General features: G+C 71.9%; 7 protein-coding genes and 1 pseudogene. 5 read left to right on the top strand and 3 right to left on the bottom strand.

The window, feature by feature from the left end:
* The first annotated feature begins 38 nt into the window (after window positions 1–38).
* The 3 genes from IE140_RS34960 to IE140_RS34925 are packed head-to-tail and all read left to right on the top strand — an operon-like array spanning window position 39 to window position 42411.
* Window positions 39–6989 carry a type I polyketide synthase gene (locus IE140_RS34960; protein ID WP_229827095.1) on the top strand — a complete coding sequence of 2317 codons (6951 nt, stop codon included), beginning with the start codon at window positions 39–41 and terminating at the stop codon, window positions 6987–6989.
* A 36-nt stretch (window positions 6990–7025) separates the two neighbouring features.
* Window positions 7026–17957 (top strand): type I polyketide synthase, encoded by a 10932-nt coding sequence (locus IE140_RS36320; protein WP_229827079.1) that lies wholly within the window; start codon window positions 7026–7028, stop codon window positions 17955–17957.
* Window positions 17958–17973: 16 nt separating this feature from the next.
* Window positions 17974–42411: a type I polyketide synthase gene (locus IE140_RS34925; protein ID WP_189461046.1), complete on the top strand. Its 24438-nt coding sequence runs from the start codon at window positions 17974–17976 to the stop codon at window positions 42409–42411.
* Between the two features lie 101 nt (window positions 42412–42512).
* On the opposite strand, the gene IE140_RS36315 is transcribed toward IE140_RS34925, so the two are convergent.
* Together IE140_RS36315 and IE140_RS34910 are read right to left on the bottom strand one after the other, a co-directional pair.
* Window positions 42513–44039: a TniB family NTP-binding protein gene (locus tag IE140_RS36315; RefSeq protein ID WP_229827068.1), complete on the bottom strand. Its 1527-nt coding sequence runs from the start codon at window positions 44037–44039 to the stop codon at window positions 42513–42515.
* Window positions 44040–44210: 171 nt separating this feature from the next.
* Window positions 44211–44624 carry a hypothetical protein gene (locus IE140_RS34910; protein WP_189461039.1) on the bottom strand — a complete coding sequence of 138 codons (414 nt, stop codon included), beginning with the start codon at window positions 44622–44624 and terminating at the stop codon, window positions 44211–44213.
* A 127-nt stretch (window positions 44625–44751) separates the two neighbouring features.
* Between IE140_RS34910 and IE140_RS36770 the strand changes: the two are divergent.
* Window positions 44752–46353, top strand: a pseudogene (locus tag IE140_RS36770) (ISL3 family transposase).
* An 8-nt stretch (window positions 46354–46361) separates the two neighbouring features.
* Here the strand turns inward: IE140_RS36770 and IE140_RS34900 are convergent.
* On the bottom strand, window positions 46362–46661 hold the full coding sequence (locus IE140_RS34900; protein WP_150198432.1) for a hypothetical protein: 300 nt from the start codon (window positions 46659–46661) through the stop codon (window positions 46362–46364).
* 617 nt (window positions 46662–47278) lie between these two features.
* On the opposite strand from IE140_RS34900, the gene IE140_RS34895 reads away from it, so the two are divergent.
* Window positions 47279–47761, top strand: coding sequence for a hypothetical protein (locus IE140_RS34895; RefSeq protein ID WP_150198430.1), 483 nt, complete (start codon window positions 47279–47281; stop codon window positions 47759–47761).
* Window positions 47762–47997: the final 236 nt, after the last annotated feature.

The following is a 47997-nucleotide window of genomic DNA, read 5'->3' as shown; positions in this document are numbered from 1 at the left end:
AGCGGCTGGCGGTCTCGCACGCGTTCCACTCCCGTCTGATGGAGCCGATGCTGGCCGAGTTCACCACGGTCGCCGAGTCGCTGACCTACCACCCCCCGCAGATCCCCGTTCTCACCACCGCCCCTGGCGACCTGGCCACCCCCGGCTACTGGGTGGGGCAGATTCGCGAACCCGTCCGCTTCGCCGACGCGGTCCGCCGCGCTCACGAGGCGGGCGCCACCCGCTTCCTGGAACTCGGCCCCGACGGCGCCCTGTCCGCCCTCGTCCCGCACCTCACCGAGGACACGACCGCCGCCCCCGCCCTGCGCCCCGGCCACGACGAGCACACCACACTGCTGCGCGGCATCGCCGAAATGTACGTACACGGCGCCGACGTCGCCTGGGAGAAGCACTTCGCGCCGCTCGGGGGCCACGCCGTCGAGCTGCCGACGTATGCCTTCCAACACCAGCGCTACTGGCCCGACACCGTGGCCGACGACGGCTTCACCACCCCCCGCGAACGGACCGAAGCCGGATTCTGGACAGCCGTCGCCGGGCGCGAGGTCGACCGGCTCGCCGACACCCTGGGGCTGCCCGACGACGAGACACGACGCGGGCTGGCCGACCTGATGCCGCACCTCGCGTCCTGGCACGACCGCCGAAGCACCGAAGCGGCCGTCGAATCCTGGTACCACCGGGCGGTCTGGCGGCCCGTCGCCCCCGCGCCCGCCGTGCTCGACGGCGTCTGGCTCGTCGTCGGCCCGGACAGCCCGGCCGGCCTGGACACCCAGGTCGCCGATGCACTGCGGCGAAGCGGCGCCACCGTCCTCGCCCTGCCGGACCCGGGCGCCGACCGGACCGCCCTCGCCGACCAGCTGCGTTCCTGCGGCGAACTCACGGGCGTCGTCTCGCTGCTGGGGACCGACACCGGCGCGCTGCACACGGGGGCGGCCCTCGGCCGGGGGCTCGCCGCCACGCTCTCGCTCACCCAGGCCTGCGCCGAAGCCGACGTCCCGCTCTGGGCCCTCACCCGAGGCGCGGTCTCCACCGGCCGCGCCGACGGCGCACCCGACCCCGCCCAAGCACAGATCTGGGGCTTCGGCCGCGGAGCAGCCCTGGAACTCCCGCACGTCTGGGGCGGGTTGATCGACCTGCCCGAGAACCTGGATGCCCGCGCCGGGAACCGGCTCTGCGCCGTACTCGCCGCCGGGGACACCCACCCGGGCAGCGAAGAGGACCAAGTGGCAATCCGGGCCGAAGGCGTATTCGCCCGCCGCCTGGCCGCTGCCCCACCGATTCCCGCGGCCGCAGCCCTCACGCCCCGCACCAGCGGCACCGTGCTCGTCACCGGCGGCACCGGCGCGCTCGGTGCCCAGGTGGCCCGCCTCCTCGCCGCGCAGGGCCACACCCGGCTGCTGCTCGTCAGCAGGCGCGGACCCGAGGCGCCCGGCGCCGCGGAACTCGCTGCCGAACTGGCGTCCATGGGCACCACGGCGACGGCCGTGGCCTGCGACGTCGCCGACCACGACGCGCTCGCCGCCCTGCTCGCCGAGATACCGGAGCAGCACCGGCTCACCGCAGTCGTCCACGCAGCCGGAGTGCTGGACGACGGGGTGCTCGACGGCCTGACCCCCGAGCGTTTCGAACACGTGCTCCGGGCCAAGACCCTGGCCGCCGAGAACCTCGACGCCCTCACGCGCGCCCTCCCGCTCGACGCCTTCGTCCTCTTCTCGTCCTTCACCGGCGCCGTCGGCACGGCGGGCCAGGCCAACTACGCCGCCGCCAACGCCCACCTCGACGCCCTCGCCGAGCGCCGCCGCGCCCAGGGACTGCCCGCCACGTCGATCGGCTGGGGGCCATGGGCCGAGACGGGCATGGCCGAGGACGAGGCACTCACCCAGCGGCTGCGCCGTTCCGGACTGACCCCCCTGCCACCGGACCTCGCCGTCACCGTCCTCAGCCGGATGCTCGGCGGCGCGGTCACGGACGACGACGGGACGGCCGACGCCGCCGTCGTCGTCGCGGACGTCGACTGGACACGGTTCGCCGCCGGCTTCACCGCGGCACGACCGAGTCCGCTGCTCCGCGAACTCGCCCCCGCCGACACACCGGACAGCGCCGACGACTCCGACGGCGCCACCGGCCTCGCGGCGCGCCTCGCCGCCGCAGGCGAGGGCGAGCGACGCCGGATCTCCGAGGAACTGGTCCGCACCCTGGCGGCCTTCGTGCTCGGCCACGGCACGGCGGCCACCGTCGCGCCCGACAAGGCGTTCCGCGACCTGGGCTTCGACTCACTCACCGCCATCGAGTTGCGCAACGCCCTGCGGGCCGCCACCGGGCTCCCGCTCCCGGCGGGCCTGATCTTCGACCACCCCACACCGGCCGCCCTCGCCGCCCGGCTGCGCGCCGAACTGACCGGAGGCGCCGAAGCCGCCGCCTCTGCCACCGTGATCCCCGGTCTCCCCGCGTCTCCCGCGCCCGATGACCCCGTCGCCATCGTCGCGATGGGCTGCCGGTTCCCCGGCGCGGCCACCCCGGAGGAGTTCTGGGACCTGCTGTCCCAAGGCTTCGACATGGTGGGCGACTTCCCAGCCGACCGGGGCTGGGACCTGCGTGACGCCCCCGACTTCGCACGTCGCGGCGGCTTCCTGCCCGACGCGGCGGGCTTCGACGCGGATCTGTTCGGCGTCTCCCCGCGCGAGGCGCAGGCCATGGACCCGCAGCAGCGGCTGATGCTGGAGACCTCCTGGGAGACCTTCGAGCGGGCCGGCCTGGACCCCGCCTCTCTCCAAGGCAGCCGTGTCGGCGTCTTCGTGGGCACGAACGGCCAGGACTACGCCGGGCTGTTCCCCGCCACCGGATCGGGGCTGGAGGGCCACGTGGCCACCGGCAGCGCGGCCAGCGTGCTGTCCGGCCGGATCTCCTACACGTACGGGCTGGAGGGCCCGGCCGTCACGGTGGACACCGCCTGCTCGTCGTCCCTGGTCGCCCTGCACCTGGCGGCGCAGTCACTGCGGTCGGGGGAGTGCTCGATGGCGCTCGCGGGAGGCGTCACGGTCATGGCCGCGCCCACCGCGTTCCTCGAGTTCGCCCACCAGCGTGGTCTGGCGGCCGACGGCCGCTGCAAGGCCTTCGCGGCCTCGGCCGACGGCACCGGCTGGGGTGAGGGTGCCGGGCTGGTGCTGCTGGAGCGGCTCTCGGACGCCCGGGCCAACGGCCGCCGCGTGCTCGGGCTGCTGCGCGGCTCGGCCGTCAACCAGGACGGCGCGTCCAACGGTCTGACCGCCCCGAACGGCCCCGCCCAGCAGCGGGTGATCCGCGCCGCACTGGCCTCGGCCGGGTTGTGGCCGTCGGAGGTCGACGCGGTGGAGGCCCACGGCACGGGCACGAAGCTCGGTGATCCGATCGAGGCGGAGGCGCTGCTGGCGACGTACGGCAAGGACCGCTCGGAACCCCTCTACCTGGGGTCGGTGAAGTCCAACATCGGCCACACCCAGGCGGCGGCGGGCGTCGCCGGCGTCATCAAGATGCTGCTGGCGATGCAGCACGGCGAGCTGCCCCGCACCCTGCACGCAGCAGAACCGTCACCGTCCGTCGACTGGGACACAGGCAGCCTGAAGCTCCTCACCGAGACCACCGCGTGGACGCCACGGGTCGACCGGCCGCGCCGGGCGGCGGTCTCCTCGTTCGGAATCAGCGGCACGAATGCCCATGTCGTCCTGGAACAGACCGATGCCGTCCTGCCCGCGGCGCCTGCCCAGCACTCCGTACTGCCATGGGCCTTCTCAGCCCACTCCGGCGCGGCGCTGCACGCACGGGCGAAGGGGCTCATGACGCTCTGCGAGGATCCCGGCGTCTCCGCCGTCGCGACGGGCCGGGCACTCGCCACGACAGGCCTCGGACTGGCACACCGCGCCGTCGTCCTCGCCGAGGACGCCACGGGATACACCGACGGCCTGACGGCGCTGACGAGGGACGAACCGTCCGCCACGACCATCCGAGGAACAGCCCGCGAAGGATCCACAGCGCTGCTGTTCTCGGGTCAGGGGTCGCAGCGGCCCGGGATGGGCCGGGAACTGTACGAGGCGTTTCCGGTGTTCGCGGATGCTTTTGATGCGGTGTGTGCGCGGGTGGATGTGGGCCTGCCGTTGGGTGGGGTGGTGTTCGGGGAGGATGCGGGGTTGCTGGAGCGGACGGTGTTCGCTCAGGCGGGTCTGTTCGCTGTGGAGGTGGCGCTGTTCCGGCTGGTGGAGTCCTGGGGGGTGGTCCCGGATGTTCTGGTGGGGCATTCGGTCGGTGAGCTGGCTGCGGCGCACTGCGCGGGGGTGCTGTCTCTGGACGACGCGTGTGCCTTGGTGTCGGCGCGCGGCAGGCTGATGGACGCGTTGCCGGCCGGTGGGGCGATGCTGGCCGTGGAGCTGGCCGAGGAGGCGCTTGTCCTGCCGGACGGGGTGGATCTCGCGGCGGTGAACGGGCCTGCCTCGGTGACGGTGTCGGGTGACGCGGAGGCCGTCGGCGGCTTGGAGGAGCGGTTGCGCGGCGACGGTGTGCGGGTGAAGCGGCTGGCGGTCTCGCACGCGTTCCACTCTCGTTTGATGGAGCCGATGCTGGCCGAGTTCACCACGGTCGCCGAGTCGTTGACCTACCACCCCCCGCAGATCCCCGTTCTCACCACCGCCCCTGGTGACCTGGCCACCCCTGGCTATTGGGTGGGGCAGATCCGCGAACCCGTCCGCTTCGCCGACGCGGTCCGCCGCGCTCACGAGGCGGGCGCCACCCGCTTCCTGGAACTCGGCCCCGACGGCGCCCTCAGCGGGCTCGTCCCCGGCGCGGTGCCCGCGATGCGCCGCCGCCGGCCGGAGGTGGAGTCCCTGTTCGCGGCCGTTGCCCGGCTGTGGGTCGAGGGGACGGCTGTGAACCTGGCAGCGGTGTTCCCCGAGGCCCCGCCCGTCACCCTGCCGCCCTACCCCTTCCAGCACACCCGCTTCTGGCCCGAAGCCGCCCCGCCCCGGTACCCGACCGCTTCCGGAGAGGGACAGTACGACGTGCGCTGGGTGCCGGTCACCGAAGAGGCGGCCCGGCCGACCGGCCTGTGGATCCTGGTCACGCCGCCCGGCGAGGACGACAGCGCCGACACCGACACCGACACCGACACCGGCGCCGACGACGTCAGCCGCGCGCTGCACCGCGTCGGCGTACGTACCCTCGTCATCCCTGGAAGCACCGACCGCGCCGCCCTCGCGGCCCGGCTCCGCGCCGCGGCGGCCGAGACCACCCCGGCCGGTGTGCTGGCTCTGCCGCCCGCCCCGGGCTCCGACGCCCTGCCCCCCGTGGTCGCCCTCACCCAGGCGCTCGACGACGCGGGTGTGACGGGCCCGCTGTGGTGTGCCACCCGGGGCGCCGTGCGGGTCTCCACGAACGACCCGGGACCCGACCCGGTCCAGGCGGCCGTCTGGGGCTTCGGCAGAGTCGCAGCCCTGGAGATGCCCCGCAGCTGGGGCGGCCTGGTCGACCTGCCCGCCGACTGGGACGACCGCGCCGGCATCCGGCTGGCCGCACTGCTCGGCGCCGACGGCCCCGAGGACCAGGTGGCGATCCGCCGGACCGGCGTACTCGGCAGACGCCTCGTCACGAGCACCCCCGGCAACGGGAACCGTACGGCCAACGAGTGGCGGCCGACCGGCACCGTGCTGATCACCGGCGGCACCGGCGCACTCGGCGCGCACACCGCCCGTCTGCTCGCCCGACAGGGCGCGCCGCACCTGGTACTCGTCGGACGCCGGGGCCCGGAGGCACCCGGCACCGGCGACCTCGCCGCCGAACTGACCTCCCTCGGCAGCCGCGTCACCCTCGCCGCCTGCGACGTCACCGACCGCGCCGCGCTCACCGGGGTACTCGCGGGCATACCGGAGGAACTGCCGCTCACCGCCGTCGTGCACGCGGCGGGGACGGTGGAGGACGGAGTGATCAGCTCGCTCACCCCCGACCGCGTCGCCGACGTGGTGCACGCGCGCCTGGCGGCTGCCCGGCACCTCGACGAACTGACCGCGGGCCACGAACTCGACGCGTTCGTGCTGTACACCTCCTTCGCCGGAGTCGTCGGCAACCTCGGGCAGGCCGCGTACGCCGCGGGTAACGCCGCGCTGGACGCCTTCGCCGAGCGGCGCCGGGCGGCCGGGCGCACCGCCACGGCCCTCGCGTGGGGACCATGGGCCGGAGCAGGCGTGGGCGCGGGCGCGGCAGCAGGCGAACAGCAGCAGCGCACCGGCGTGACGCCGCTGCAGCCCGAGGAGGCCCTCCTGTCGTTGGAAGCGGCCATCGCCGAGCAGCGGACGACGGTCTGTGTGGCCGGCATCGACTGGAGTCGCTTCGGCCCCGTTCTGGAAGCCGGGCGCGGCGGGCGGCTGCTCGACCTGCTGCCCTCCGCACCCCGGCCCGCGCCGCCCGCCCCCGACCGGCAGGGGCCCGGCCTGGCCGAACAGCTGGCCGGGGCGCCGCAGGCACAACAGGAACGCATCCTGGTCGACCTGGTGGTCTCCCGGACCGCCGCCGTACTCGGCCACAGCACCCCGGCCGCCATCGACCCGGACCGGCACTTCCGCGACCTGGGCACCGACTCGGTGATGGCCGTCGAACTGCGCAACCTGCTCGACGTCGCCACCGGGCAGACCCTGCCCGCGACCCTGGCGTTCGACCACCCGACCCCCACCGCCCTCGCCGCGTACCTGCGCGTACTTCTCGTGAGTGGCCAAGGCCCTGCCGCCGTGGCGGGCGCGGAGAGCACGGTCGCCCACCTGGAGAAGCTCGAGGCGGCGCTCGCCGAGACCCCGCCCGACAGCGAGGAGACCGCGGTCCTGCTCGCCCGCCTGCGCGACCTCACCGACCGGCTCGGCGCCGCGGCAACCGTGCCGCCCGCCCGCTCCAGGCCGCAGAACGAGGTCATCGACCTGGAGTCGGCGAGCGCCGACGACCTCTTCGACCTCATCCACAACGAATTCGGCAAGTCCTGACGCCATGTACGGTCCTGCCCGCTGGGAGTCGCTCAGATGACGAACGAAGAGAAGCTGCTCGACCACCTGAAGTTCGTCACGGGCGAGCTCCGGCAGGCGCACCAGGAACTGCGCGAACAGCAGGAGCGGGACTCCGAGCCCATCGCCATCGTGTCCATGGCCTGCCGCTTCCCCGGCGGCGTCCGTACCCCGGAACAGCTGTGGCAACTGGTCACCGAGGGCCGTGACGCGGTCGGCCCCTTCCCCACCGACCGGGGCTGGGACCTGGACGCGCTGCTCGACCCCGACCCCGAGCGGTCCGGCGGCAGCTACGGTCACGAGGGCGGATTCCTCCACGACGCCGCCGAGTTCGACGCCGGGCTCTTCGAGATCTCGCCGCGCGAGGCCATCGCCATGGACCCACAGCAGCGGCTGCTCCTGGAGACCTCGTGGGAGGTCTTCGAGCGGGCCGGCATCGACCCGAAGTCGGTGCGCGGCAACCGGATCGGCGTGTTCGCCGCCACCAACGGCCAGGACTACGCCACCGCGCTCGCCGCCGACCCGGAGGCGGCCGAAGGCTACCTCGCCACCGGCGCTGTCGCGAGCGTGCTGTCCGGACGCCTCTCGTACGTTTTCGGGCTGGAAGGCCCCGCCCTCACCGTGGACACCGCGTGTTCGGCGTCGCTGGTGGCACTGCACCTGGCCGTGCAGTCGCTGCGCAGAGGCGAATGCACCATGGCCCTCGCGGGCGGCGTCACGGTCATGGCCACGCCCGCCGCGTTCGTCGAGTTCTCCCGCCAGCGGGGGCTGGCGGCCAACGGCCGGTGCAAGGCGTTCGGCGACGGCGCGGACGGCACCGGCTGGGGCGAGGGCGTCGGGGTGCTGCTGGTGGAGCGGCTCTCCGACGCCGTACGCAACGGGCACGAGGTCCTGGCCGTGGTGCGCGGCTCCGCAGTCAACCAGGACGGCGCCTCCAACGGCCTGACCGCGCCGAACGGCCCCTCGCAGCAGCGCGTCATACGTGACGCGCTGGCCTCGGCCGGCCTGACGCCCTTCGACGTGGACCTGGTCGAGGCACACGGGACGGGCACGAGGCTCGGCGACCCGATCGAGGCACAGGCACTGCTGGCCGCCTACGGCCGCAGCCGCCCCGCCGACCGCCCGCTGTGGCTCGGCTCGGTGAAGTCCAACATCGCCCACACCCAGGCCGCCGCCGGAGTAGCCGGCGTCATCAAGACGGTCATGGCACTGCGGCACGGCGTACTGCCCCGCACCCTGCACGCCGACGAACCCACCCGGCAGGTCGACTGGTCGGCCGGCGCCGTCCGGCTCCTCACCGAGAACCGCCCCTGGCCCGGCCCCGGCCGGACCAGGCGCGCCGCCGTCTCCTCGTTCGGGGTGAGCGGCACCAACGCGCACACGGTGCTGGAGCAGGCGCCCGAACCCGGCCCCGCGACCGGGCAGACCCCGGCCGACGTACCGCCCACGGCCGCCGAACCGCCGCTGATCCCGCTCCCGCTCGCCGCCCGAACCCAGCACGCCCTGCGCGAACAGGCCGCCGAACTCCACACGCACCTGGCCCAACGACCCCGGACACACCTGGCCGACCTCGGCTACTCGCTGGCCACCACCCGCGCCTCGCTGCCCGCACGAGCCGTCGTCCTGGCGGCAGGGCACGACGATGCGCTCCGGGCGCTCGCGGCCCTCGCCGAGGGCACGTTCCCGCCCCAGGCGGAGTCCGGCACGGCGGCACCCGGACGCACAGCGTTCCTGTTCCCGGGGCAGGGCGCGCAGCGGGCGGGGATGGGACGCGGACTGTACGACGCCTTCCCCGTGTTCGCCGACGCGCTCGACGCCGTATGCGCACGTGTGGACCTCGAACCACCCCTGAAGAACGTGATGTTCGGGGACGAGGCGGAGCTCCTGGCACGCACCGCCTACACCCAGCCCGCTCTGTTCGCCGTCGAGGTGGCGCTGTTCCGGCTGGTGGAGTCCTGGGGGGTCGCCCCGGACATGCTGGTGGGCCACTCGATCGGTGAACTGGCCGCCGCACACCTCGCCGGAGTGCTGTCCCTGGACGACGCGTGTGCCCTGGTGTCGGCGCGCGCCCGGCTGATGGACGCGTTGCCGCAGGGCGGCGCGATGCTCGCCGTCGAAGCACCCGAGGACGGGCTCGTCCTGCCCGACGGGATCGACGTGGCAGCCGTCAACGGGCCCACCTCGGTCACCGTTTCCGGTGACGCCGACGCGATCGGTGCGCTGGAGGAGCAGTTCCGGGCCCGGGGCGTACGGGTCAAACGGCTGGCCGTCTCGCACGCGTTCCACTCGCACCTGATGGAACCGATGCTCGACGAGTTCGCCGCCACCGCACGGTCGCTGACCTACCACGCCCCGACGATCCCGGTCCTCACCACCGCCCCCGGGGACCCGGCCACCCCCGACTACTGGGCCGGGCAGATCGTCGAGCCCGTTCGCTTCGCCGACGCCGTGCGCCGCGCCCACGCCATGGGCGCCACCCGCTTCCTCGAACTCGGCCCGGACGGGGCCCTGTCCGCCCTCGTCCCGTACATCGCCCAGGACACGACCGCTATCCCCGTCCTGCGCCCCGGCCCGGACGAGGCAGCGTCACTGCTGCACGGCATCGCGCGAGCTCACGTGCACGGCACCCCCGCCGACTGGGCGGCGCCACTCCACGCGGCGGGCGCCCGCCGCGTGGAGCTCCCCACCTACCCCTTCGAGCGCAAGGCGTACTGGCCCAGCGCCCGGCTGAGCTCCGGGGACCTGACCTCCGCGGGGCTCGGCGCGGCAGGGCATCCGCTGCTGGGCGCCGCCGTGTCACTGGCCGCCGGGGGAGGGGCACTGCTTACCGGCCGGCTCTCCGCCGCCACACACGGCTGGCTCACCGACCACACGATCCTCGGCAGTGTCCTCGTCCCGGGCACCGCGTTCGTCGAACTCGCCTGGCAGGCCGGGGAACACGTCGGCTGCGGGACCGTGGAGGACCTCACCCTCACCACGCCGCTCGTGCTGCCCGCGCGCGGCGGCGTACAGATCCAGGTCACCGCCGGAGCCGAGCGCGAGGACGGCACCCGCCACCTGGAGATCCACTCGCGCCCCGACGGCGAGGAGGAATGGACCGGCAACGCCGTCGGCCTCCTCGCAACCTCACCCGCCGACCCGACCGGCACCGCGGGAACACGGCCGCCGGAGGCCGAACCGGTGGACCTCGGCGGCTTCTACGAGCGCGCCACCGAGGCCGGCTACGCGTACGGTCCCCTCTTCCAGGGACTCAAGGCCGCCTGGCGGGCGGGCGATGACCTCTACGCCGAGGTCGAACTGCCCGAATCCGCCCACCGCGAGGCGGGCCGCTGCGGACTGCACCCCGCCCTGTTCGACGCCGCGCTACACCTCACCGGTCTCGACGCCGACCGGGCCGGGCTGCCCTTCGCCTGGGAAAGCGCCACCCTGCACGCGACCGGTGCCACACGGGCCCGCGTCCACCTGGCACCCGCCGGTGCCGACGCCTGGACGCTGCGGATCAGCGACCCCGAGGGCGCCCCCGTCGCCACGGTCGAGTCGCTCACCCTGCGGGCCGCGACCGCCGTCGGCCCCCGCCACGACGACTCCCTGTTCCACCTCGACTGGACGCCCGTACCCGTGCCGGCCCGGCCGCGCCCGCTCGCCACCGCCACGGCCACCGACGGACTCGGCGCCTTCCTGGCCGGGTTCTCCGGCCCCGTACCCGATGCCGTCGCGTGGCCCGTGGCCGACACGGACACCGAGACCGCCGTCACCGAGGTCCTGGCAGGCCTCCAGGCGTGGCTGGCCGACGAGCGATTCACCGAGTCCCGTCTGGTACTGGTCACCCGCTCCGCCGTGGCCGCGACACCCGGCGACGACGTCACCGGTCTGTCCGGGGCGGCCGTCGGAGGACTCGTACGCTCCGCGCAGACCGAGCACCCCGACCGGTTCGTCCTCCTGGACACCGACACCGACACCGACACCGCCCCCGACGTGCTTGCCGCGCTCTCCGACGGCGACGAACCCTGGCTCGCACTGCGCGGCGGCACACTGCTCGCCCCCAGACTGGCCCGCGCCTCAACATCCGGCACCCTCGCCGCACCCGACACCCAGGGCTGGCGACTCACCGCCGACCGCACCTCCGGCTCCCTCCGCGACCTGGCCCTCACCCCCGCACCCGAGGCGACCGCGGAACTGGCGCCGGGCGAGATACGGGTCGAGGTACGCGCGGCCGGCGTGAACTTCCGTGACGTGCTGATCGCGCTCGGCCAGTACCCGGACCCCTCGGCCCTCATGGGATCCGAGGCCGCGGGCATCGTCGTCGAAGCCGGCCCCGGGATCACGGACCTCGCGCCGGGCGACCGCGTCTTCGGCCTGTTCGAGGGCGGCTTCGGGCCGCTGGCGGTGGTGGACCGGCGGATGGTGGCGCCGGTGCCGCAGGAGTGGACCTTCTCGGATGCGGCCTCGGTGCCGATGGCCTTCCTGACGTCCTACTACGCACTGGTGGACCTGGCGGGACTGACTGCCGGAGAATCGGTCCTCGTCCACGCCGCCGCCGGTGGCGTGGGGATGGCCGGCGTACAGATAGCACGACACCTGGGCGCCCAGGTGTACGGAACGGCCTCGCCGGCGAAGTGGGCGGCGACCAGCCTGGACACGGCGCATCTCGCCTCCTCGCGCGACCTGGGCTTCGAGGCCGCCTTCGCGGAGCGCACCGGCGGACGCGGCGTGGACGTCGTCCTCAACGCGCTGGCCGGCGAGTTCGTCGACGCCTCGGCACGGCTGCTGGCCCCCGGCGGCCGCTTCGTGGAGATGGGCAAGGCAGACCTGCGCGACCCCGACTCCTTCGGCGACCGCCACTACCGCTCCTTCGACCTCGGTGAGGCAGGACCGGACCGGCTGCAAGAGATGCTGCGGGAGATCCTGGAACTGTTCCGCACCGGCCGGCTCACCCTCCTGCCCACCCGGGCCTGGGACGTCCGGCAGGCGGCAGAGGTCCTGCGGCACGTCGGCTCGGGCGGCCACACCGGCAAGAACATCCTGATGCTGCCACGTGCCCTCGACCCGGAGGGCACGGTCCTGATCACCGGAGGCACCGGCGTCCTCGGATCACTGCTGGCCCGACACCTGGTCGAGCACCGGGGCGTACGGCACCTGGTCCTCACGAGCCGGAGCGGGCCCACCGCACCCGGCGCCGGGGAACTGGCGGAGCAACTCGGCGCGCTCGGCGCACACGTACGGGTCGCCGCGTGCGACGTCACCGACCGGGAGGAACTGGCCGAACTGCTGGCCACCCTCCCCGCCGAACACCCCCTCACCGGCGTCGTCCACGCGGCTGGTGTCGCCGACGACGGCGTCATCGAGGCGCTGACACCCGAGCGGATCACCGGCGTGCTGCGCCCCAAGGCCGAGGCCGCGCTCGCCCTGCACGAACTGACCGCGGGCCTGGACCTGGCCCTGTTCACTCTCTACTCCTCCGCCTCCTCCGCCTTCGGCTCCCCGGGCCAGGCCAACTACGCCGCCGCCAACGCCTTCCTGGAAGCGCTGGCCCAGCACCGCCGAACCCGGGGACTCACCGCGACCACGCTCGGCTGGGGCCTGTGGGCCGAGGAGAGCGCCATCAGCGGCGGCCTCGACACCACCGGTCTCGCCCGCGCCACCCGCGTCGGCGGCGCACTCTCCGCCGACGAAGGGCTCGCCCTCTTCGACGCCGCCCTGGCCACGGGCCTGCCCCACCTGCTCCCGCTACGTTTCGACCGGACGGTCGCCCGGACACTGCGCCCCGTGCCCGCACTGCTGCGCGGCCTGGTGAGCGCCCCCGCGCGCCGCACCGCCAGCACGGCCACCGGCGGTTCGGGACTCGCCGGACGCCTCGCCACCCTCCCCGCCGCCGAACAACAGCGCCTGCTCACGGGGCTGGTGTGCGCCGAGGCCGCAGCCGTCCTCGGGCACACCGGCACGGACGCGGTCGCCCCGGACCGGGTGTTCAAGGAACTCGGCTTCGACTCGCTGACCTCCGTCGAACTGCGCAACCGCATCAACGCAGCCACCGGGCTGCGCCTGCCCGCGACGCTGCTGTTCGACCACCCCACCCCGGTCGCGCTCGCCGGCCACCTCGGCACCGAACTGGTCGGCGAGACCGGGCCGGCGCACCAGGTGCGCACCGGCGCCACCACCGACCTCGGCGAACCGATCGCGATCGTCGGCATGTCGTGCCGACTGCCCGGAGCTGTCCGGTCGCCCGCAGACCTGTGGCGGCTTGTACGCTCCGGGCAGGACGCCATCACCGACTTCCCGACCGACCGCGGCTGGGACATCGACACGACGACCCTGCCCTACGCGCCGCTCGGCGGGTTCCTCGACGACGTGGCCGGGTTCGACGCCGGACTGTTCGGCATCTCCCCGCGCGAGGCGCTGGCGATGGACCCCCAGCAGCGGCTGCTGCTGGAGACGGCATGGGAGGCGTTCGAGGCGGCGGGGCTCGACCCCCTGGCGGTCGCCGGCGAGTCGATCGGTGTCTTCGCGGGCGCCGCATCCTCGTACTACGGCCTCGACAGCGGACTCCCGGACGACGCCGCCGGCTACCAACTCACTGGTGGCGCCACCAGTGTCATCTCGGGTCGGGTGGCGTACTCGTTCGGGTTGGAGGGGCCTGCTGTGACGGTGGACACGGCGTGTTCGTCGTCGTTGGTCGCGGTTCATCTTGCGGTGCAGGCGCTGCGCAGTGGTGAGTGTGACATGGCGTTGGCCGGTGGTGTGACGGTGATGGCGGGCACGAGTATTTTCGCTGAGTTCAGCCGTCAGGGCGGGTTGGCCGGGGACGGGCGGTGCAAGGCGTTCGCCGAGGCGGCGGACGGTACGGGTTGGTCCGAGGGTGTCGGCGTGCTGGTGCTGGAGCGCCTGTCGGACGCCGAGCGCTTGGGGCATGAGGTGCTGGCGGTGGTGCGGGGGAGTGCTGTCAATCAGGACGGTGCGTCGAACGGTCTGACGGCGCCCAATGGCCCGTCCCAGGAGCGGGTGATCCGGCAGGCCCTGGCCAATGCACGTCTTGAGGCGTCGGATGTGGATGTGGTGGAGGCGCATGGCACGGGGACCCGTCTGGGTGATCCGATCGAGGCGCAGGCGTTGTTGGCGGTCTATGGCCGGGGCCGGGATGTGGAGCGTCCGTTGTGGCTGGGTTCGGTGAAGTCGAACATCGGTCATACGCAGTCGGCTGCCGGGGTGGCGGGTGTGATCAAGATGGTGGAGGCGGTGCGGGCCGGGGTGGTTCCGGCGACGTTGCATGTTGATGAGCCGTCGTCGCATGTGGACTGGTCGGCGGGTGGGGTGAGGCTGGCGGTGGAGTCGCGGGTGTGGCCGGAGACGGGTCGTGTGCGTCGGGCGGGTGTGTCGTCGTTCGGGATGAGTGGTACGAACGCGCATGTGATCATCGAGCAGGCGCAGCCGGTGCCCGTCGCGGTGCCGGTCGTGGTGCCGGAGGCCGGGGAGGGTTCCGGGGTGGTGCCCCTGCTGCTGTCGGCGAAGACGGAAGCGGCCCTTGCGGGACAGGCGAACCGGCTGCGGGACCTTGTGACGGGTGATTCCGCACCCCAACTGTCGGATGTCGCAAGCTCGTTGCTGTCACGGGCAGGACTGGAACACCGCGCGGTGGTGCTGGCCGCCGACCGAAACGGCGCGGTGGAGGGCCTGGGCTCGGTGATCGAGGGGGCGTCCGCCGGTTCCGTGCGGGGCGTGGTCACCGGTGGGCGTGACGTGGTGTTCGTTTTTCCGGGTCAGGGTTCGCAGTGGGTGGGGATGGGGCGTGAGCTGGCGGGTTGGTCGGTGGTGTTCCGGGAGTCGTTGGTGGAGTGTGAGCGGGCTTTGGGGCGGTGGGTGGACTGGTCGTTGCTGGAGGTGATCGAGAGTGGTGATGAGGGTGTGCTGTCCCGGGTGGATGTGGTGCAGCCGGTGTTGTGGGCGGTGATGGTGTCGTTGGGGCGGTTGTGGGCTGCTTGTGGGGTGGTGCCGTCGGCGGTGGTGGGTCATTCGCAGGGGGAGATCGCTGCGGCGGTGGTGGCGGGTGGTCTGTCGTTGGAGGACGGGGCCCGGGTGGTGGCGTTGCGGAGCCGGGCGATTCTGGCGTTGGCGGGTGGTGGGGGGATGGTGTCGGTCGCTGCGGGCCGGGGTGTGGTTGAGGGTCTGATCGGTGGTGTGGGTGGGGGGTTGTCGGTGGCGGCGGCCAATGGTCCGGGGTCGACGGTGGTGTCGGGGCGGCCGGAGGTGTTGGAGGAGTTGCTGGGGTTGTGTGAGGTGCGGGGGGTGAGGGCGCGTCGTGTTCCGGTGGACTATGCCTCGCATTCGGTGCAGGTGGAGGAGTTGCGGGGGCGGATCCTGTCGGATCTGGCGGGTGTGAGTCCGGTGTCGTCGAGTGTGCCGTTGTATTCGACGGTGACGGGTGCTCCGGTCGATACGGCGTCGATGGGTGCGGGGTACTGGTTCGAGAATCTGCGTTCGACGGTGCGGTTCGAGGACGTCACGCGTGCTCTGCTGGCCGATGGGCGGTCGGTGTTCGTGGAGTGCAGTCCGCATCCTGTGCTGGCGGTCGGTGTTCAGGAGACGGCGGAGGCGGCGGACACGGATGTGGTGGTGGTGGGTTCGCTGCGCCGGGGCGAGGGTGGCCAGGAGCGTTTCCTGACCGCGTTGTCCGAGGCCTGGGTCGCGGGCGTCGAGGTCGACTGGACGTCGGTCGTACCGGCCGGAGATCGTGTGGAACTCCCGGCATACGCCTTCCAACACGAACGCTACTGGCCGGAACCCGCATCGACCACAGGCGGAACAACGACCGTTGACACCGAGGAAACCGCCTTCTGGGACGCCGTGGAACGCGGCGACCTCGTGGAACTCACCGGCACCCTGGAACTGGAATCCTCCCGAGAGCTCGGCGCACTTCTGCCCGCACTCTCCTCCTGGCGCACCCGACGCCGCCAGGACACGATCATCGACGCCTGGCGTTACCGGGTCGAATGGTTCCCGCTGACCAAACTCCCCGCCACCGGCCGGCTGTCCGGCACCTGGCTGGCCGTCGTCCCCCCGGCCTGCGAACTGACGAAGTGGGCCACCACCGCGCTACGAGCCGCCGGCGCCGACGTCGTGGAGTTCGAGGTCGACGACGCCCCCACCGTGGACCGCGGCACCCTCGCCGCACGCCTGAAGGAGACCACCGGCCCCCAGGAACCCCTCTCCGGCGTCCTGTCGCTCACCGCCGCGGCCGACGCCGCACTCCCGGACCCCGACACCGCAGTGCCCGCCGGAGTCGCCGCCACCGTCACGCTGACCCAGGCGCTCGGCGACGCGGGCATCACCGCACCCCTGTGGACGCTGACGCACGGGGCGGTGTCCACCCACGACGACGAACCCGTCGACCGCCCCGCCCAGGCCGCGGTCTGGGGTATGGGGCGCGTCGCCGCACTCGAACACCCCGATCGCTGGGGCGGTTTGATCGACGTCCCGCTCACCCCCGGCAGCACGGCCGGTGACCTGCTGACCGCGATTCTGGCCGACGGCACCGACGAGGACCAGCTCGCGATCCGCGACCGCGGAACATCCGCCCGCCGACTCGTACACGCACCCCTGGACACCGGCACCCCCCAGCCCGAACCCCCCGCCTGGACGCCCACCGGAACGGTGCTCGTCACCGGCGGAACCGGGGCCATCGGCGCCGAGGCGGCCCGCTGGCTGGCCCGCCGGGGCGCACCACACCTGCTGCTGCTCGGCCGGCGCGGCGAGAGCGCCGACGGAGCCCGGGACCTGGCGGACGAGCTGACCGCACTCGGAGCGACCGTCACTCTGGCCGCCTGCGACGTCACTGACCGGGGCGCGCTGGCCGAGGTGCTGGCGGCGGTGCCCACACAGTGGCCGCTGACCGCGGTGCTGCACGCCGCCGGAATCGACGGTGTGACAGCACTGGACGAGATCGACGCGGACCATCTCGACACCGTGCTCGGTGCCAAGACCGCCGGAGCACGCAACCTGCACGAACTGACCCGGGAGATGAACCTGGAGCAGTTCGTCGTGTTCTCCTCCGGCGCCGCCGTCTGGGGCGGCGGAGGCCAGGGCGCGTACGCCGCGGGCAACGCCTTCCTGGACGCACTGACAGCACACCGCCACCAACTCGGCCTGGCCGGAACCTCGGTGGCATGGGGCTCCTGGGCCGGTGGCGGCCTCGCCGCCTCGACGGGCACCGGCCGGCTCCGGCGACTAGGGGTCGTCCCGATGGAACCCGGACTCGCCGTACGGGCTCTGGCGCGGGCGATCGACCGGCACGAGGACGGCCTGGTCGTCGCCGACATCGACTGGGACGTCTTCGGACCCGCGTTCACCGCCGGCCGTCCGAGCCCGCTGATCGCCGCACTGCTGGACGACCGGACGCCGGAGACGGCCGACGAACAGAGCACCGACGCCCCGTCCGCACTCCTCGACCGGCTGACCGCCGCACCGGCCCGACAGCGTCGCCAGATCCTGCTCGACCTGGTCCGCACCGAGGCCGCCGCGGTCCTGCGGTACCGGGACGGACAGGTCATCGAGGCCGCGCAGGCATTCAAGGACCTCGGCTTCGACTCGCTCACCGCGGTCGAGCTACGGAACCGGCTGAACCGGCTGACCGGGCTGCGGCTGCCGGTGAGCCTGGCCTTCAACCACCGCAACCCCAACGGGGTCGCCGCCTACCTCGGCTCACAACTCGGCGTCGCCGACCACGAACCGACCTCCGGCAAACAACCCACCGAGCAAGGAGAGGACGCCATCCGCAACGCGCTGGCGACCATCCCGATCGCTCGACTACGTGCGGAGGGCCTGGTGGACGCGCTGATGCGACTGGCCGACGGCACCGACGACCCACCCGCCCCGACCGCCGACGGCGACGCGATCGACGAACTGGACGCCGACGCGTTGATCAACATGGCGCTGAACGCCGACCGAGACGATGCCTGAGCCTGTGGAGAACTCGATGAACACGCGCAGCGACAAGGCCGTCGAGGCCCTCCGAGCCTCGCTCAAGGAAGTCGACCGGCTCCGCCAGCAAAACCGGGAGATGCGCAGAGCGGCCCAGGAACCCATCGCCATCGTCGCGATGAGCTGCCGGCTGCCCGGCGGCGTCAGCGCCCCGGAGGACCTCTGGCGCCTCCTCGCCGACGGCACCGACGCGATCGTCGACTTCCCCGACGACCGCGGCTGGACCCAGACCGTGGAGGAAACCGGCGGCTACACCCGCCGCGGTGGATTCGTCCCGGACGCAGCCGAGTTCGACGCCGCACTGTTCGGGATCAACCCGCGTGAGGCCCTGGCGATGGACCCCCAGCAGCGCATGCTGCTCGAAGCGGCGTGGGAGGTTGCCGAACGCGCCGGCATCGACCCGCACACACTGGCCGGCAGCGACACCGGCGTCTTCGTGGGCGCCTCACCCTCCGGATACGACACGGTGGGCCGGATGCCCGAGTCCACGGTGGGCTACCAGCTGACCGGCACCGCCAGCAGCGTGCTGTCCGGCCGCCTCTCCTACGTGTTCGGGCTGGAGGGCCCGGCGGTCACCGTGGACACCGCCTGCTCCTCCTCCCTGGTCGCCCTCCACCTGGCGGTCCAGGCGCTGCGGCAGGGCGAGTGCGGCCGGGCGCTGGTCGGCGGCGTCGCCGTGATCACCACCCCGGCGGCCTTCACCGAATTCGGCAAGCAGGGCGGCATGGCCTCCGACGGGCGGTGCAAGTCGTTCGCCGCCGAGGCGGACGGCACCGGCTGGAGTGAAGGCGTCGGCGTACTGCTGATCGAACGGCTCTCCGACGCCCACCGCAACGGCCACGACGTCCTCGCCGTCATCCGAGGCAGCGCGGTCAACCAGGACGGCGCCTCCAACGGCCTCACCGCACCCAACGGCCCCTCCCAACAACGCGTCATCCGACAGGCACTCGCCAACGCCCGGCTCACCACCGCCGACGTCGACGCCGTCGAGGCACACGGCACCGGAACCGCGCTCGGCGACCCGATCGAACTCGAAGCGCTGCAGGACACCTACGGCAAGGACCGTACCGACGACCGACCCCTGTGGCTCGGTTCGGCCAAGTCCAACCTCGGCCACACCCAGGCCGCTTCAGGCGTGGTCGGCGTCATCAAGAGCGTCCTGGCGCTCCACAACAGCATGCTGCCGCGCACCCTGCACGCCGACGCCCCCACCCCCCACGTCACCTGGGAAGGCGGCGGCGTCCGCCTGCTCACCGAAGCCCGCCCATGGCCCCGCCACGACGCGCCACGCCGGATCGGCGTCTCCGCGTTCGGCGTCAGCGGCACCAACGCCCACCTGATCCTCGAAGAAGCACCGGCACAGGCCCTCGACGCATCGGCCCAGCAGCCCGCGGACCCGGCCGCCGACCCGCTCCCGGGACCGCTGCTCTGGCCCCTGTCCGCGCAGACGGCCGAAGCGCTGCGCGCACAGGCCGAACGCCTCTCCCACCGGCTCCCGGACCACGCGGAGCACCCGGCCGACGTGGCCTGGTCGCTCGCCACGACCCGGGCCCCGCTGACACGGCGCGCCGTGGTGCTCGGCGCCGACGAGACCGAACTGCGCGAAGGACTGAAGAACGTGGCCGCCGCGCTCCCGGCCGGCGGTGTGGTCACGGGAACGGCGCACGAGGCAAGGACCGGCTTCCTCTTCACCGGCCAGGGCGCACAACGCGCCGGCATGGGCCGCGGACTGTACACATCGTTCCCGGTGTTCGCCGCGGCCTTCGACGCGGTGTGCGCGCAACTGGACCCGAAACTCGACCGCCCGCTCAAGGACATGGTGTTCCACGGCGGCGCCGACCTGGACCGGACCGCATGGGCGCAGGCCGGTCTGTTCGCCATCGAGGTCGCCGCTTTCCGGCTGCTGGAGTCCTGGGGAGTCGCCCCGGACCTGCTGCTGGGCCACTCCGTCGGCGAGATAGCCGCCGCGCACTGCGCCGGAGTCCTCTCCCTGCCTCACGCCTGCCAACTCGTCGCCGCACGCGGCCGGTTGATGGGAGCACTGCCCTCGGACGGCGCGATGCTCGCCGTCGAGGCGACCGAGAGCGAGGTCCTCGACGCCCTCGCCGGCCAAGCCGACGTCGCCGCTGTCAACAGCCCCACCTCGGTGGTGGTCTCCGGCTCCCAGGACGCGATCGACGCGTTGGCGACGCGCTGGGCGGGGGAGGGGCGCCGCACCCGCCGGCTCACCGTCTCCCACGCGTTCCACTCCGCCCTGATGGAACCCATGCTCGCCGAATTCGCCGACGCGATACGGGCACTGGACTTCGCCGACCCCGTCATCCCCCTCGTGTCCAACCTCACCGGCGACGTGGCCGAGCCCGGACTGATGTCCAACCCGGAATACTGGGTGCGGCAGGTACGGCACGCGGTCCGGTTCGCCGACGGAGTGGTACGACTGCAGGAACAGGGCGTGTCCCGCTTCGTGGAACTGGGCCCCGACGGAGTGCTCTGCGCCATGGCCCAGCAGACCGCCGCCGACGCCGTGTTCGCACCCGTACTGCGCAAGGACCGGGACGACACCACCACCGCGCTGACCGCGCTCGCCCGGCTCTGGACCTCCGGCGCCGAGGTCGACTGGCGCACCCTGCTCCCTGAAGGCCGCAGGATCGACCTGCCCACCTACGCCTTCCAGCGCCGCCGCTACTGGCCCGAGGCCACGCCCGACGCGCACACCACCCAACCGTCCACCTCCCCGGACGAGGACCGGTTCTGGGAGGCGGTGGAACGCGCGGACCTCACCGAACTCGCCGACACCCTCCAGCTGCGCGACGACCCCGAAACCCTGACGAACCTCGTCCCCGCCCTGTCGTCCTGGCGACAGTCCCTGCGCCAGGAATCCACCCTCGAATCCTGGCGCTACCGGACGCGATGGAACCCCCTGACCGCCACCCCCGGCGGCTCCCTCACCGGAACCTGGCTCCTCGTCACCACCGACGACAGCGACCCCGCCCACGACGTGGCCGACGCCCTGCGCACCGCCGGAGCAGAAGTCACCGAACTCACCCTCACCCCTGACGACGACCGGGCCACCCTCACCGGGCGGCTGACCGCCGCCGCCCCCGACGGCGTCGTGACCCTCCTGGGCGGCACCAGCCCACGACCCTCGGACCCCACCGGACTCGCACCGCTGCTCCGCACCTACCAGGCACTGGCCGACACCGAACTCGCCGCCCCCCTGTGGTGCCTCACCCGCGGCGCGGTGTCCACCGGCGACAGCGACCCGCTGCTCCACCCGGAACAGGCACCCGTGTGGGGGCTCGGCCGGGTCGCCGCACTGGAGCGCCCCGCCACCTGGGGCGGACTGATCGACCTGCCGGCCCACAGCGACACCACCACCGGCCACTGGCTGGCCGCGCTGCTCGGCGGCACGACCCAGGAGGACCAGGTCGCGCTCCGCGACGGGAAGGCCTACGGCCGCCGCGTCGTACGCGCCCCACTGCCGCAGGGCTCCGCACCCCACTGGACGGCCACCGGCACCGTACTGGTCACCGGCGGTACCGGAGGGCTGGGCGGAGACGTCGCCCGATGGCTCGCCCAGCGCGGAGCGCCCCACCTGCTGCTGCTGAGCCGTCGCGGCACGGACGCACCCGGCGCGAGTGAACTCACCGCCGAACTCGAAGCGTCGGGCACCCGGGTGACCGTCGTCGGCTGCGACGTGGCCGACCGCGAGTCACTCACCGCGGCACTGGCCGCCGTACCCGCCGAATTCCCCCTCACCGGTGTGGTGCACACCGCCGGCCTCGGAGTCTCGGCCCAGCTGCTGGACACCGACGAGAAGGCGGTCGCCGAGGTGATGCGCGCCAAGGTCACCGGCGCCGTGCTCCTCGACGAACTCACCGACGGACTCGACCTGTTCGTCGTCTTCTCCTCCATCGCCGCGACCTGGGGCAGCGGCGGCCAGGGAGCCTACGCCGCCGGAAACGCCTTCCTCGACGCCCTGGTGGAGCACCGCCGCTCCCAAGGCCTGGCCGGAACCGCGATCGCCTGGGGACCGTGGGCCGAGGTCGGCATGGCCGCCGACGACGAGGTCGCCGACTTCCTGCGGCGCCGCGGCCTGTCGGTGATGGACCGCAACGTCGCCCTCCGGGCACTCGCGACCGCCGTCGACCACGACGAGACCACCGTGAGCATCGCCGACGTCGACTGGAAGCTGTTTACCCCGGCGTTCGTCTCCGCGCGCCCGAGCCCCCTGCTCGCCGAACTCCCCGACGCGCAGCAACCGCTCACGGAGACCACCGGCAGCGACACCCCGTCCACCGAACTCCGCGACGCGCTCACCGCCGCTCCCGAGTCCGAACGGCACCGGCTGCTGCTGGACGCGGTCCGCGCCCGCACCGCGCTGGTACTGGGGCATACGAGCGTCGCCGTGGTCGAGCCCCGTCGCGCCTTCCGCGACCTCGGGTTCGACTCGCTGACCGCGGTCGAACTGCGCAACGTGCTCACCTCCGAGACCGGGCTGCCCCTGCCGGCCACCCTGGTCTTCGACCACCCCACGCCGATCGAGTTGACCGGCCACCTCCTCGGCCGGCTCTTCGGCGACACCACCGTGGCCGCCGCCGCGACCTCCGCACGCACCGCCACGACCACCGACGATCCCATCGCGATCGTCGGCATGAGCTGCCGCTACCCCGGCGGAGCCAACTCCGCACGCCAACTGTGGGACGTGGTGGCCTCGGGCCGCGACGTCATCTCCGACTTCCCCACCGACCGCGGCTGGCCCGAGGACGGCGACGGCGACTACGCCCGCCGCGGCGGATTCGTCGACGGAGCAACCGAGTTCGACGCGGCACTCTTCGGGATATCACCCCGCGAGGCGCTGGCGATGGACCCCCAGCAGCGGCTCCTGCTGGAAGCGGCCTGGGAGGCCTTCGAACACGCCGGCATCGACCCGCTCTCGCAGAAACACACCCGCACCGGCGTACTCATCGGCGCCTCGACATCCGGCTACGGCCAGGGCACCGACCTCTTCACCAGCGCGGAGGGGCATGTGCTGGCGGGCGGTTCCAACAGTGTCATCTCGGGTCGGGTGGCGTACTCGTTCGGGTTGGAGGGGCCTGCTGTGACGGTGGACACGGCGTGTTCGTCGTCGTTGGTCGCGGTTCATCTTGCGGTGCAGGCGCTGCGCAGTGGTGAGTGTGACATGGCGTTGGCCGGTGGTGTGACGGTGATGGCGGGCACGAGTATTTTCGCTGAGTTCAGCCGTCAGGGCGGGTTGGCCGGGGACGGGCGGTGCAAGGCGTTCGCCGAGGCGGCGGACGGTACGGGTTGGTCCGAGGGTGTCGGCGTGCTGGTGCTGGAGCGCCTGTCGGACGCCGAGCGTCTGGGGCATGAGGTGCTGGCGGTGGTGCGGGGGAGTGCTGTCAATCAGGACGGTGCGTCGAACGGTCTGACGGCGCCCAATGGCCCGTCCCAGGAGCGGGTGATCCGGCAGGCCCTGGCCAATGCACGTCTTGAGGCGTCGGATGTGGATGTGGTGGAGGCGCATGGCACGGGGACCCGTCTGGGTGATCCGATCGAGGCGCAGGCGTTGTTGGCGGTCTATGGCCGGGGCCGGGATGTGGAGCGTCCGTTGTGGCTGGGTTCGGTGAAGTCGAACATCGGTCATACGCAGTCGGCTGCCGGGGTGGCGGGTGTGATCAAGATGGTGGAGGCGGTGCGGGCCGGGGTGGTTCCGGCGACGTTGCATGTTGATGAGCCGTCGTCGCATGTGGACTGGTCGGCGGGTGGGGTGAGGCTGGCGGTGGAGTCGCGGGTGTGGCCGGAGACGGGTCGTGTGCGTCGGGCGGGTGTGTCGTCGTTCGGGATGAGTGGTACGAACGCGCATGTGATCATCGAGCAGGCGCAGCCGGTGCCCGTCGCGGTGCCGGTCGTGGTGCCGGAGGCCGGGGAGGGTTCCGGGGTGGTGCCCCTGCTGCTGTCGGCGAAGACGGAAGCGGCCCTTGCGGGACAGGCGAACCGGCTGCGGGACCTTGTGACGGGTGATTCCGCACCCCAACTGTCGGATGTCGCAAGCTCGTTGCTGTCACGGGCAGGACTGGAACACCGCGCGGTGGTGCTGGCCGCCGACCGAAACGGCGCGGTGGAGGGCCTGGGCTCGGTGATCGAGGGGGCGTCCGCCGGTTCCGTGCGGGGCGTGGTCACCGGTGGGCGTGACGTGGTGTTCGTTTTTCCGGGTCAGGGTTCGCAGTGGGTGGGGATGGGGCGTGAGCTGGCGGGTTGGTCGGTGGTGTTCCGGGAGTCGTTGGTGGAGTGTGAGCGGGCTTTGGGGCGGTGGGTGGACTGGTCGTTGCTGGAGGTGATCGAGAGTGGTGATGAGGGTGTGCTGTCCCGGGTGGATGTGGTGCAGCCGGTGTTGTGGGCGGTGATGGTGTCGTTGGGGCGGTTGTGGGCTGCTTGTGGGGTGGTGCCGTCGGCGGTGGTGGGTCATTCGCAGGGGGAGATCGCTGCGGCGGTGGTGGCGGGTGGTCTGTCGTTGGAGGACGGGGCCCGGGTGGTGGCGTTGCGGAGCCGGGCGATTCTGGCGTTGGCGGGTGGTGGGGGGATGGTGTCGGTCGCTGCGGGCCGGGGTGTGGTTGAGGGTCTGATCGGTGGTGTGGGTGGGGGGTTGTCGGTGGCGGCGGCCAATGGTCCGGGGTCGACGGTGGTGTCGGGGCGGCCGGAGGTGTTGGAGGAGTTGCTGGGGTTGTGTGAGGTGCGGGGGGTGAGGGCGCGTCGTGTTCCGGTGGACTATGCCTCGCATTCGGTGCAGGTGGAGGAGTTGCGGGGGCGGATCCTGTCGGATCTTGCGGGTGTGAGTCCGGTGTCGTCGAGTGTGCCGTTGTATTCGACGGTGACGGGTGCTCCGGTCGATACGGCGTCGATGGGTGCGGGGTACTGGTTCGAGAATCTGCGTTCGACGGTGCGGTTCGAGGACGTCACGCGTGCTCTGCTGGCCGATGGGCGGTCGGTGTTCGTGGAGTGCAGTCCGCATCCTGTGCTGGCGGTTGGTGTTCAGGAGACGGCGGAGGCGGCGGACACGGATGTGGTGGTGGTGGGTTCGCTGCGCCGGGGCGAGGGTGGTGAGGAGCGTTTCCTGACCGCGTTGTCCGAGGCCTGGGTCGCGGGGGTCGAGGTCGACTGGACGTCGGTCGTACCGGCCGGAGATCGTGTGGAACTCCCGGCATACGCCTTCCAACACGAACGCTACTGGCCCCGCCCGGTGGCATCCGGAGACGTGTCGGCCGTAGGACAGGAAAGCCTGGACAACCACCTGCTGGGCGCGTCCGTCGGCCTGCCGACCGGCGGCGCCGTACTGACGGGACGACTGTCGCAGTCGTCACACCCATGGCTCCAGGACCACACGGTAGGGGGACAGACACTCGTACCCGGCACCGCCTTCGCGGAGATGGCACTCCGCGCCGGCGACCAGGTCGGCACCGGATTCCTGCGCGAACTGATCCTTCAGAAACCGCTGGCACTCCCCACCCGGACCGGTGTCGCCCTCCAGGTCACCGTCGGCACCCCCGACGAAACCGGGGACCGCCCCGTCGAGGTGTTCTCCCGGCCCTCCGACGACGCCGCATGGGAATGCCACGCGACCGGCCTGCTGGGCGAGACCCCCGCGACCGTCCCCGCGGAGTCGACGCCCTGGCCGCCCCCGGGCTCACAACCGGTGGACGTGACCGGCTTCTATGACGGACTGGCGGATGCCGGCTACGGCTACGGCCCGGCGTTCCAGGGCCTGCGGGCCCTCTGGCGCGACGGCGACACCCTCTACGCCGAGGTGGAACTCCCCGAAACAGCCGACGCCGCGGGATTCGGCATCCACCCCGCACTGCTGGACGCGGCCCTGCACGCCGCCGCGGTCACCGCCGACACCGACACCACGACCGGCACCCGGCTCCCCTTCGCATGGAACGGCGTCGCACTCCACGCCACCGAAGCGACCGTGCTCCGCGTCGTACTCACCACCACCCCCGACGGCCTCAACGTACGGGCCACCGACCCCACCGGCGCCCCCGTCGTCACCATCGACACCCTCGTCCTGCGCGAGATCACCCCCGACACCCTCCGGCAGACCGGCGAACAGCACCTGCGCGACGCCCTGTTCACCGTCGACTGGACCAGGCTCCCCGACCCCGGCACCACCCCGCCCGACACCTCCCCATGGCTGCGCCTCGACCCCGCCGGACCGACCCCGCAGACCGCCACCGCACCACCCGTCGCCGTCCTCACCCTCCCCGACCCCCCGCCCGCAACGAACCTGTCGGCGGACACCGTCCACCGCACCACCTGCGACGTGCTCCGCACCGTCCAGAACTGGCTCGCCGACGACCGCTACCTCGACACCCGTCTGGTGGTCCTCACCCGCGGGGCCGTCCCCGCCCTGCCCGGCCAGAGGGTGACCGACCTCGCCGGAGCGGCGGCCTGGGGCCTGCTGCGCTCCGCACAGTCCGAACACCCCGGCCGTATCGTCCTGCTGGACCGCGACCCCGCCTCCACCGACGACGACACCTGGCCCACCTGGGCCCTCATCGACGGCGAACCACAGCTCGCCGTACGCGACGGCGAGGCCTGGGCGCCCCGCCTCGCCCGCCCCCACACCGACGACGGCCTGACCCTCCCCGCCGGACCCGCAGCCTGGCGACTGGACGTCACCGACGAGGGAACCCTCGACAACCTGGCGCTGATCCCCGTCCCCGACGCCCCCCTCACCGCCGGCCAGGTACGGGTCGCCGTACGCGCAGCCGGCGTCAACTTCCGCGACGTACTGCTCGCGCTCGGCATGTACCCGGACCAGGCGCAGATGGGCGCCGAAGCAGCCGGCATCGTGACCGAGACCGGCCCCGACGTCTCCGAACTCGCCGTCGGCGACCGCGTCTTCGGATTCTTCACCGGCGGCATAGCCTCCGGCGCGATCACCGACCACCGACTGCTGGCCCCCATACCCACCGGCTGGACCTTCGCCCAAGCCGCCGGCGTACCGGTCGCCTTTGCCACCGCCTACTACGGGCTGGTGGACGTGGCCGACGCCCAGCCGGGCGAATCGGTACTCGTGCACTCCGCAGCGGGCGGCGTAGGCATGGCAGCGGTACAACTCGCCCGCCACCTCGGCCTGGAAGTGTTCGGCACCGCCAAACCCACCAAATGGGACACCCTGCGCGCCGCCGGCCTCGACGACACACACATCGCCTCCTCCCGCGACCTGGGCTTCGAAGAGCGCTTCCGGGCCGCCGCCGGCGACCGCGGCGTGAACGTGGTACTGAACTCCCTCGCGGGCGAATTCGTCGACGCGTCCCTGCGCCTCCTCGGCGACGGCGGCCGGTTCGCCGACCTGAGCCGCACCGACCTCCGCGACGCCGCACAGGTCGCAGCCGACCACCCGGGCGTCCGCTACCAGGCCTTCAACCCCGCCGAGGCCGGACCCGACCGGGTCCGGGAGATCCTCACCGACATCCTCGACCTCTTCAACACCGGCGCACTGGACCTCCTGCCGCTCACCGCATGGGACGTACGCGAAGCGGTACCCGCATTCCGGCACATCAGCCAGGCCCGCCACGTGGGCAAGAACGTACTCACCGTCCCGGCGCCGCTCCACCCCGACGGCACCGTCCTCATCACCGGCGGCACCGGCACACTCGGCGGCCTCCTCGCCAAGCACCTGGTCACCGAACACGGCGTACGCCACCTCACCCTCCTCAGCCGCCGGGGCGCCGACAGCACCGGCGCGACCGAACTCCTCGCCGACCTCCACGCCCTGGGCGCCCGAGCAACCGTCACCGCCTGCGACGCCGCCGACCGCACCGCGCTCGCCGACGTACTCGCCGCGATACCGGACCAGCACCCCCTGACCGGCGTGATCCATGCCGCCGGCATCCTCGACGACGGCGTCTTCGCATCCATGACCCCCCAACGGGTCGAGGCGGTACTCCGCCCCAAGGTCGACGCCGCCGTCAACCTCCACGACCTCACCCTCGACACCGACCTCGCCCTGTTCGTCCTCTACTCCTCAGCCTCCGCCACCCTCGGCACCGGCGGCCAGGCCAACTACGCGGCCGCCAACAGCTTCCTCGACGCCCTCGCCTCCTACCGCCGCGCCCGCGGCCTGCCCGCACAGTCCCTCGGCTGGGGCCTCTGGCAGCAGGCCAGCACCATGACCGGCCACCTCCTCGACGACACCACCCCGGCCCCGAACCGCAAGATCACCACCCTGCGCACCGAACAGGGCCTGGCACTGTTCGACGCCGCAGCCGCATCACACACCCCCCACCTGCTGCCCATCCCCCTCGACCTCACCCGCAGCAGCGAGGTCCCCGCACTGCTGCGCGGCCTCATCCGCCCCGCCGGCCGGCGCGCCGCCGGCCGGACCGAGGAAAACCACACCGCGCTCGCCACCCGACTGCACGCACTGTCCGCCACCGACCGGCGCGACCTCGTACTGGACCTCGTCCGAGGCAACGCCGCGACCGTACTGGGCCACGCCCGGGCCGACGCCGTCGGCGCCCGCCACGCCTTCCGCGACCTCGGCTTCGACTCGCTCACCGCCGTCGAACTCCGCAACCGGCTCAACTCCGCCACCGGCCTCCGGCTCCCCGCCACCCTCGTCTTCGACCACCCGACCCCCACCGCCCTGGCCGAATACCTCAGCACCCGCCTGGGCGGCGAACCCGCCCCCGCACCGGCCCCCCGCCCGACGACCGCCACCGCACCCGGCGAACCCATCGCGATCGTCGGCATGGCCTGCCGGCTCCCCGGCCACGTCACCTCCCCGGCAGACCTCTGGCCCCTCGTCCGCGAAGGCGTGGACGCGACCACCGCCTTCCCCACCGACCGGGGCTGGCCGCTGGACATCGTCGCCGCCGAAGCGGCCCGCGGCGGATTCCTCGACGCAGCGACAGAATTCGACGCCGCCCTGTTCGGAATCAGCCCACGCGAAGCCCTCGCCATGGACCCGCAGCAGCGGCTGCTCCTCGAAACCGCCTGGGAAGCGTTCGAATCCGCCGGAATCGCCACCTCGCACGCCCACGGCACACCCACCGGAGTGTTCATCGGCGCCGCCCACGCCCAGTACGGCGTCGGCATGCAACTCCCGGACAACGCACTCGGCCACCTGATGACCGGCACCACCACCAGCGTGGCATCCGGCCGGCTCGCCTACACCTTCGGCCTCGAAGGACCGGCCGTCACCGTCGACACCGCCTGCTCCTCCTCCCTGGTGGCACTCCACCTGGCCGTGCAGGCACTGCGCAACGGCGAGTGCGAGATGGCGCTCGCCGGCGGCGTCACCGTCCTCGCCACCCCCGGAGTGATCACCGAATTCGACCGCCAGCGCGGTCTGGCCTCCGACGGACGCTGCAAAGCCTTCTCCTCCGGCGCCGACGGCACCGGAATGTCCGAGGGCGTCGGCCTGCTCCTCGTGGAACGGTTGTCCGACGCCGAACGGCTCGGCCACGAAGTCCTGGCCGTGGTACGGGGGAGCGCGGTCAACCAGGACGGCGCCTCCAACGGCCTCACCGCCCCCAACGGCCCCTCCCAGGAGCGCGTGATCCGCCAAGCCCTGGCGAACGCGCGGCTCACCGCACCGGAAGTCGACGCGGTCGAGGCCCACGGCACGGGCACCAAACTCGGCGACCCGATCGAGGCACAGGCAATCCTGGCGACCTACGGCCAGGGCCGCGACGCGGACCGCCCGCTGTGGCTGGGGTCGGTGAAATCCAACATCGGCCACACCCAGGCCGCCGCCGGCGTCGCGGGCGTCATCAAGATGGTCCTGGCGATGCGCAACGAAGAACTGCCACCGACGCTGCTCCACACCGACGAACCCACCACCCACGTCGACTGGTCGGCCGGCGCGGTCGAGCTCCTCACCGAAGCACGCCCCTGGCCCCGCTCCGACCGACCCCGGCGCGCCGGAGTGTCGTCATTCGGCATCAGCGGCACCAACGCCCACGTCATCCTGGAAGCCGCAGCACCCGCACCCTCCCGCACCACCCCCACACCCCCGCCCGGCCCGGTCAGCTGGCTGCTCTCCGCGCACACCCCCCAAGCCCTGCGCGCCCAGGCGGAACGCCTGGTGACCACCCTCACCGAAACCGACACCCCCGCACACGACGTCGCCTGGTCGCTGGCCACCACCAGGACCGCACTGGACCACCGCGCGGCGGTCATCGGCGATGGCCACAGCCAACTCCTCGCGGGACTGACCGCACTGGCCGGCGGCGACCCCGCCGCCAACGTCGTCCCGGGCACCGTCCGCGAAGGCCGAACCGCGTTCCTCTTCACCGGGCAGGGTGCACAGCGCGCCGGTATGGGACGGGGACTGTACGAGACGTTCCCCGTGTACGCCGATGCTTTCGACGCGGTCTGCGCGGAGCTGGAACCGCACCTGGAACGCCCGGTGCGTGATGTCGTCTTCGGCGGTGACGGGCTCGATGAGACGGTGTGGGCGCAGGCCGGGCTGTTCGCCGTCGAGGTGGCGGTGTTCCGGCTGCTGGAGTCCTGGGGTGCGGTCCCGGACGTTCTGCTCGGGCACTCGGTCGGCGAGATCGCGGCCGCCCACTGCGCGGGAATCCTCACGCTGGCTGACGCGTGCGAGCTGGTCGCAGTCCGGGGCCGCCTGATGCAGGCGCTTCCCGCGGGCGGGGCCATGCTCGCGGTGGAAGCGACCGAGGAAGAGGTGTCCGCCGGTATTCAGGGCCGTCTGGACATCGCTGCGGTGAACGGTCCGACCTCGGTGGTGGTCTCCGGCGACACCCGGACGATCGAGGAGTTCGCCGGGAAGTGGTCGGCCCAGGGACGCAGGACCAGCCGGCTCACGGTGTCCCACGCTTTCCACTCGGCCTTGATGGAACCCATGCTCGCCGAGTTCGCGAAGACCGTCGAGCCGATGACCTTCGCCGAACCCCGTATCCCGGTCGTCCCCGCCATGGCCGGCGCGGACCCGGCCACACCCGACTACTGGATCCGTCAGGTACGCGAAACCGTCCGATTCGCCGACGGCGTACGACAGCTGACCGAACACGGCGCCACCCGCTTCGTCGAGGTCGGCCCCGACGGAGTGCTCTGCACCCTGGCACAACAAAGCCTCCCCGACGCCGTGTTCGCCCCCGTACTCCGCCGCGACCGGGACGAACACGAAACCGCCCTGACCGCCCTCGGCCGCCTCTGGGCCACCGGCTCCGACATCGACTGGCCGGCAGTACTCCCCACCGGCCGCCCCACCACGCTGCCGACCTACGCCTTCCAGCGCGAACGCTACTGGCCACAGCCACAGACCACGACCCATCCGGCCACCCCCGCCGACGCCGACGAAACACGCTTCTGGGCCGCCGTCGACCGCGCGGACCTGACCGAACTCGCCGACACCATCAACCTGCCCGACGCATCCCTCCACCTGAACGCCGTGATCCCCGCGCTCTCCCAGTGGCGGCGCTCCCGCCACCAGGAATCAGTGATCGGATCCTGGCGCTACCGCGTCACCTGGACCCCGCTCAACCACCTCACCAGCACCACCGCAACACTCTCCGGCACCTGGCTCGTCGCAGCCGCCCCGGCCGACGCCGAACAAGCCGCCCGCCTCGCCGACGCACTCCGCGCCGCCGGCGCCGAAGCCACCCTGCTGGACCGCGAAACCGGCCGACAGGAACCAGGCGCCCCCGCCGACGTCACCGGAGTCATCGCCCTGGCCCCGTCCACCGACACGGTCACCGAATCGGTCGCACTGCTCAAACGCCTCGACGACATGCATCTGGACGCACCCCTGTGGATGCTCACCAGCGGAGCAGTGTCGATCGGCCGCTCCGATCCACTGCGCCAAGTGACCCAAGCACAAGCCTGGGGACTCGGCCGCGTCGCCGCACTCGAACAGCCCCACCGCTGGGGCGGCCTGATCGACCTCCCGGCCGAACTCGACGACCGCGCCACCCGCATCCTGCTGTCCGTACTGGCCGGTGACACCGACGAGGACCAGATCGCCGTACGCACTTCCGGCGCCTACGGACGCCGCCTGGCCCGCGCCACCGCCGACGAACCCACCACCACCCCCTACACACCCACCGGAACCATCGTCATCACCGGCGGCACCGGGGCCCTCGGCACCCACGTGGCCCGCTGGCTGGCCGAACGAGGCGCACCACACCTGCTGCTCCTGGGCCGCCGAGGCCCCGACACCCCCAACGCCACCGGCCTCACCGACGAACTCGCCGCCCACGGCACCCAGGTCACCATCGCCGCCTGCGATGTCACCGACCGCACAGCACTGGCAGCCGTCCTGGACACCATCCCCGCACAACACCCCCTGACCGGCATCGTGCACGCGGCCGGCGCCGGACAGGCCGTACCGCTCGCCGACACCGACGAAACCGAGATCACCCGCGTCCTGGACGTCAAGACCACCGCCGCCGCCCACCTCGACGAACTGACCCGCACAACCGACCTGGACCTGTTCGTCGTCTTCTCCTCCATCGCCGCCACCTGGGGCAGCGGCGGACAAGGCGTCTATGCCGCCGCCAACGCCCACCTCGACGCACTCGTCGAACAGCGCCGCGCACACGGACGCAGCGGCACCTCCGTGGCCTGGGGCCCGTGGGAAGGCGACGGCATGGCCGGACGGGACGGAGCCGAGGCATACCTCCACCGCCACGGCCTCAACGCTATGGCACCGGACCTCGCCATCCGCGCCCTCCAACGCGCCGTGGAACTCGACGAGAGCTGTGTCACCGTCGCCGACGTCGACTGGCAGCGCTTCGCCCCCGCCTTCACCTCCGGCCGCAACAGCGCACTGCTCACCGACCTGCCCGAAGCCACCACAGCCCTGGCCCCGACCCCCACCACCCCCACCGACCGGAGCTCGACCTTCCGCGACGAACTGACCGCAGCACCCGAGAGCCGCCGCCACGGCATGCTGCTCGACCTGATCCGGGCCCGCACCGCCGTCTCCCTCGGCCACACCTCCCCGGAAGCAATCGAACCGGAACGCTCCTTCCGCGACCTCGGCTTCGACTCGCTCACCGCCGTCGAACTACGCAACCTGCTCGGCACCGACACCGGACTGGCCCTGCCGGCCACCCTGGTCTTCGACCACCCCAACCCCACCGCACTGGCCGAACACCTGGCCGCCGAACTCCTCGAACACACCGGCCCGGCCACTCAGCCCACCACCACCATCGGCGCCGTGGACGACGCCATCGCGATCGTCGGCATGAGCGCCCGCTACCCCGGCGGAGTACGCAACGCCGAGCAACTCTGGGACCTCGTCGCACACGGCATCGACGGCATCACCGAGTTCCCGGCCGACCGCGGATGGCCCAGCGACGTCGTGACCGGCACCGCCGCCCGCGGCGGATTCGTCGACGACGCCACACAGTTCGACGCCGCCCTGTTCGGAATCAGCCCACGCGAAGCCCTCGCCATGGACCCGCAGCAGCGGCTGCTCCTCGAAGCCGCCTGGGAAGCGTTCGAGTCCGCCGGACTCAACCCGCGCTCGCTGCGCGGCCGCCCCGTCGGCGTCTTCGCCGGCGCCTCCGCCTCCGGATACGGAGGCCCGGGCGACGACCTCGAAGGCGCCGACGGATACCGCCTGGTCGGCACCGCCAACAGCGTGATCTCCGGCCGCGTGGCCTACACCTTCGGCCTGGAGGGACCGGCGGTCACCGTCGACACCGCCTGCTCCTCGTCCCTGGTGGCCCTGCACTGGGCGGCACAGGCGCTGCGCAACGGTGAGTGCGAGATGGCGCTCGCCGGCGGCGTGACGGTCATGGTGTCACCCGCCGCGTTCGCCGAATTCGACCGCCAGGACGGACTGGCCTCCGACGGACGCTGCAAATCCTTCGCCGCCAGCGCAGACGGCACCGGCTGGGGCGAAGGCGTAGGCGTCCTGGTCCTGGAGCGGCTCTCCGACGCCCGCCGCAACGGCCACGAGATCCTCGCGGTGGTGCGCGGCAGCGCGGTCAACCAGGACGGCGCCTCCAACGGCCTCACCGCCCCCAACGGCCCCTCCCAACAACGCGTCATCCGCCAAGCACTGGCTACCGCGGGCCTGACCCCGAACGACGTCGACGCCGTCGAGGCACACGGCACCGGAACCCGCCTGGGCGACCCCATCGAGGCCCAGGCACTCCTGGCGGCCTACGGCCAGGACCGGGACGACAACCACCCGCTCTGGCTGGGCTCCATCAAGTCCAACATCGGCCACACCCAAGCGGCCTCGGGCGTCGCCGGCGTGATCAAGATGGTCATGGCCATGCGACACGGCATACTCCCCGCGACCCTCCACGCGGACGAACCGACCCCGCACGTCGACTGGACCACCGGCGCGGTGAAACTGCTCACCGAAGCACGCCCCTGGACAACCACCGGCCGGCCCCGCCGGGCCGGAGTGTCCTCGTTCGGCATCAGCGGCACCAACGCGCACATCGTGCTGGAAAACGCCCCGACACCCGACGACGAGGCGCCCGCACCCGCACGCACCCCACACCCCCTGGGCTGGACACTGTCCGCGAAGACCGCCGACGCCCTCCGCGCCCAGGCCGCACGACTGCGCGGACTCATGACCCAGCACCACACCGACCTGCACGACGTCGCCTGGTCACTGGCCACCACCCGCGCCGCCCTGGACCACCGCGCGGCGGTCATCGGCACCGAACGCGATGAACTCCTCACCGGCCTCGCCGCACTGGCCGACGGCTCGACCGCCCCCCACACCCACGCCGCGGAGGCGACCCAGGGCCGAACCGCGTTCCTCTTCACCGGGCAGGGCGCACAGCGCGCCGGTATGGGACGGGGGCTGTACGAGACGTTCCCCGTGTACGCCGATGCCTTCGACGCGGTCTGCGCGGAGCTGGAACCGCACCTGGAACGCCCGGTGCGTGATGTCGTCTTCGACGGCGACGGACTCGATGAGACCGTGTGGGCGCAGGCCGGGCTGTTCGCCGTCGAGGTCGCGGTGTTCCGGCTGCTGGAGTCCTGGGGCGTGGCCCCGGACGTCCTGCTCGGGCACTCAGTCGGCGAGATCGCGGCCGCCCACTGCGCCGGGGTGTTCTCACTCACCGACGCCTGCCGGCTCGTCGCCGCACGCGGCCGCCTGATGCAGGCGCTCCCCGCAGGCGGGGCCATGCTCGCGGTGGAAGCCACCGAGGCCGAGGCCACCGCTACGACCGAAGGCCGCCTGGACATCGCCGCCGTCAACGGTCCGACCTCGGTGGTGGTCTCCGGCGACACCCGGACGATCGACGAGTTCGCCGCGACCTGGTCGGCCCAGGGACGCAGGACCAGCCGGCTCACCGTTTCCCACGCCTTCCACTCGGCCCTGATGGAACCCATGCTCGCCGAATTCGCCACCGTACTGAAGAAGACCCGCTTCGCCGAGCCACGCATCCCCCTCGTGTCCAACCTCACCGGCCGGCTCGCCGAGCCCGGACTCCTCTCCAGCCCGGACTACTGGGTACGACAAGTCCGCGAAACCGTCCGCTTCGCCGACGGAATCGACGCCCTGCGACAGGAAGGCACCACCCGCTTGGTGGAACTTGGCCCGGACGCGGTGCTGTGCGGGATGGCCCAACAGACCGACATCGCCGCCACCACCGCCCCGATCCTCCGAGCCGACCGCGACGACACCACCACCGCGCTACAGGCCCTCGCCCGGCTGTGGACCCACGGCGCGAACACCGACTGGTCCGCACTCGCCCCCGCCGGCCGCCGCACCACCCTCCCCACCTACCCGTTCCAACGCGACCGGTACTGGCCGCGCACCACCGCGGCCACACAACCAGCCCCCCACACGACGGACTCCCGCTTCTGGGACGCCATCGAACACCAGGACATCGACGCACTCGCCGATCTCCTGGACAACCCCAGCACGCCGGACCTGCTCGGCGCGGCACTCCCGATGCTGTCCACATGGCGGCGACACCAGCAGAAGAAGTCCGCAGTCGACTCCTGGCGCTACCTCACCACCTGGCGCCCGATCCCCGACCTGCCCACAACCCCCGCACTGACCGGCCGCTGGCTGGTGATCACCCCCGAAAACCAGCCGACCCCCGCCCCCACCCACCAACTGTCCCGCGCACTCACCGACGCGGGCGCCGAAACCATCCACCTCACCCCCACCAGCACGGACCGATCAGCCCTCGCCGCGCAACTCGCCGAGGCCGGCCCGGTCAGCGGAGTGATCTCGCTCGCCGCCTGGGCGGACGACGCAACCCCGCACCCCGAAACACCCGCCGCCCTCCACCTCACCCTGCGCCTGCTCCAAGCCCTCGGCGACGCCGAAATCGACGCCCCCCTCTGGGCACTCACCACCGGCGCCGTCTCGGTCGGACCGTCGGACACCGCCCCCGCCCCGCAACCCGCACAGATCTGGGGACTCGGCCGCGTCGCCGCACGGGAACACCCCGACCGCTGGGGCGGCCTCCTCGACATCCCGGCCGTACTGGACACCCGAGCAGGAGCACGCCTCACCGCCATCCTCGGCGGAGACACCGGCGAGGACCAGATAGCGGTACGCGCAGCCGGCGTCTACGGCCGCCGCCTGGTGCGCGCGGAAACCACCGACAACACCCCATGGTCACCATCCCGGCCCGGCACCGTACTGGTGACCGGAGGCACCGGAGCACTCGGCACGATGACCGCCCGCTGGCTCTCCGACCGAGGCGTACCCCACATCGTCCTCATCGGCCGACGCGGCACCCGGGCACCGGGCATACCCGAACTCGTCGCCGAACTCGCCAACCGCGGCACCCAGGTCACCGTCGAGACCGGCGACATCACCGACCGCACCACACTGACCGGCGTACTTGAGCGCCTCCCCGCCCAGCACCCACTGATCGGAGTGGTCCACGCCGCCGGAACACTGGACGACGGCACACTCGACACACTCACCCCCGAACGCTTCCAGACCGTCCTCGCCGCGAAGGCCTCCGGACTCGTCGCACTGGACGAAGCGACCCACGGAGCACAACTGGACTTCTTCGTGGCCTTCTCCTCGCTCGCCGCGACACTCGGCAGCGCCGGACAGGGCAACTACGCCGCCGCCAACGCCTTCGTCGACGCATGGATGCACGGCCGCCGACACCGAGGACTCCCCGGCACCTCGATCGCCTGGGGACCCTGGGCCCAGGACGGCATGGCCGCAGGCGACCAGACGGTCACCGACCGGCTACGACGCGGCGGCCTGTCCCCACTAGACCCCGAACTGGCCCTCACCGCCCTGGCAGGAGCCCTCACCACCGGCGACCAGGACCCGATGATCGCCGACATCGACTGGCCACGCTACGCCGCCGCACTGACCGCCACACGCCCCAGCCCACTGCTCACCGAACTGCCCGAAGCAGCCTCCGCCCGAACCCCGGCCACCAACACCACACCCGCCACACAGCTCCGCGCGGAACTCACCGCAGCACCCGCAGGCCGACGCCACGCACTGCTGCTCGCAGCGGTCCGCACATGGGCGGCAACCGTACTGGGACACGACTCGGCGGAAGCGGTCGGCGCCGGCCAGGCATTCCGGGACCTCGGCTTCGACTCGCTGGCAGCCGTGGAACTCCGCAACCTCGCCGGCACAAGCACCGGACTGCGACTGCCCGCCTCCCTGGTCTTCGACCACCCCACCCCCACAGAGCTGGCACAGTTCCTCGGCGAACAACTCCCCGGCAACGAACAGCCGCGGACACCGGCCACCCAAACCCCGACGAGAACCACCACCGAGCCGGACGAGCCGCTGGCACTCGTCGGCATGGCGTGCCGACTGCCCGGCGGCGTCGGCAACCCCGACGAACTGTGGGACCTGCTCATCGGCAAGGTGGACGCCATGACCACCTTCCCCACCGACCGGCGCTGGGACCTCACCGCACTGCCCGGCTCCCTCGCACTGCGCGGCGGTTTCGTCGACGGAGCCGCGGAATTCGACGCCGGACTCTTCGGAATCAGCCCGCGCGAAGCCATGGCCATGGACCCCCAGCAACGGCTGCTCCTCGAAACCGTGTGGGAAACCTTCGAATCCGCCGGAATCGACCCGCACGCGGTGCGCGGCCGATCCATCGGAATGTTCGTCGGCACCAACGGACAGGACTACCCCGTAGTGCTGGCCGGATCCGACGACCAAGGCCTCGACGCCCACACCGCCACCGGCAACGCGGCCGCGGTACTGTCCGGCAGGGTCTCCTACGCCTTCGGCCTGGAAGGACCCGCACTCACCATCGACACGGCGTGCTCGTCGTCCCTCGTGGCACTCCACCTCGCCGCACAGGCCCTACGGCGCGGCGAATGCGATCTCGCACTCGCCGGCGGCGTGTCCATCATGTCCACCGCAGCGGCGTTCACCGAGTTCGCCCGGCAGGGCGGCCTCGCGAACGACGGCCGCTGCAAAGCCTTCTCCGCCGACGCGGACGGCACGGGCTGGGGCGAGGGCGTCGGCGTACTCCTGGTGGAGCGGCTCTCCGACGCCCGCCGCAACGGCCACGAGATCCTCGCGGTGGTGCGCGGCAGCGCGGTCAACCAGGACGGCGCCTCCAACGGCCTCACCGCCCCCAACGGCCCCTCCCAACAGCGCGTCATCCGACAGGCACTCGCCGACGCCCGACTGTCACCGACGGAAGTGGACGCGGTCGAGGCCCACGGAACCGGCACCAAACTCGGCGACCCCATCGAGGCCCAGGCCCTGCTCGCGACCTACGGCCAGGACCGCGACACCGACCGGCCGCTCTGGCTCGGCTCGATCAAATCGAACATCGGCCACACCCAGGCCGCCGCCGGTGTCGCAGGCGTGATCAAGATGGTGATGGCGCTACGACACGGCACACTGCCGCCCACACTGCACGCCGATGAGCCCACCACCCAGGTCGACTGGTCGGCCGGCGCGGTGGAACTGCTCACCCAGACGCGACCGTGGCCAGAAACGGGCCGCCCACGCCGAGCAGGCGTCTCCTCCTTCGGTATCAGCGGCACCAACGCCCACATCATCCTGGAAGCCGAACCGGCCCCGGCGGAGCAACAACCCCCGACCGACCACCCGGCCGACGGAACGACACCGCCCTGGCTGATATCCGGCCGCACCGCCACCGCACTCGCCGCACAAGCCGGGCGACTGCACGACACCCTCTCCACACACCCGGAGCCGGCGACGGACATCGCCAGGTCCCTGCTGTCCCGCGCCGACCTCCAGCACCGCGCGGTCGTCACGGGCGACGGTTACGACGACCTCCTGACCGGCCTCACCGCACTCGCCACCGGCCAACCAGCCACCGACCTGATCTCGGAGACGACCAGCGAAGGCCGAACCGCGTTCCTCTTCACGGGGCAGGGTGCACAGCGCGCCGGTATGGGACGGGGACTGTACGAGACGTTCCCCGTGTACGCCGATGCTTTCGACGCGGTCTGCGCGGAGCTGGAACCGCACCTGGAACGCCCGGTGCGTGATGTCGTCTTCGGCGGTGACGGGCTCGATGAGACGGTGTGGGCGCAGGCCGGGCTGTTCGCCGTCGAGGTGGCGGTGTTCCGGCTGCTGGAGTCCTGGGGTGCGGTCCCGGACGTTCTGCTCGGGCACTCGGTCGGTGAGATCGCGGCCGCCCACTGCGCGGGAATCCTCACGCTGGCTGACGCGTGCGAGCTGGTCGCAGTCCGGGGCCGCCTGATGCAGGCGCTCCCCGCGGGCGGGGCCATGCTCGCGGTGGAGGCGACCGAGGAAGAGGTGTCCGCCGGTATTCAGGGCCGTCTGGACATCGCTGCGGTGAACGGTCCGACCTCGGTGGTGGTCTCCGGCGACACCCGGACGATCGAGGAGTTCGCCGGGAAGTGGTCGGCCCAGGGACGCAGGACCAGCCGGCTCACGGTGTCCCACGCTTTCCACTCGGCCTTGATGGAACCCATGCTCGCCGAGTTCGCGAAGACCGTCGAGCCGATGGCCTTCGCCGATCCCCGTATCCCGGTCGTTCCCGCGATGGCCGGCGCGGACCCGGCCACACCCGAGTACTGGATCCGTCAGGTACGCGAAACCGTCCGATTCGCCGATGGCGTACGGCAGCTGACCGAACACGGTGCCACCCGCTTCGTCGAGGTCGGCCCCGACGGAGTGCTCTGCGCGATGACCCGCCAGTCCGGCGCAACCGGCACCTTCGCCCCCGTCCTACGACGGGACCGCGACGAGGTGCGCACGGCGTGGGCCGCCCTCGGCCGGATATGGGCCGTCGGCGCCGACGTCGACTGGGCCGCGGCGATACCCGCACACGGCCGACAGATCACACTGCCCACCTACGCGTTCCAGCGCGACCGGTACTGGCCCGAACCGGCGAACACAACCCCGGCCCCGGCACCGGCCGAGGCCCCCGGCGAATCCCGGTTCTGGGCGGCGGTCGAACGCCAGGACGCAACTGAGATCGCCGGCACCCTCCGGCTCACCGCACCACCGGAGGCCCTGACCGAGGTCCTCCCGGCACTCTCGTCGTGGCGACGGCAATCACAGCAGCACGCAACGGTGAACAACTGGCGCTACCGGGTCGAATGGACCGCGGTCACCACCCCCGCCGCCACCCTCGACGGCACCTGGCTCCTCGTCACCGAGACGGGCGACGACAACAGCACCGACATCGAAGACGCACTCCGCACCGCCGGAGCCGACGTCCTGCCCCTGACGATCGACGCCACCCACCCCGACCGGCGCCAACTGGCCACCCAACTCGCCGCAGCCGCGGCAGACAACCTCCGCGGAGTCGTGCACGCGGCGGGCCACCAAGCCGAACTCGCCCTCGCCCTCACCCTCGTCCAAGCCCTCGGCGACGCCGAACTCACCACCCCGCTGTGGACCCTGACCCGCGGCGCCGTCGCCATCGACACGACGGACCACATCACCCGAGCCGAGCACGCACGGCTGTGGGGCTTCGGACAGGCCGTAGCGCTGGAACACCCACAGCGCTGGGGCGGCCTCATCGACCTCCCCACCGACGGCCACCACGACCTCACCCAACTCGCCGCCGCACTGAGCGGCGACACGGAAGAAGACCAAATCGCCCTTCGCAACGGCCGGCTCCACGCCCGCCGCCTCGTCCGTGCAGACCAACCCGACCCCGCCGCACCCGCCTGGGCACCCTCCCGACCAGGCACGGTCCTGGTCACCGGCGGCACCGGCGCACTGGGCGCCTCGGTCGCACGATGGCTCGCCGAACGCGGAGTGTCGCATCTGCTCCTCACCAGCCGCCGCGGCGCACAGGCACCCGGAGCCGACGAACTGATCGCCGAACTGAGGACCCTCGGCGCACACGCCACGATCACCCACTGCGACGTCGCCGACCGGAACGCGGTATCCGAACTGCTCACCGCCGTACCGGCCGATCGCCCCCTGATCGGCATCGTCCACGCCGCCGGCGTCGCCCAATCCGGCCCGGTGGCAACCACCCGACTCACAGACATCACGAAGATCACCGACGGTAAAATGCTCGGCGCCACCCACCTGGACCAGCTCACCGAAGGCGCCGACCTGGAGCTCTTCGTCGTGTTCTCCTCCATCGCCGCCACCTGGGGAAGCGGCGGCCAAGCACTCTACGCCGCCGGCAACGCCTACCTGGACGCGCTCGCCGAGCGCCGCGCCCAGCACAACCTGGCCGCCACTTCGGTTGCCTGGGGCCCCTGGGCCGACGCCGGCATGGCAGTCTCCGGAGAGGCGGAAGAATTCCTACGCCGCCGCGGCCTCGCACCACTCGACCCATCCCTCGCGATCGCCGCACTGGCACAGGCGATCGACGGCGGCGAAACGAACCTGACCGTCGCCGACGTGGACTGGACCCGGTTCGCCCCGGCGTTCACCTCCAGTAGGCCGAGCCCACTCCTGCGCGAACTGCCCGAGGCCACCAACGCCCTGGCACCGACCGACCCACCCACCGAGGAAGAAGCCGACACCGGCCTACGAGCCCGACTCGCCACACTGAACACACCCGAACGCCTGGCCGAACTGACAGAGGTGATCAGAAGCGCACTGGTCGTCGTACTCCGCTACGCCGCCCACGAGCAGATCGACAGCACGCGCCCTTTCCAGAACCTCGGCTTCGACTCGCTGACCGCCGTCGAATTCCGGGACCTGCTGGCACGCCAGTGCGGCACACCGCTCCCGTCGACGATCGTCTTCGACTACCCGACACCGGCCGCCCTCGCCGACCACCTGCACGCCACGCTGCCCGGCGCCGATCCGGCCACCGACATCGAGCCACTCATCGGGGCACTGGACACACTGGAAGCAGCAATGGCCGACTCACCGCCGGACGGACTGTCCAAGGCACGGGTCACCGTCCGCCTGCAGGCCTTCCTCGACAAATGGACCACCGACCAGCCGGCCGCCGAGAACACCGCGACCGACCGCATCCAGGCCGCCGACGACGACGAGTTGATCAGCCTGATCCGCGACCAGCTCGGCGACGGAGCACGTGAATGACCCGCAACGTATGGCGTAGCTGATGGTGTGGTTATTGGTCTTGGTTGTGACCTGGTGTTGCTCGGTTTCGCTGGGCGGTAGTTCGTTGTGGCGGGGCAGGGTTACGTGGTGCCGGAGTGTGGGCGGCCGGTGGGATCTGGGTTGAGCTGGGTGTTTGGTGTTGCGCAGTCTGCTGAGCGGGTGGTGATCGTGGTTGCCCAGCTCAGGGAAGCCGTGGTGGGCGGCCGGCGGGCGGTGAGGCGGGTGTGGGCGAGCTCGGGCAGGGCGTGGATGTCGAGGGGGATGCGCTGTCGGGGGTCGCTGGAGGATTGCTGGTGGCGGGCGCAGATCGTGGCCCGGGGCAGGTAGGGCGCGGGGTCGATCCACGCGGTCGGGGTGGTGTGGTGGGGCGGGCGGCGCGGGGTGCAGGTGGTGCAGGCCGGCAGTGGCTGCTCTGCGGGGGCGAGGGGCTGCCAGCGGGCGGTGGCGGTGTGGGTGGTGGCAATGGCGGCGGGCGGGGGCTGACGGGTCAGGGCGCGGTCGAGGTGGGCGGGCGGGATGTGGGTGAAGGCGGCGAGGCGGTGGGCGGCTTCGCAGCTGTAGTGGAGTTCGGTGGCGGGGGTGTCGGTGGCGGTGTTGTGCAGTCCGTTGAGGAGGTTGGCGGGGGAGAGGTGGTAGGCGGCTGCGAGGCGGGTGAGGTAGGAGGCTGCCGTCTCAGGGGGCAGCGGCCGTACGCGCAGCGCGCTGGGCGGGCTGGGCGGGCTGGGCCACATCGTGCCGGGCCGCGCCGCGGTCACCGGCCGGTGCGGGTACGGCGGGCGGGGGCGGGGCCGGTAGTGCTTTTCGGCGAGGTAATCCAGCGCGATGGTGTCCAGCAGAGTCTTGGTGATGTGCTCGGTGCCGTCGCAGATGGCTTCGATGGCGGCCTGGCGGATCAGGCGGGAGAGGCTGCCGATGCGTCCGGCGGTCCGCTCGTGCAGGTAGGGCGCCAGGCGGGGCAGGGTGCCCGGCCGGTGCGCGGTGAGGTCGAGGGCCGCTTCCAGGGCGGTGGTCAGCTCGCGGAACGGCTCGCGGTGGCCGGCGCTGGCGGGCAGCGCCCCGCAGTTGATCAGAGAGGCGCGCCCGGCCAGCTGCGCGCCGCGTACTCCGCTGAGAACGGCGCTGGCGGTGACGTCGATGCCCGCGTAGACGAACGTGGCGCCGATACGTTCGGTGACGTCCTTGAGCCGGTCGGCGGCCTCCGCGCGGCTGGAGGTGCGCGGGTTGAGCCGGTGGATCTCGTCGAGCAGCACGAGCGCGACGCCGGCCGTGGTGTAGGTGTGGCAGACGGCGGTCGTGATCTGCGCGGTGGTCATGCGGGCGGCCACGGGGATGCCGAGGTAGCGGGCGAACTCGGCGGCCAGGGTCTTGGCAGTGGCACCGGGCGGCACCAGCACGTAGGCGACGGGCACCCGGTCGTCGCCCGGGGCGGAGCGGCGGGTGTGGGCGAGGTGGCAGGTACGGCCGACCTGGAGCAGCGCGGTGGTCTTGCCGGTGGTGGCCGGTCCGGTGAGGATCAGCGGCGGTCGTGCGGTGGCCTGCTGGTGCCGGCCCAGGATCATCTGGGTGCGGACCTGGCGGGCCAGGGATTCGATGGCCGGGGTGCGCACGGTGACGAACTGCGAGTGGTAGGCCAGGCGTTCCTCCTCCGGGCGGGGTGCCTGGCCCCGCTGCGGCGGCGTTGGGGGGCGCGGAGTGGGCGAACCGGGCGAAGGCGTCGAACGTCGTCACCGTGCCCGTGGCCGCCTCCCCGCCGTCTGGGAGCGAAGGGCGGGCAGGGGTTACCCCTGGTCGGCGTCGTACAGCGTCAGCGCGCCGCTTCCCGGCAGCGGGAGTGCGCCGGACTCATCGGTGCTGGCGCTTTCGTCCCGGGCGGCGTGGGATCGGGCGTCCAGCGCATCCAGGCTGTCCTGCGCCTCCGCTGTGCTCTGGGCCGCGGTGCGGTGCGGCGCCGCCGGTTCGCCGCCTGCTGCCGGGGAGACCGCGCTCCCGGCGCGCGTGCCCGGCGCCGCAGGGGGTGGTGCGGGGGGCCGGGTGTGGCGCAGGATCTGGTCGGCGGCCTCGGCGAGGGCGGTTTCGTGTGCCTCGCGTTCGGCGCGCTGCTCGAGGGTGGTGCGCAGGTGGCGCCAGGTGGTCTCGCTCATGGGGGCGTGGACGTGGTCGCGGTGGGTCCACGGGATCTCCGCTTTATTCACGAGTCGTGGTTCTGGCTCACTTTCTGTGGAGCATGCACGCTGCGTGATGGTTGTCGGGTCAGTGGGCCCTGGGGAAGTCGCCCGGAACTGGCCTATGCCGGGTGCGGTGTAGCTGACAGTTCGGCCCGTGGAAGAAGTGGTGCTCAGGCTGCAGGACTTACTGTTCCCGTCGATCGCCGACGTGGCGGTGCTGTCCGTCGCCGTGAACGACGAGGCGGTACGTATAGAGGCCCGAAGCACGGTGCCGGGGGCCGTCTGTTCCGGATGCGGGAGCTGGTCACGCCGGGTTCACAGCTCCTACCTGCGGTTTCCCGCTGATGTGCCCAGCGGAGGGAGACGGGTCGCTCTCTGCTTGCGCGTCCGCAGGTTCCTCTGCCCGGTGATCGCGTGCGGGCGGCGGATCTTCGCCGAACAGCTGCAAGGCTTGACCCGTCGGTACGGTCGGCGGACCGAGCGCCTGCGGTCGATGCTGGCCTCGGTCGGCCTGGCACTCGCCGGTCGGGCCGGTGCCCGCATGGCGAGCGTCTTCGGTGTGTCCGTGAGCCGCAGCACGGTGCTGCGACTGGTCAAAGCGTTACCCGACCCCGAAGTTCCAGCCCCACGGGTGGTCGGCGTCGATGAGTACGCAACCCGCAAGGGGCGTCACTACGGGACTGTCCTGGTCGACGTCGAAAGCTGGCGTCCGGTGGACCTGCTGCCCGACCGGGAGGCGCCCAGCCTCGCGGCGTGGCTCGCGAAACGGCCCGGGGTGGAGGTGGTCTGCCGCGATCGGGCACCGTTCTTCGCCGAAGGTGCCACGGCCGGGGCACCGCAGGCAGTGCAGGTCGCGGACAGGTGGCACCTCTGGCACAACCTGAGCGAGGCTGCTGAGCGGTGCGTCGCGGACCACCGCGGATGCCTGTAGGTCCTGGCGCCAGATCCAGCCCAGCCTGCCCCCGATCCGGAGAAGTTCGAAGACCCCTCTGGCTCGCCCTGGCCGAGGGGGCACCGCTTTGCTGACCGCACCCGTGCCAACCACGCGACCGTCCACGAACTACTGGCAGCCGGGCTCAGCCGGAGGGCGATCGGCCGCCAACTCCGGGTGACCTCCCGCACCGTCGAACTCCTCGCCGACGCAGCCACTCCGGAGGACCTGTTGCAGGGGCAGTGGCAGGGCCGGCCATCCAAACTTGACGCCTTCAAGCCCTACCTGGATGACCGCTGGAACCAAGGCTGCACGAATGCCTGGAGGGTGTGGGAGGAGATCGTGCCGCTCGGCTATCAGGGCAGCTACCAGCGGGTTCGCGCCTATTTCCGGGAGAAGCGGCTGCCGCCAGGCCCCGTCACGGCTCGGCCACCGTCACCCCGGGTCGTCGCCGGATGGATCCTCTGCCGGCCGGAGACCCTCACCGAGACGGAGCATCTTCGGCTCAAGGCCGTTCGGGTCCACTGCCCTGAACTGGACGCCCTCACCGGCCACGTCCGCTCCTTCGGGCAGATGCTCACCGAGCGCCAGGGCGAACGGCTGCCACAGTGGCTCGATGCCGTCCGGCAAGATGACCTCCCCGGCCTCCATACCCTCGCCGCAGGCATCGACCGCGACCGCGATGCAGTCATCGCCGGCCTCACCCTGCCCTGGAGCTCCGGGGCCGTCGAAGGCCACGTCAACCGGATCAAGATGCTGAAACGCCAGATGTTCGGCCGGGCCGGCTTCCATCTCCTCCGCAAGCGTGTCCTGCTCTACTCGTGATGCGCAGGTCAGACCGCATCATCAACGAGGCCGAAGCCTTCCGGAAACCCTTCCAGGAACTCCCGCCGCGCGGGGTCGGACTCGGCTGCGGCCATCGTCCCGAGCAGACCGATCAGTTCGCTCCGCTGGTCGCTCGACAGCTTGCCGACCAGGTGAGCGACACCCTCCAGGACCTTGACGGCGTCGTCCGAATCCATCTGCTCGTCTTCACTTCCCTCGATGAACCACAGGACATCGACCAAGGCCGCGGCCAGGGCGTGGGTCAGAGACGAGTACATGGGCATCAACGCGATCTCCCAGCAGGTCATGGCAGCTGAGTCCGGCCATCCCACCACACGCCACTGACATCACAGTCAGTCAGCCCTCCACGGAAAGTGAGCCAGAACCATTTCTTGTGAACATCAGCGAGCCAGTGGATCACCAACTGCCTCCCGGACTGCTGAACAGACGCTGCCGCTTGAAGTGAACGAAGCCACCTGTTCCACTACGGCGACCGGGTCGGCTCACCTCCGCTCGCGCGGAGAGCACTGGAGGACGTCGACCTGGGCAACCGGCGCATCACCGTTGGCGGTCACGTCCGCCCGCTCGACGATCTCACCCGCCATGCGATCCTAGACTGGCTCGATCACCGGCGCAGCCGCTGGCCGAACACGGCCAACCCCCACCTGCTGATCACCCAGAAGACCGCCGTCGAGCTCGGCCCGGCCGGCAAGCTCTGGACCACCCGAGCCACCCGCAACCTCACCGCCACCCTGGAACGGCTCCGCGTCGACCGACAGCTCGAAGAGGCTCTCACCCACGGCGCCGACCCGCTCCACCTCGCGCTCGTCTTGGGCATCGACGAGAAGACCGCCATCCGCTACGGCGACGCCGCTCGGCAGCTTCCAGCATCAGAAGCCGAGGAACACCACGGGAGGTCATAGGCATGCGCGTCTCAACCGACGACGGCCGATTCGGGCTGATCCTGACCCCAGCAGGTGACCCCTGGGATGCGCGCTTCTTTCGTTTTCAACTCATCGTGGACTCGATCATCATGGGCGATTCAGAGCCCTGCATCCTCGGCTCGATGATGCTGACACTGCAGAACATGGCCAGGCTTGAGGACCCGCGTCTGGCCCGGCCCGACGCTGACCCGGTCGCGACACGGTCCGTGTTGCGCTCCGATGTCGCCCTAAACGATCCGTCGCTGCTGGGGGATGCCGAGTCCCTCGACCATTGCCTGGTCCGCGGGTATGTCCACGGCACGAACGCGATCGAGATCGGCGAGCCCGCCGAACCGCCCGTGGGGACGCGCACACCCCATGTCGCAGTCATGCCGCTGCACGACTTTCAAGCGATCGTCACAGCCGCCGCCCACTACTGGGAAGAAGTTCAGCCTGATACACGGCTCAACATACTTGACCGATGAGACGGCACCTTGAGTTCACCCAGAACACACGGGTCGAAACCCTCCAGAGAGCCTGAACACCCGTCGGTTCCCGACGGAGAACCCTCAGTTTCGCTGAACCCGCGGGACTCTAGTAGGGCTTTGTTAGGTGGTGTCGTAGGGCTGCCATGGGGTGGGTTGTCGGCAGGTGGGGCAGGTTCCGGTCCAGGTGGCCAGTAGGTGTTGGAGGAGGTCCAGGGCCTGGTAGAGGGTCAGGC

The organism is Streptomyces parvus (assembly GCF_014648875.1).
GTDB classification, from domain to species: Bacteria; Actinomycetota; Actinomycetes; order Streptomycetales; family Streptomycetaceae; genus Streptomyces; species Streptomyces parvus.
Note: the sequence above shows the minus strand (reverse complement) of the source record. Positions and strands in the feature narration are given on the sequence as shown.

Coding starts and splice junctions, on each gene's coding strand:
- IE140_RS34960 (WP_229827095.1), top strand. CDS start 39: ATGGAGCCGATGCTGGCCGAGTTCACCACGGTCGCCGAGTCGCTGACC.
- IE140_RS36320 (WP_229827079.1), top strand. CDS start 7,026: ATGACGAACGAAGAGAAGCTGCTCGACCACCTGAAGTTCGTCACGGGC.
- IE140_RS34925 (WP_189461046.1), top strand. CDS start 17,974: ATGAACACGCGCAGCGACAAGGCCGTCGAGGCCCTCCGAGCCTCGCTC.
- IE140_RS34900 (WP_150198432.1), bottom strand. CDS start 46,661: ATGACCTGCTGGGAGATCGCGTTGATGCCCATGTACTCGTCTCTGACC.
- IE140_RS34895 (WP_150198430.1), top strand. CDS start 47,279: ATGCGCGTCTCAACCGACGACGGCCGATTCGGGCTGATCCTGACCCCA.